Consider the following 57671-nt stretch of genomic DNA (forward strand, 5'->3'; position numbering starts at 1 on the left):
TGTGCTGGGCCTGTCGTGTCCTGCTCGTCCTACCCGCGCTCGCGCTGTGGCGGTGGGTCCTCACGCCGGCCGGCCGCGGACTCGCCTGGTGCGGGAGGGGACTGTGGCGGTGGGTGCTCGTCCCCGTCGGTCGCGCCCTGGCCGTCGTCGGGCGGGAGGTGGCGGACGCCCTCGGGCACGCCTGGCGGGTGGCCGGGTGGATCTCCCTCGCCGTCGGGCGGTTCCTGGGGGCCGTCCTGCGCCGGCTCGTCGTGGAGCCGGTGCGCTGGGCGTACCGCCGGGTGCTCACGCCGGTCGGGCACGCCGTCGGGGACGCCGTCCTGCGCCCCGCGGCGCGGATCGCGCGCCAGGTGGGCCACTCCGCCCGGCAGGCTCTCGCCGCGGCGCGCGACATCGCCCGGCAGGCCCGAGTCGACCTGCGCCGGGCGCTCCTCGGGGAACCCCGGCCGGTGGCCCGTCGGGAACCTGTGGTGGCCGAGACGCGTACTCTAGAGACAAGGACCGGGCGCGAAGTCTCCCCGCCGACGCGAGGGTGATCCGGACGGGACGGCACCGGAAAGGTGCCGGACCGGACGCTCCCCGCCGTAGCGGGGTGGTGCCACGGACCGTCCGCCGTACACGAGGAGAAGTTCCACTGGGCAAGCGACAGCCCGAAGGCCCACCGCCCGCACCCGCGGTGCAGCGCATCCGACTGCGCTACACCAAGCGTGGCCGCCTCCGGTTCACCAGCCACCGTGACTTCCAGCGCGCCTTCGAGCGTGCGCTGCGCCGTGCCGAGGTACCGATGGCGTACTCGGCGGGGTTCACGCCGCACCCGAAGGTGTCCTACGCCAATGCCGCACCCACCGGCACGGGCAGTGAGGCGGAGTACCTGGAGATCGCGCTCACCGCGTCCCGCGACCCGGAGCGCCTGCGTGAGCTTCTCGACGAGTCGTTGCCCGCCGGGCTGGACGTCGTCGAGGCGGTCGAGGCCCGTACGTCGGGGCTCGCCGACCGGCTGACCGCTTCCGTGTGGGAGCTGCGGCTGGACGGTGTGGACCCGGCCGAGGCCGAACGTGCGGTCGCGGCCTTCAACGGGGCCGAGACCGTGGAAGTGCAGCGCCTGACCAAGAACGGCATGCGCACCTTCGACGCCCGGTCCGCGGTGGTGGACCTGGAGAGTGCGGAAACGAACGGTTCGGCGGCTGATGGGCCGAGCGACCAGCCTTGTGCGATACTGCGGCTGGTTGTTCGGCACGTGACGCCTGCCGTACGACCCGACGACGTCCTGTCCGGTCTCCGCGCCGTGGCCGACCTGGCGCCGCCGGTCCCCGCAGCGGTGACCAGGCTGGCGCAGGGGCTGCTCGATGAAGAGACCGGTACGGTGACCGACCCGCTCGCGCCCGACCGCGAGGCAGACCTGGCCGCCCCGGCCGATTCAGTGGGGGCCGCCGTTCCTGCCGCCGCGAAGGCGCCTGCGTAGGGACGGTTCCGCACCGGGACGTACGTCGAAGCGCCGCCCTCGTACTCGGGAGCCACCTGGGTCGGGCAGCGCACCGACCAGAAGACTTTCGCCAGGCCGTACACGACAAGGGGTACGGAACCGGCGAGACAGGACACAGAGAGCTCCCGTGCGGCGCCCGCGCCCCGGACGGCGGCCGGCGCCCATGGCACGGCCGCGGACGTCAACGGTGTCGATCGATGATCGGCGCCGGACCAGGCGCGGCGCCCGGGAGCCTGACGGGAGATACGCCCGCATGCTCGAACCGACCGAACCCATCGAGGGTTCCGAAGAACTGAACACTCCGAGCGACACCCTGCCGCCGCGTCGTCGGCGCCGTGCCGCGTCCCGCCCGGCGGGTCCGCCCGCCGCCGCGTCCTCCGAGGCCGCGGCCGAGATCACCGCTCCGGCCGTACCGGCCGCCACCTCCGCGGAGCTCGCGGAGCAGGTGGAGGAGCAGGAGATTCCCGGGGCCGAGACGGTCACCGGCGAGGCGACGGAGGAGGCGGCCGAGGCCGCCGCCCTCGTGGAAGCCGCCGCGGAGGCCGCGCCCGCGCGCCGTACGCGACGCCGTGTTTCCGTGCCCGCCGGGACCCCCACGACCGCCCAGGGCGAGGCTGCCGCCGAGACCGTCGTGCCGGCGGCGGCCGTCGCCGAGACGCCGGCCACCGGGTCCGGTGCCGTCGAGACGTCCGCCGGGTCCGTGGAGGCCGGCGAGGCCGCCGCTCCGCGGCGTACCCGCCGGCGTGCCACCCGCAGCGTGTCCGCGCCCACCGCGTCCGCGGAGACGGTCGAGACGCTCGTCCCCGCCACGCCCGCGGAGAGCGCGGAGCGGCAGGAGAGTGCCGAGGCTGTCGCCGAACCGGCGGCGGAGGCGCCCGCGCCCGCCGCTCGTACGCGGCGCCGCGCGACCCGGCGTGTGTCCACGCCCGCCGGTGCCCCCGCGCCCGCCGAGGCTTCCGAGGTCCCCGCGGTGAACGCCGCTCCCGAGGCCACGGCCCCCGAGCCCGCCGCCGAGGCCGCGACCGCCGAGCCTGAGCCCGCTGCCCAGGCTGTGGAGGACGCTGCTCCGCGGCGTGCCCGCCGGCGTGCCACGCGCCGCGTGTCCGAGCCCGCCGCCTCGTCCGAGCCCGCCGTCTCGCCCGAGAGCGCGGCGGAGTCCGTGAGCGAGGTCCCCGCCGCCGAGGAGGTCACGGCCCCCGAGCCCGCCGCCGAGGTCGTGGAGGACGCTGCTCCGCGGCGTGCCCGCCGGCGTGCCACGCGCCGCGTGTCCGAGCCCGCCGCCTCGTCCGAGCCCGCCGTCTCGCCCGAGAGCGCGGCGGAGTCCGTGAGTGAGGTCCCCGCCGCCGAGGAGGTCACGGCCCCCGAGCCCGCCGCCGAGGTCGTGGAGGACGCTGCTCCGCGGCGTGCCCGCCGGCGTGCCACGCGCCGCGTGTCCGAGCCCGCCGCCCAGGCCACAGGTGTCACCGAGACCCCCGCGGCCCGGTCCGCCGAGGCTCCCGGCGAGGACCAGGTCCCCGCCGTCGTCGCCCCCGCCACCCCTGTTGCCGACGAGTCGCAGGCGCCCAAGGCGCCCGCCGCCGAGGCCGGGGCCGAGGAGACCGGGACGAGGCGGAGCCGGCGTCGGGTCGTGCGGCGTGCCGCGACCGGCTTCTCCGAGCCCGCCGCCGAGTCCGCCGCCGGCGACGGCGAGTCGTCGCGCCGGCCCGCGCGCCCCGCTGTCGCCGTGTTCCAGGCGCCCGTCTTCACCGAGCCGATGTTCCAGACCCCGGAGCGGGCCGCCGCCGCGGCGGCGGCCGAGGCCGCGGAGGTCGAGGAGCTTCCGGAGGAGCAGGCCGAGCAGCCCGAGCAGCCCGAGCAGGCTGAGCAGGCTGAGCAGGGCGGTTCGCGCCGCCGCCGTCGCCGCCGGGGTTCCGGTGGCGAGGAGCCCGAGACCCGGGTGGCCGGGACCGCCGACGAGTCCGCCGAGGACGAGACGGAGGAGGAGGCCGCCGAGTCGGCCGAGGAAGCCGCCGAGGGCGAGGACGGCGAGGAGGCCGGTTCGCGCCGTCGCCGCCGTCGCGGTGGCCGCCGCCGTCGCCGGGGCGAGTCCGCCGGCGGGGACGAGTACGCGGAGGAGAGCGACGAGCTCGCCGCCGAGCAGGCCGCGCAGGACGCCGAGGACACCGCCGAGCAGCTCGACGAGGACGACGAGGACGAGGCCGAGGCCGCGGAGTCGGCCGAGGAGGACGAGGGCCGGCAGGGGGGCGGTGGCTCCAGCAGCAGCCGCCGTCGCCGTCGGCGTCGTCGCCGGGCCGGTGACAGCGGCACGGAAGACGAGCCGTCCGCCGACGACCCCGAGCGCACCGTCGTCAAGGTGCGTGAGCCCCGCAAGGCCGCCGAGCCGTCCGACGAGGTGCAGTCCATCAAGGGCTCGACCCGCCTGGAGGCCAAGAAGCAGCGCCGCCGCGAGGGCCGCGAGCAGGGCCGTCGCCGGGTGCCGATCATCACCGAGGCCGAGTTCCTGGCCCGCCGTGAGGCCGTCGAGCGCGTGATGGCGGTCCGGCAGCACGGCGACCGTACGCAGATCGGCGTCCTGGAGGACGGCGTGCTCGTCGAGCACTACGTCAACAAGGAGCAGTCGACCTCGTACGTCGGCAACGTCTACCTCGGCAAGGTGCAGAACGTCCTGCCCTCGATGGAGGCCGCCTTCATCGACATCGGCAAGGGCCGCAACGCCGTGCTGTACGCCGGTGAGGTCAACTTCGAGGCGCTCGGCATGGCCAACGGCCCCCGGCGCATCGAGTCCGCCCTCAAGTCCGGCCAGTCCGTCCTCGTCCAGGTCACCAAGGACCCCATCGGACACAAGGGCGCCCGTCTGACCAGCCAGGTCTCCCTCCCGGGCCGCTACCTCGTGTACGTCCCCGAGGGCTCGATGACCGGCATCAGCCGCAAGCTGCCCGACACCGAGCGGGCCCGGCTGAAGACCATCCTCAAGAAGATCGTCCCCGAGGACGCGGGCGTCATCGTGCGCACCGCCGCCGAGGGCGCGAGCGAGGACGAGCTGCGCAGGGACGTCGAGCGGCTCCAGGCGCAGTGGGAGGACATCCAGAAGAAGGCCAAGAACGGCGGCGGTTCGAGCGCACCGTCGCTGCTGTACGGCGAGCCGGACATGACCGTCCGGGTCGTGCGCGACATCTTCAACGAGGACTTCTCCAAGGTCATCGTCAGCGGTGACGAGGCATGGCAGACGATCCACGGGTACGTCTCGCACGTCGCCCCGGACCTCGCGCCGCGTCTGCAGCGCTGGACCAGCGAGGTCGACGTCTTCGCCACGTACCGGATCGACGAGCAGCTCGCCAAGGCGCTGGACCGCAAGGTCTGGCTGCCCAGCGGTGGTTCGCTGGTGATCGACCGGACCGAGGCGATGGTCGTCATCGACGTCAACACCGGTAAGTTCACCGGCCAGGGCGGCAACCTGGAGGAGACGGTCACCAGGAACAACCTGGAGGCGGCCGAGGAGATCGTGCGCCAGCTGCGGCTGCGCGACCTCGGCGGCATCATCGTGATCGACTTCATCGACATGGTCCTGGAGTCCAACCGCGACCTGGTGCTGCGCCGTCTGCTGGAGTGCCTGGGCCGCGACCGGACGAAGCACCAGGTGGCCGAGGTGACCTCGCTGGGTCTGGTGCAGATGACCCGCAAGCGGGTGGGCCAGGGACTGCTGGAGTCCTTCTCCGAGACCTGCGTCCACTGCAACGGCCGCGGTGTCATCGTCCACCTGGAGCAGCCGAGCGTTGGCGGTGGCGGCGGGAGCAAGCGCCGCAAGCGCGCCCGCGCCGGTGCCGAGCAGCCGCACGAGCACGAGGCCGTGGCCGTCGAGGTGGTCGCCCCGACCGCCGAGGAGGAGGCGGAGACCGAGGCGGAGGCCGCCGAGCCCATCGCGCTGCCCGCGCTGGAGATGGCCCCGGACGAGGAGCTGTACAGCAGCGTCGCCGAGGCGGAGGCCGCGGCGAGCCGTGGCCGCACGCGGCGCCGCGCGAGCCGGCGGGCGTCCGCGCCCGCGGGCGCGCCGAAGGCCCACGCCGACGGTGGCACCCCGGCTCCCACGGCCCAGGACGTCACGGCGGCCGCCGAGGCCGCGCGCCCGGTGCGCCCGGAGCCGGCGGAACAGGCTCAGGCCGAGCCCGTGGCCGTCGAGGCCCCGGCCGTTCCGGCGCCCGTGGCCGAGGCCCCCGTCGAGGAGGCCGCCCCCACGGGCCGTACGCGTCGTCGCGCGACCCGCAAGGTGTCGGCTCCGGCCGGTTCCCCGGCGGGTGCCGAGGAGACCGTGGTGACGGTGTCCGAGGCCGCGCCGGCGGCGGCTGCCGAGCCGCAGGACGTCGCGGTCGAAGCGGCTCCGGTTCCGGCGGAGCAGCCGGAGGCCCCTGCCGAGTCCGCCGCCCCGGCCCGTCCGCGCCGCCGCGCCGTGCGCAAGGCCACCGCGCCGACCGCGTCCGAGGACACGGCCGTCGTGGTCGTCCCGTCGGCCCCGGCGGAGGAGGCCGAATCGGCCGCCGCCGCGGAGGAGCCCGCCGAGGAGACCGCCTCGGAGGCGACTCCCGCGAAGAAGGCGGCGGCCCGCAAGACGGCCAAGAAGGCGACGGCGAAGAAGGCCGCCACCAAGAAGACCGCGGCCAAGAAGACGGCCGTGAAGAAGGCCACGGCCAAGAAGGCGGCGAAGACGACGACCGCCAAGAAGACCGCGGCCAAGAAGACGACGGCCAAGAAGGCGACGGCCAAGAAGACCGCGGCGGCGGCCCAGCAGGCGCCGTCCTCGGTCGGCTCGTCGGTGGAGGAGTGACGAGGGCCTAGGTGTATTGATCACGAGCCTTGTTGACGCCGATCGGGCTTGATCATGGCGAAGACCTCCGGCGTGGTGGAGTTCTCCAGGACTTCACCGCACGGAGGTCTTCGTGCTCCACCGTAATGCCCGGCTGACCGTTCCCAGCAGACGGCTGCTCATCGAGCGTGTACGTTCCGGCCGTCTCGTCGCCCACGTCGCCTGAGATGAGGATTGGACAGCGCACCGGACCGCGGCCAACACCGAGGCCTGTGTGTGCCGACTGCGGCAGGAGCTCAAGCTGGGCCCCGCGCGCACCGGCTCGATCCTGGGCCTGCTCCCCTCGAGGGTGCACCGCATCCTTGCCCGCCACGGCCTCAACCGGCTTTTGTACCTGGGCTGGCCCACCGGCCAGGTAGCCTGCCGCCACGAACGGATCCGGCTCGGCAAGTTGGTCCACGTGGACGTCAAAAAGCTGGGCCGTATCCCCGACGGCGGCGCAACAAGCTCGCGCCGACCGGCCGCAGACCAACGGCAAGGTCGAACGCCACAACCGCGCCCTGCTCGACGAGTGGGCCTATCTGCGGCCCTGCACCACCAACGACGAACGCACCGCAGCCCGGCAACTGACGTGGCGTCTGCAATCGGTTGCCGGCCTTCGGCCGCCGATGACGATCCGTCGGACGCCCCTCCAAGCCGGACCAACGACTGCCTGAAACGAAAACCGTACTGTGCCTGTCGACCAGGACAGTCACGTCCGGTGGGTCGGCGGTGGTCAGCCCGCGGCGCTCAGCGTGATCAGCCTGCAGAATCCGGAGCCAGGGTTTACCCACAGGCGTCTTCGCTGAAAGTGGCAGCACCACTGCCGCCGAGGTAGTTCGGTTCAGCTCAAGCCTCCGCTGCAAACGCTACAAACCGAGCCCGGTCGTGCCACTTTACAAGTGAAGTGACAACGAGTCAGGGAGCTTTGGAGCCGCGTACGTGGATGGCCTGTTCGGTGACTGCGACCTTATCGACGACCCCGGGGTCTTCAACGCCAGTTACGCGAGTAGGAGGACTATTACACCGAATCAGAAGACCGCGACACATCAGTGCGCGTTTGGTCAAGAGGCTAAATTCGTCAGTCGTGTGGCACTTTTAAGACAATCGTTGAACGTGCCCCTAATTTCGCGCGTACGTCTGATTAAGATCAGCGGTTGAAGCGGCAGGGGGATGGCTCTTTGTGCGGAAACCACCATCCCGAGTGCTATGCCGCTGCTCCGCGGCGCGGTTGCACCACCATGACAGTGTCATGGCGCTGCCATGGTGTGCGCTTACGCCGACTGGAGCATGACTACCGAGAGGGGATCCGATGAAGGCGAAAATTTTTGGTGCCGGTGTGGCAGTTTCGGCAGCCGTTCTTACCTGCCTTGCTACTTCGACTCCAGCATCAGCGTTCCCGTACTGGCAGGAGGTGAGCACAAGCTCGACCTGGAGCTGCTCGACCCCCAAGGCTCACCGCCTGTCTCTTAATATCAATTTTAAGACGTGCATTGTGCGTAACGCCAAGAATGATGCGCAGGCCGTGCTTGTCGTGCAGAACAGCGGCACCAAGGCCGCCGTTATTCGCGGTGTCGTTCACCACTACAACACAGGTGGCACATACGCCGGGAACTGGGACTTTTCATGCTTGGAATCGACGCTCAATCCCGGCTTCACGCGCGGTTGCTTCGGCACAACCTACTCCGGTACGCGTGATATCTCCGCGACTTCCGAATTGTGGATGAACGGCTATGATGCGGGTAATCTCAGCACGGACTCATGGCACGGGTAATTCTTGTCTGAAAGGGCGTACCAGGCGGCTACGTCACCACAAGAGCTGGTGAGGCAGCCGCCTCCTTCCTCATGCTGGATGCCGCCCTCATCGACGGCCCGCTGACCTCGGACCAGGTTGAACGGCCCGCGCATCCCGAACGGCACCGCGTCACCTTCGAGACGAACATCAGCGAGCCGGTACTCCAAGGGCGCCGAGCCGGTCGGCGTGGCCCGTCTGTAGGGGCCGGTGGGTGGGCCGCCTGCCCCGGGCCGCATCCTGAGGCGCGGCCGTCGCCCTGGTACGGATTCCTCCCCGGCGCGTACGCGAGCCGCGAGGTTGCCGGGATGCTGGAGGAGTTGCGCCACCGGTCGGCGTGGCCCGTCTGTAGGGGCCGGTGGGTGGGCCGCCTGCCCCGGGCCGCATCCTGAGGCGCGGCCGTCGCCCTGGTACGGATTCCTCCCCGGCGCGTACGCGAGCCGCGAGGTTGCCGGGATGCTGGAGGAGTTGCGCCACCGGCCGGCGTGGGCGCTCGTGTGCCCGCGGCGGCCGCATGAAGGGCTGGAAGACCCTGCATGGCTGCCGCCTGAAGGGCGACGGCGTCTACCACGCCGTGCTCGGCATCGCCCGTCTGTACAATCTGGCGCCTCCGGTGCCGCGCCGCCCCTGCCCGTGCGAGCGCACCCGGCCCGCTCGGACCCCGGTCGAACGCCCGAGGTTACGGAGGGGTGGCGGACAGGGGAACGCACGTGCGCCTTTTGATAGCCTGAACGGCGGTATCGGCCGCTGCCGAGACGTACACCCAGGCGTTTGCCGAGGACCACAGCCGACGAGCACGCCGGTCCCGCTCGCGGCTGACTCTCCCTCAGAGCACCCCGTCGGCGGGGGATTCGGCGGAGACCTGTACGCCGTCCCGTAGCACCGGTGATCCACGGGAAGCGGACGAACGTGCCACGGCGGCCACCTCCCGGCTCAGGTATGTCGTGCGGCGACAAGGCCGTTGAAGAGGAGGACGCCGATGGCGGACGCCCTGGAGTCCATCCCGGCTGCTCGGCCGGTGATCGGCGATGAGGAGATCGAGGCCGCGGTGCGCGTGCTGCGCAGCGGCAGGGTCGTGCAGGGGCCCGAGGTGGCCGCCTTCGAGTCGGAGTTCTCCGAGTTGGTCGACGGGCGCCACTGCGTCGCCGTCAACTCCGGGACCTCCGCGCTCCAGCTGACCCTGATGGCCCTCGGTATCGGCCCGGGCGACGAGGTGATCGTGCCCTCGTTCTCCTTCGCCGCTTCCGCCAACGCCGTCCGCCTGGTCGGCGCCGACGTCGTCTTCGCCGACATCGAGCCCGGCAGCTTCTGCCTCGATCCCGACGCGGTCGAGGCGGCCGTCACCCCGCGCACCGCCGCCGTCATGCCGGTCCACCTGTACGGGCACCCGGCGGCCATGGACCGGCTTCTGCCGATCGCCGAGAAGCACGGCCTCGCCGTCGTCGAGGACGCCTGTCAGGCCCACGCGGCGCAGCTGAACGGCACTCCGGTCGGCGCGTTCGGCACCGCCGGAACGTTCAGCTTCTACCCGACGAAGAACATGCACGCCCTGGAGGGCGGCATGATCACCACCGCCGACCCCCAGGTGGCGCGCACCCTCAGGCTGCTGCGCAACCAGGGCATGGAGCAGCGCTACGCCAACGAGATCGTCGGCGCCAACATGCGGATGACGGACGTCGCCGCGGCCATCGGGCGGGTGCAGCTCGGGCGGCTCGCCGAGTGGACGGACCGCCGCCGCGCCAACGCCGCCCACCTCGACGAGCACATCACCGCGCTGGTGACGCCGCCGGTCGCCGAGGGCGCGCGGCACGTCTACCACCAGTACACCGTGCGGGTGCCTGAGGGCATGGACCGGGACGCGGTGCAGGAGCGGCTCACGGCCGCCGGAGTGGGCAACGCCGTCTACTACCCGACCCCCATCCACCGGCTCACGCCGTACCGGGAGCCGGACCGCAAGGCCGGCCGGACCTGGGACCTGCCGCAGACCGACCGGGCCGCCGCCCAGGTCGTGTCGCTGCCGGTCCACCCGTCGCTGACCGACGCCGACCTCGTGCGCATCGCCGACGCCGTGAACACCCTGGGAGACACACTGTGAGTGAGGCGAAGCTGCGGGCCGGTCTCGTCGGCCTGGGGTCCATGGGCCGCCACCACTGCCGGATCCTGTCCGAACTTGACGGCGTGGAACTGGTCGCCGTCGTCGACCCGATGGGCGACAAGTTCGGCGTCTCGCGGGGCGTGCCGGTCCTGGAGTCCGTCGAGCAGCTCGTCGCGCTGGGCGTCGACTACACCGTGGTGGCCTGCCCGACCGCGCTCCACGAGGAGGTCGGCCTGCAGCTCGCCGAGGCCGGGGTGCACGCGCTGGTCGAGAAGCCGGTGGCCGACACCGTAGAGGGCGCGCGGCGCCTGGTCGAGGCGTTCGAGGCCCGCGGCCTGGTGGCCGGCGTCGGCCACATCGAGCGCTACAACCCGGCGCTGCAGAGCCTGCGGGCCCGCCTGGAGGCGGGTGAGCTGGGCGAGGTGTTCCAGGTCGTGACCCGCAGGCAGGGGCCGTTCCCGCACCGTATAGCCGACGTGGGCGTGGTCAAGGACCTGGCGACCCACGACATCGACCTGACCGCCTGGGTCACCGGCAAGCCCTACGTGTCGGTCTCCGCGCACACCGTCTCCAAGAGCGGCCGCCCGCACGAGGACATGGTCGCCGCCGTCGGGCAGCTGGCCGACGGCACCATGGTCAACCACCTCGTCAACTGGCTGAGTCCGCTCAAGGAGCGGTTCACCTCGGTCACCGGCGAGCGCGGCTGCTTCATCGCCGACACCCTCACCGCGGACCTGACCTTCCACTCCAACGCGGCCGTCGCGACCGAGTGGGAGGCCCTGCAGGCGTTCCGCGGCGTCGCCGAGGGCGACATGATCCGCTACGCGATCCCCAAGCGGGAGCCGCTCCTCGTCGAGCACGAGTTCTTCCGGGACGCCGTGCTCGGCCGCTCGCACGAGATCTCGACGCTCCGCCAGGGCCTGCGGACGGTCGAGGTGGCCGCCGCGGTGCTCGAATCCGCCGCCACCGGCGACACCGTGCGGCTGGACACGGCCGACGACGCCGTGCCGTCCGGGGCCTGACGCTCGGCCCATCGCTTCCTGCCGGGTCCCGTGTCCCGGTCCCGCAGACCGCCCCGAGAAAGAGGCACCCCGTCCATGAACATCTGCGTAGTCGCCCTCGGGAAGATCGGCCTGCCGCTCGCCGTGCAGTTCGCCTCCAAGGGCCACCGGGTGATCGGCGCCGACGTCAACGAGAAGGTCGTCGACCTGGTCAACGCCGGTACCGAGCCCTTCCCCGGCGAGCACGACCTCGACGTCCGGCTCAAGCGGGCCGTCGACGACGGGCTGCTGTCCGCCACCACCGACACCGCCGACGCGGTGGCCCGGTCCGAGGCCGTCGTCGTGGTCGTGCCGCTGTTCGTGGACGCCGAGGGCGTGCCGGACTTCGGCTGGATGGACGCGGCGACCACGGCCATCGCACAGGGGCTGAAGCCGGGCACCCTGGTGTCGTACGAGACCACGCTCCCCGTCGGCACGACCCGCGACCGCTGGGCGCCGATGCTCGCCGAGGGCTCGGGGCTGACCGCGGGCGAGGACTTCCACCTGGTGTTCTCCCCGGAGCGGGTCCTCACCGGCCGGGTCTTCGCCGACCTGCGGCGCTACCCGAAGCTGGTCGGCGGCATCGACGAGGCGTCGACCCGGCGCGGCGTGGACTTCTACCGGCAGGTCCTCGACTTCGACGAGCGCGACGACCTGCCGCGGCCCAACGGCGTGTGGGACCTGGGCACCTCGGAGGCGTCCGAGATGGCCAAGCTCGCCGAGACCACCTACCGGGACGTCAACATCGGCCTGGCCAACCAGTTCGCGCGCTTCGCCGACACCGCGGGCATCGACGTCAAGAAGGTCATCGAGGCCTGCAACAGCCAGCCCTACAGCCACATCCACCAGCCGGGCATCGCCGTCGGCGGCCACTGCATCCCGATCTACCCGCGGATGTACCTGTGGAACGACCCGCAGGCCACCGTGGTGCGCGCCGCCCGCGAGGCCAACGCGGCCATGCCGGCGTACGCCGTCGACCTCCTCGCGGCCGCCTACGGCGATCTGACCGGCGTGAACGTCCTCGTGCTGGGCGCCGCCTACCGGGGCGGTGTCAAGGAGACCGCGTTCTCGGGCGTCTACGGCACGGTGGAGGCGCTGCGCGAGCGCGGCGCGGTGCCCTGCGTCTCCGACCCGATGTACACCGCCGAGGAGCTGACCGCGCACGGCCTGCCTCCGCACGAGGGCCAGACCGTGACCGCCGCCATCCTCCAGGCCGACCACGCCGAGTACCGCGAGCTGTCGGCAACCGACCTGCCGGACGTACGCGTCCTGGTCGACGGCCGCCGCACCACCGACCCGGCCCGCTGGGAGGGCGTGCGCCGGGTCGTCATCGGCGGCTGACCAGCAAGCGGCTCGGTCGCCCGCCCAACGGCCCACTCATCCAGCTGAGGAAGCTCTCTTGTCAACCGCTGAACCAAGACCCGAGGCGGGCGACCGCCCGCACCTGCTGTACTTCGCGATCGGTTTCCCGCCCGCGGCCAAGAGCTGCGTTTTCCGCATGCGGGAGACCGCCAACCAGTTCGTGTCGCTGGGGTGGCGGGTCACCGTCGTCACCATTGAGGACGAAGGCTGGCTGGGCGACTGCGGCATCGACCCGACCCTCTCCGCGTCCGTCGACCCCCGGATCGACATCGTGAAGCTGCCGCTGTCCCGGGACGACCTGGAGACCGACCTGCGCCGGTTCTCGCGGGAACGGGCCATCGACCCGAAGCTGTGGCACAGGACCATGCGCGAGCAGGCGTCCGAGGTCTTCCCCGACCCAGTCTTCGGCGGCTGGCGGTACGACCTGGAGGAGGCCGCGCTGCGCATCCACCGGGAGAACCCCGTGACGCTCTCCCTGGCCAGCTGCGTCCCGTACGTCCAACTGGCCCCCGTGCGCCGCCTGTACGAGGACTGCGGCGTGCCCTACGCCGTGGACTTCCGCGACGGCTGGTCCATCGACGTGGTGGACGACGTCGAGGCGTTCCCCAGGGATTCCGAGGCGGCGAAGTGGGAAGAGCGGGCCATCGCCGACGCGGTGTCCTTCTGGTGCGTCAACGACCCCATCGCGGAGCATTACCGCAACCGCTACCCCGAACACCGCTCACGCGTCCACGTCGTCCGCAACGGCTACGACGCCGACAGCGTGGACCTGCCGGCCCGGCAGCGGTCCGCCGACGAGCCGCTCGTCTTCGGCCACCTGGGAACGGTCAGCTTCTCGGTCCGGCTGCTGGAGAAGGTCCTTGACGCCTGGAACGCCGCGCGCGCCCGCGATCCGCTCGTCGCCTCGGCAAGGCTGGAGGTACGCGGACACATCGGTTACGGAGCCAACCGCGGCGCCAACCAGCACATGGAACTGCTGCGCGGGGCCGCCGACGACGGAGTCGTGGTCGGCGGCCCCGCGCCCAAGGCGGAGGTGTCCCAGGTCTACGGCGGCTGGGACGCCCTGCTGCTCGTCATCCTGGGCGGCCGGCACATGACCTCCGGCAAGGTCTACGAGTACATGAGCACCGGCCTTCCGATCGTGTCCATGCACGAACGGGAGCACGACGCGTCCCACCTCCTGGACGGTCACCCCCTGTGGACCGGTGCGCACGGTCTCGACGTCGAGAAGCTGACGGATTCGTTCTGCCGCGCCGCTCACCTGGCGGTCTCGGCCACCGACGAGCAGCGCCGGGCGGCACGCGCGCACGGTGCGGCCTATGAGCGCGGGACGCTCATGCGGCCCGCGGTGTGTGCCCTGACCGAACTGGTCACGGGAGCGGTCCCCGAGATCAAGGAGAAGGTGGAATCGTGATGGACGTGCTCGTCGTGGTCGGGCGCACGCCCAACATCGACATCCTCTCCGCGTTCGTCGCCGAACTGAAGGAACTCGACGCGCGCGTTCATCTCGTCGGCACCTTCTCCGAGCCCGCCATCGACCCCGAGTGGGGACTCGGGACCGTGCGGCGGGTGGCGACGGACGGCGCCAACCTGGGCTGGCGGGCCCGGGCCCGTGCCGTGGAAATGCACCCGCACGAACGCTTCTGGGCCTACGTCGGCGCGGACCAGGAGGTGCTGCGTCTGACGAAGGCGGCCGACGTGATCGTCGCGGTCGACACCAAGGCCTACTACAGCGCCTGGGAGCTGGCCCGGCTCAACCCGCGGGCACACGCGTGCGCGGGCCTGGCCGCGGCGCAGCGCAAGGCTCAGGCGGTGCGGGACGGGGTTGCGCGGCCGCCGAGCGCCGAGCAGACGAGCGAGGAGAACAGCGGGCAGGAGGAGCGCACCTCGGACATAGCCCTGCTCCTGGGCAACGAGAAGCTGCTGGGAAACAAGGCCGGTGCGGTTCTCGCCCGGCGTGTACCGCTCCTTCCGATGCGGGAGAGGACCCGCGTCGACATGACCCGCAACCTGGTGACCGGTCTGTTCGCCGCCAAGCGCAACCAGGCCGCGCTCGCGACCGCGAGTTCGGTGGCGGGCAGGCTTCGCGACACCGAGGCGCGTTCCGAGGTCCTGCGCAACGCGACCCGGCGTGCGCTGGCGCAGGGATCCACGCCGGACACCCTGCTGGCCTCGGCCGAGGCCGACCTCGCCCACGCCGACCGCTTGTTCGCGGAGCAGGACGCGGCCGGCGCCGCGGAGTTCGTCAACCACGGCCTGCAGACGGCCTTCCACCGCGTCGCCCACATCGACCAGCGGATGAGCCCGCTGCCGAAGCAGGCGGAGGAGTTCGCCCGTCTGACCGCGGCGTCGACGGCAGCGTCCGCTGTGGCTGGGGGGCGCGGCCGGGCGCATCCGGTGGCGGAGCCGGAGCCGGGCAGGCCGCGGCGCCTGCTGGTCGTGACGGACGGCAACGACAACTTCCTCGGACTGATCAGGAACCACTACGAGTCGAATCCCGACGTCGAGCTCAGGTTCCTCGACATCACCGACTACCCCGGCCTCAAGCGGCTCGCCGGCAACCGTCGGCGTCTCCTGGACTACCGCCTCGGCGGCGATCCGATGTACGGCTTCACCGCCGAGCAGCATCTGCGCCCCTACCTCGACTGGGCCGACACGGTGTTCATCGACTGGTGCGCCGCCGCCGCGGCGCTGTTCACCAGCGTGGACCCGGGCACCGCCCGCATCGTGGTACGGCTCCACAGCTACGAGGCCTTCTCGCACTGGCCCCGGCTGACGGACTTCTCCCGCGTCGACGACCTGGTCTTCGTCGCGGACCACATCCGTGACCTGGCCCTGCGTTCCGTGCCGGCCCTGACCGGACCGCAGGCGCCGCGCACGCACATCGTCGACAACGGCATGGACCTCGCCGGCTTCGCCCTGCCGAAGAACCCCGACGCCCGATTCACCGTGGGCATGGTGGGCATCGGGCAGGTCGCCAAGGACCCCTTGTGGGCCCTGCGCGTCATCCGGGAATTGCGCCGCCGCGACGAGCGCTACCGGCTGGTGATGATCGGCGGCGACATGAACACGAAGGCGAGCCAGGCGGCTGCCGCCTACCAGCGCTCCTTCCAGCGCAAGGTGGCCCCGCTGGTGAAAGAGGGGGCCGTGGAGCGCCGGGGAGCCACCACCGACGTGCCCGGCAACCTGCGGGACGTCGGCGTCATCCTCAGCAGCTCCGTGCGCGAGGGCTGCCATGTCGGCGTGATGGAGGGCGCCGCCAGCGGGGCGGTTCCCGTCGTCCGTGACTGGCCCTTCTTCGCGGGGCAGAAGCACGGCGCCTCGACGCTCTACCCGGCGGAGTGGGTGGTGGCCACCCCGGAGGCGGCCGCGGACCGGATCCTCGCCGTCACCGCCGACGAGGAGACCTGGGCGGGGCACGCCCGCGAGAGCGAGAAGTACGCCCTGGCCTCGTGGGACTGGCCGGTGGTCCGGGGAGAGTTCGACCGGCTCTTCGGCATCGGCTGACGCGGAGAGCCCGGCCCTTGGGCCAGGAGGGCGTGAGACGGCCCGTGGTCCGCAGGCAGGTTCCTGCGGACCACGGGCCGTTCGTCCACTTCCTCAGGCGTCGCGCTCGGTGAGGGTGCCGTCCTTCTCGTCGTACAGGGCGCCCGTCTGCGGGCACTGCCACACCCCGGACTCCTTCCGCACGAGCTTGTGCCCGGCACGCCCCACCCAGCCGGTCTGCCGCGCCGGCACGCCCATGACCAGGGCGAAGTCCGGGACGTCCTTGGTGACCACGGCGCCGGCGGCGACCATCGCCCAGCGGCCGATGGCCAGTGGTGCGACGCACACGGAACGCGCGCCGATCGAGGCCCCGTCGGCGATCTTCACGCCGACGGCCTCCCAGTCGTCGCCGCGCTTCTGCTTGCCCTCGGGGTCGACGGAGCGCGGGTTGTGGTCGTTGGTGAGAACGACGGCCGGGCCGATGAAGACGCCGTCCCCGAGTTCGGCCGGCTCGTAGACGAGTGCGTAGTTCTGCAGCTTGCAGTTGTCGCCCATGCGCACGCCCGAGCCGACGTACGCGCCGCGCCCGATCACGCACCCCTCGCCGAGACGGGCATCCTCACGGATCTGCGCGAGGTCCCACACGCTGCTGCCGGCACCGATCTCGGCGCTCCCGTCGACCTGGGCACTGGGCTGGACCCTGTAGTTCACCTGGCTGCCTTCCCCTGTTGGCTTCGGCAGCGAGCATATTCCCCGCCGCGGGAGGACCCGCGTCCGCCCTCTGGCGCTCGCGTGTGCGGCGCATGCAGGTGTCATGAACGAGATGTGGCCAGAGTGTGACGCTCGCCACTCAGGTGCTGCCGCCGCGGTTATTGCATGCTCACCTCAAGTGAGGGGATGATCACTTGACCTTTTTTGAACCCTCTTTACTTGTGGGGTATTTGTGCCAAGGGCGGGGAAAGGATGGCGGCGCGCGGCCGCCGCTGTCCTGATGGCAGCGTTATCGGTCTGGGGGCTCGGACCTGGGGGAACACCGGCCGCGGCCGCCGTCGCGTGCCCCTCGGGGGTTGAGTCCGACTTCAACGGCGACGGCATCAGGGACACGGTGATCTCCGACCCCGAGGCGAGCGACGAGGGCGTCCCGAAGTCGGGCGCTGTGCACGTCGTCTACGGCGGGGGCAAGGGCACACTCACCCTCCTGCAGTCCTCCGCCTCCGTTCCGGGAGTCCCGGAGGCGGGCGACCAGTTCGGTTACTCGCTCGCCGTCTACGACGCCGACCTGGACGGCTGCAGCGATCTGGTCGTCGGCAATCCGTTCGAGGACATCGGCACTGTGCCGGACTCCGGGTCCGTGCACGTGTACTACGGCTCCACCAAGGGCCTGAACGCCGGCGGCAAAGCCGTGAAGGAGTTCTACCAGGGCAGTGGCAAGGCGCTCGGCGGCGGTCCGGAGACCGACGACTGGGTCGGCTACGCCCTCGCGGCCGGCAAGACCTCCGGCGGCACGCCCTACCTGATCATCGGCAGCCCCGGCGAATCCATCGGCACGGTGGAGGACGCCGGCGGCTTCTACTACGTGAGCGGCACCGCGCAGACGGTCGTCTTCGTCACCCAGGACACCGACAAGGCCGGTGCCGTGCCCGGTGTGGTCGAGGTGGACGACCGCTACGGCTCCGCCCTCGCCGCGACGCCGACCCACTTCGCGGTGGGCTCGCCCGGCGAGGCGCTCGGCACCACGACCTTCGCCGGCGGGGTGGCGGAGTTCAGCCACACGCTCGTCTCCGGTTACCCCAAGCCGATCGCCGGGATCGCCCAGGACCAGGCCGCCGTCAGCGGGGCCGAGGAGGTCGGCGATCAGTTCGGCGCCGCACTCGCCATGGTCCCGTACCGGCCCGCGGGCGCCACCTCCACCACCGAGTCGCTGCTCGCGGTCGGCGTTCCGGGCGAGGACCTGTCGACCACCGTCGACGCCGGTGCCGTCCAGGTCTTCCGGCTCACCGCGACCGGCTTCACCGAGGTCGCCTGGATCGACCAGAACGCCGCCGGGGTGGAGGGCGAGGCAGAGGCCGGCGACTTCTTCGGCCGGCGGCTCGCCGCGGTCAACACCTCCCCGAACACGACCTCCACCGGCGCCACCACCCGGCTGGCGATCGGCGTGCCCGGCGAGGAGGCGGAGGAGGAGTACCCGGACAAGGGCGGGGTCCTGATCGTCCCCCTGGTCGGTGATCCCGGTGCCTCCGACTCCTGGGTCGAACCCGGGTACGGCATCCCCGCCGAGCCCGCACCGCGCATGCTCAGCGGCCTGTCCCTGAGCGCGTCACCCTCGCTGCTGTACGTCGGGGTGCCCTACGGGCCGCCCGGGAACAGGGCCGTCCACGGCTTCCCCTGGAATGTCGCCCCCGGCGGGGCGCCGACCCAGACGTTCAGGCCCGGCGCGGGCGGCATCCCGGCGGCGGGCGTCGCCTTCGGCGCGGTCGTCGGCTGACCGTCGGGCTCCCACGCCGGCGGTGCTCGGTCGTACCGCGGCGTCATCACAGCAGGAGGAGGGGCGAACTCATGTCCGCGAGCGGACAGATCACTACAGAGCGTCACCGGCGATTAGGCGGAGGGCGACGACAGGCGGCGCACCGCGGCCGGCGTACCGCTTCCGTGGCGCTGGTCGGAGAGAGGACGTGGGCACCGTGCGGGACGCGGGCCACGTTCAGATCGTCTTCGGTTCGACCACCGCTGTCGGGCAGGAGTTCCCCAGCAAGGGCTTCGTCCAGGGTGCGAACCAGCCGCTGGGCGGGGGGCCCGAGGAGGACGACTGGCGCGGATGCACGGTGGCGGCCGGTACGTCCCCGACCGGCTACCCGTTCCTGGTCATCGGGGTTCCGGGCGAGGACGGCGCGGGCGGCGTGGACATGGGCCTGATCGGCTACGTCTACGGGACCGACTTCAAGGCGGCGTCCGTGAGTCAGAACAGCACCGGGGTGTGGGAGGAAGCGGAGCCGTACGACCGTTTCGGCTCCTCGATCGCCGCCACCGACCGCTTCTTCGTGGTCGGTGCTCCCGGCGAGAGCATCGGAACCGTCGCCTTCGCCGGAGGCGTGCAGGCGTTCAGGCCGTCGATCAACTCGAACGGCATACCCGACCCGCTCTTCGGCATGGGCCAGGGCCGTGTACCCGGACCCGACAGCGCCGCCCAGACCGACGACCGCCACGGCAGCGCGCTCGCGATGGCCCCGTACCCGCGGACCTACGCGGGCATCAGCCTCGGCAGCAGTCCCTCCGCGCTGTACGTGGGGGTTCCCTACGGGCCGGCCGAGGGGCACGCGGTCCACGCGTTCCCGTGGAACACCGCCTCGGGCGGCGCGCCGACGCAGACCTGGAGGTCCGGCGAGGGCGGCATCCCCGCGGGCGGCGCCGCCTTCGGTGCCGCCGTGTGATGACGTCCCGCCGGCCGCTCGCGGCGTTCCGCCGGGCAAGCCGGCCCGGCCGGCGGATTTCTGAGACCTGTATGAAGCGACTGGGGAGTGGACGCGTGTCCGCAGACAGACAGAGACCGATACGGCGAGCCGTGCTGCTGCGTGCCGCCGTGGCGGCCGCCGTCACCGGCGCGGTGGTGGCGGGCAGCCTGGCCGTCCTGCCGGAGGGCGGTGCAGACACGGGGCGCGACCAGGCCCCGGTCGCCGCCGACCAGCCGGCGCAGACCGAACAGCAGGCCCTGGCCATGGCCAGGAAGAGCGGCAAGAAGTCCGAGGCCGTCGGACTGCGCACCGAGCGCAGGGAGATCTTCGCCGAGCCCGACGGCACCTTCACGGCTCGCGAGTACACCGAACCGGTCCGCACGGTCCGGGACGGCAAGTGGGTGGACATCGATGCCACCCTGGTGAAGCGGGCCGACGGCAGTTGGGGGCCCAGGGCCACCACGGTCGACCTCACCTTCTCCACCGGGCAGGCGGACAGGCCGTTCGTGACGATGCGGCGGGCGGGCCGTGAGTTCGCCCTGACCTGGCCGTACGGCGAACTGCCGGCACCGCGGGTCGAGGGGGACACCGCCACCTACACCGACGCCCTGCCCGGAGTCGACCTGACCGTCCGCGCCGAGCCCGACGGCTTCGGCCACCTGCTGGTGGTCAGGACACCGGAAGCGGCGGCGAACCCGAAGCTGGCCAGGGTCGATCTGGGCCTGACCACGGACGGCCTGAAGGTCACCGAGGACCCCTCCGGCGCGCTCACCGCCGAGGACTCCGCGGTGGGCGGCACCGTGTTCCAGGCCGGAAAGCCCGCCATGTGGGACTCGGCCGCCGTCGCGGAGGCCGCCGCCGGAGCGCAGGGCCCCAAGGCCGTCGCGAAGGCCCTGAAGTCCGCGGCGGCCGGGGCGGACCGGCCCGCCGCGGCCGTCGGGACACAGGAGAACGGCGCGGCGGACCGGACCGACGGCGCCGCCACGGCGGCCCCGGCCGGCGACCCCGGAGCACGCCAGGCACCGAAGGCCGCCCTCGAAGGCCCGGGCGGCGGCGGACGCGTGGCGCCGCTGGACGTCGAGGTCGGCAAGGGCAAACTGAGCCTCATCCCCGACCAGAGCTTCCTCAAGGACGCGGGCACCGTCTTCCCCGTCGTCATCGACCCGATCCAGCGCACCACCTCACGCACCGCGTGGACCGGCGTCATGTCGGGGATGCCGAGCGAGCAGGACTGGAAGTACTCGGGCAGCGCGGGCGTCGGCCGGTGCCCCACCGACTACAGCCCGGTCTCCTGCAACGGAGTCGGCGTCCGCCGTGTGCTGTTCACCATGCCGCTCTCCTACTACAAGGGGAAGCAGATCCTGGGCGCGACCTTCTCCGCCCGGGTCGAGCACATCTACAGCGCCTCTCCGACCGCGGAGCCCATCCGGCTGTACCGGGTCGGCGGCAAGAACCACACGATCACGTCGTCCAGCAACTGGTCCAACACCAAGGACCACTGGGACAGCAACCTGCAGACCGTCGACAAGGCGATCTCCCCGACCTCCTGCTCCAGCCAGGCCAACCTGCACTTCGAGAGCGGGGCGAGCGGCGCGCTGACCAGCCAGATCAAGACGGCCGCCGCCGACGGCTGGACCTCGATGACGCTGGGTCTCAGGGCGGCCGACGAGAACCGCTTCGCCGAGTGGAAGCGGATCTGCGGCAACGCCTACCTGTCGATCCAGTACAACAACCTGCCGCGGCAGATCAAAACGTCCGACATGTTCACCGACCCGGGCGGCCTGTGCAAGTGGGGCTCCGGCCGGCCGTACACCGACGTGCCGCCGAAACTCCAGGCCATCGCGAGCGACCCGGACCACGGCAACGGCCAGACCGACAAGGTGAAGGTCGAGTTCAAGGTGGAGTGGACCGACCCCACCACGAAGGAGGCCAAGTCCTACAGCTACACCACACCGGACTGGCTCTCCCCGACGAGCAGCACCAAGTTCACCCACACCGTCAAGTCGACGATCCCGCAGAACACCGTCGTCTACTGGAGCGCCCGGGCCTACGACGGTGACGGCTACGGCCCGTGGAGCTGGGAGGGCGACCCGGCGCAGCGCTGCGAGTTCATCTACGACAAGACATGGCCGGGCAAGCCGGTCGTCGTGTCCAAGGAGTACCCGTCCGACACCGTCTACCACGACGGCGTGGGCACCTACGGCACCTTCACCTTCGCGCCCAACCCGAACGACTCGGTCCCGGACACCGACGTCGTCAAGTACCTCTACGCCTTCGACGGCACCGCCGACCCGACGACCGCCGTCACCCCGAGCAAGGCCGGCGGCTCCGTCAGCGTGTCGTGGATGCCGACCCGTTCCGGGCGGCACTGGGTCGACGTGGTCGCGGTCGACAAGGCCGCGCACTCCAGCAGCAAGGCCCACTACGAGTTCCTGGTGAGCGAGGGCAAGCCGGTCACCGGCCAGTGGAACCTCGCCGACGAGCCGGGCAGCACGGAGGCCAACGAGGAGAGCGGCCAGTACGCGGCGACCGCGGGCAACGCCGTCACGTTCGGCGTGGACGGTCCCGGCGGGAAGGCGGACAGCGCGGCACACTTCGACGGCACCCCCGAGTCGTACCTCGACACGAACGAGACCGTGCTCGACACCGCCAGGAGCTTCAGCGTCAGCGCCTGGGTACGGCCCACCGCACTGGGCCGTGACATGGCGGTCGTCAGCCAGGACGGCACCGGCGAACCCGGTTTCACCTTCGGCTACGACGCGTCCGCGCAGACCTGGAAGTTCTCCGTCCCGGTCAACGACGTGGACTCGCTCGGCGAGTGGAAGGCCGTCTCCACCGGACTGACCGTGGTCAAGGACCAGTGGGTCCTGTTGACCGGTGTGTACGACGCGCAGAAGAGCGGCGGCCCCGAACTGCGCCTCTACGTCAACAAGGACTCCAAGGGCGTCGCCCAGCGGCGGTCCACCTGGAAGTCGTACGGTCCGCTGCAGATCGGCCGCGCCACGGCCAAGAGCGGCTACCGCGACCACTTCACGGGCGACCTCGCCGAGGTCCGTGTCTTCGACCGGGTCCTGCCGGCGGCCCAGGTCGCCGAGCTGATGACGGTCAAACCCGAACGCAAGGCCTACTGGCAGCTCGACGACGCCACCGGCGGTGCCTCCGCCGAGACCGGCGGCGGCCAGGCGCTCACCCTGGCGGGCGACGCCTCCATCTACCGCCCTGTCGACCCGCTGTTCGACATCGCCGCGCTGGTCGGCGACGGCAACCTGGTGCTGGACGGCGACGGCGACTACGCGTCGACCGCGACCGCCCCGGTCACCGGGAACAGCAGCTTCACCGTGACCGCCCGCGCCCAGCTCTCCTCGCTGGACCCGGAGAAGTCGCAGACGGTGCTGTCGCTGCCGGGCGCGAAGGCCAACCGCGTCCAGGTCCGCTACCAGGCGGCCACCGGCCAGTGGGAACTTGCCGTCGCCACCACCGACGCCGCCGACGCGGAGGTCGTCACCTTCACCGACGACCAGGAACTGCCCGACACCGGCGGCTCGGGCCAGCACCTGGCGGTCGTTTACGACGCCTTCGCCAACTCGGTCCGGCTGTACGTCCAGGGCCAGCTCGTCGCCGGTGCCCACGGCACGAACGACACCCTGTGGTCCGCCACCGGTGGCCTGCAGGTGGGCCGCGCGCTGCGCGGGGCGAGCGAGTACTTCGCCGGCGCCATCGACGAGGTGCGTGTCTACAGCGGGGCGGCCGACCAGGTGGCGGTGCAGCAGATGGCCGCGCTGACGGCGCTGCCCGACATGTGACGCACCACCCCTTCATGTCCCGGGGCGCCGGACGCACTCCGTCCGGCGCCCCGGCCCCTCACGAGCCCGCCGGACCCCCGGGGACGCCGGTGGCTCTCTCCTCCGACCAGGGAGTTGTCCGATGTTATTCCGTGGCCGCTCACTGAGCCGCCGTATGCCCGGACGGGCGGTCGCCGTGACGGTGTTCGGGCTTTCGCTCGCACTGTCCGCGTCGTCGGTCCAGGCTGTGGCGTTCGACGACGGCAACCGGGGCCGCACCAGCCGCCCCGGTGTCCAGGACGACGGGGACCCCGTCAAGGGATTCGCCGCCAAGTCCAAGCCCCGCCCCACCGATCCGGCGCGCGCGGCCGCGGTCAAGGGGCTCGACAGGGCGGTGTGGCCCCGGCAGGGCGGCGCCGAGGTGAGGCTGGGGGCGACCGCGGAAGCGGGCGGCCTGCCGGTCACGGTCCGCGAGACCGGAACCCCCGGCGGTGGCAAGGCCGCCCCCGCTGCCCGCGCCCAGGGCACCGGGGCACCGGGCACGGTGCGCGTCGACGTCCTCGACCCGCGGCGGGCGGCGAAGCTCGGCGCCGGCGCGCTGCTCGGAGTGCGGCGCGCCGACGGCACCGGCCGGGCAGCCAAGGTCCGCCTGACCGTCGACTACTCGAAGTTCGCCGAGGGCTTCGGCGGCTCCTACGCCTCCCGCCTGCAACTCGTCCAGCTGCCGGCCTGCGCGGCGGTCGCCACCCCCGGCAGCGAGGACTGTCCCGAGCAGCCCGAGGTGCTGCCCACGGTGAACGACGTGCGGACCGGTACCGTCTCCGCCGACGTGACCGCCGCCCCGGCCCCCGCCGAGGGCGTCTCCACCATGGCGGCCACGGCGACCTCCCTGGTGGCGGTCGCGGCGGGACCCTCCGGCGCGCAGGGCACATACAGGGCCACCGCCCTTTCCCCGTCAGCCAGTTGGAACGTGTCCACTTCCTCGGGCGCCTTCAACTGGAACTACCCGCTGCGCACGGTCCCGACCCCGGGCGGTCTGGTCCCCACCGTGGGCCTCGGCTACTCCTCCCAGTCGGCGGACGGACGCACCTCGGCCACCAACAACCAGGGCTCCTGGGTCGGCGAGGGCTTCTCGTACGACCCCGGCTACATCGAGCGCCGTTACAAGCCGTGTTCCGACGACGGACACAGCAACTCCGGTGAGCAGTGCTGGGCGTTCGACAACGCCACGATCATGCTCAACGGCATGTCCGGCGAGCTGGTCAAGGACGACACCACGGGTGACTGGCACCTGTCGGCCGACGACGGCACGAAGGTCGAGAAGCTGACCGGCGCCACCAACGGCGACGAGGGCGGCTCGGGCGACAAGGGCGAGCACTGGAAGGTCACCACACCCGAGGGCACCGAGTATTCCTTCGGCCTGAACCGTCTGCCGGGCTGGGCCGCCGGAAACGAGGAGACCAACTCCGTCTGGACGGCACCGGTCTTCGGCGACGACTCCGGTGAGCCCTGCTACAACGCGACCTTCGCGAGCGCTCACTGCCAGCAGGCGTGGCGCTGGAGCCTGGACTACGTCAAGGACACGCACGGCAACGTGATGTCCTACTTCTACGACCGCGAGACCAACTACTACGCGCTCAACGGCAAGACGGACGTCAACGGCACCGCGTACCACCGCGGCGGCTATCTCAAGCGCATCGACTACGGCCAGACGGACGGCAAGGTCTACGCGGCGAAGGCCCCGGCCCGAGTCGTCTTCAACACCGCCGAACGCTGCCTGCCCACCGACGGCTTCGACTGCGCGGAGAGCAAGCGCACCAAGGCGAACGCCGCCCACTGGCCGGACGTCCCGGTCGACCAGGAGTGCAAGTCCGGCACCAAGTGCACCGCCCCCGTCCAGACCTTCTGGACCACCAAGCGGCTGACGTCGATCGTCACGCAGATGCGCAAGGACGCCACGTCCTACACGGACGTGGACGCCTGGACCTTCACCCACCTGTTCACCGACAACGGCGACGACTCCAAGACGCTGTGGCTTTCGAAGATCGAGCACGAGGGCCGCGCGGGCACGGCCGTGAAACTGCCGACCGTGGACCTGTTCGGCGAGCAGCTCGCCAACCGCGTGGACGCGATCGGTGACAACATCGCGCCCTTCCACCGGTTCCGGCTCTCGGCGGTCCTGAGCGAGACCGGCGCCCAGCTCGACGTGAACTACGCGCCCACCGACTGCGCCAAGAGCGCGCTGCCCAAGCCGGGCGAGTCCACCAAGCGCTGCTACCCGGTGAAGTGGGCCCCGCCCGGCTACGTGGACCCGATCACGGACTGGTTCCACAAGTACGTCGTCGCGGCGGTCATCGAGACCGACCGCACCGGCGGCAGCGACTCGATGGTCACCCGCTACACCTACCAGGGCGACGCCGCCTGGCGTAAGGCCAAGCCGGACGGCATCACCGACGACAAGTACCTGACCTGGGGCGGCTGGCAGGGCTACGGCAAGGCCAAGGTCACCAGCGGTACGTCCGACCAGCAGAGCACGCGGGTCGACTACACGTTCCTGCAGGGCATGGACGGCGACAAGGACCCCGCCGGCGGCACCCGCTCGGTGAAGGTCAAGGACTCCACCGGCGCCGAGTACACGGACGCGGAGGAGTTCACCGGCCACGAGCTGGAGACGGCCGCCTACGACGGTGACAAGCTCGTCTCCAAGACGATCCAGACGCCGTGGATGCACTACACGGCCACCCAGACCAGGAGCTGGGGCACCACCCGCGCGGCGATCGTCCGCACGCAGGTCGGCCGAGGCTTCGACCTGAAGTCCGACGGCACCTGGCGCGAGACCAAGTCGACGACGACGTACGACACGGCCAACCGCACCGGTCGGGTCCTGCAGGTCGACGACCAGGGTGATCTGTCCACCACCAAGGACGACAGCTGCACCCGGACCACGTACGCGGACAACACGGCGAAGAACATCCTCTCGCTGCCGGCGCGCAGCGAAGCCGTCTCGGTGCGCTGCTCGGCGACACCCGACCGCAAGACGCAGGTCCTGGCGGACGAGCGCACGTCGTACGACAACGGAGCCTTCGGCGCGGCCCCCGTCAAGGGTGACGCGACCCGGACCGAGCGGCTGACCGCGCACAACGGCACCACGGCGACGTACCAGGTCACCGGCACCACGGCCTACGACTCGTTCGGCCGTCCGACGCTGCAGAAGGACGCCCGGCAGAACCCGACGAGGATCGAGTACAACGAGACCAACGGCCTGCTGACGAAGACGACCTTCACCAACGCGCTCGGTCATGTCACGACCACCGACTACACCCCCGCCTGGGGCATGTCGGCCGGCCAGACCGACCCGAACGGCAAGCGGACGGACCTCGCCTACGACGCGCTGGGCCGCCTGACCTCGGTGTGGCTGCCCGACCGGACCAGCAAGCAGACGCCGAGCATCAAGTACGCGTACAACGTCCGCAAGGACAAGGTCACCTCGATCAAGACGGAGAAGATCGAGAACGACGGCTCCTACGGCGCCGAGTACCAGCTCTACGACAGCCTGCTCAGGCCCCGGCAGATCCAGACCGAGGGCGCGAACGGCACCCGCATGGTCGCCGACACGTTCTACGACGGCACCGGCAACATCAAGAAGACCAACTCCACCTACAACGCGGCGGGCGCCGCGTCCGACGAGCTGCTGCCCGTCCGCAACGGCGAGGTCGGCGCGCAGAGCCTGCTGGAGTACGACGGCCTGAGCCGGACCACGGCCCAGATCTTCGCGGTCGGCGGTGCCGAGCAGTGGCGCACCACGACCAGGTACGACGGCGAGCTGACCCACGTCGACCCGCCGGCCGGCGGTGTGCCCACCACGACGGTCACGGACGGCCAGGGCAACACCTCCGAGATCCGGCACTACCGCGGCTCCTCACCGGGCGCGGGCGTGCCGTACGACTCGACGAAGTACACCTACACGCCCGCGGGCAAGCTGGAGACGGTCACCGACTCCAAGGACAACGTGTGGCGGTACGAGTACGACCAGCTGGGCCGCCAGACGAAGTCCGTCGACCCCGACGCCGGCACGTCGCGCACGGAGTACGACGAACTGGACCGGCCGGTCGCCTCCTGGGACGGCCGGAACAAGAAGACGTCCACGGTCTACGACGGCATCGGCCGGGTCGTGTCGACCTGGCTGGGCGACCCGAACACCGGCACCAAGCTGACCGAGACCAGGTACGACAAGGTGGGCTGGCTTGGCCAGGCCTACGGCTTCCTGAGCTACGTCTCGCCGACGGAGTACTTCGCCACGGCCGTCCAGTCGATGGACGACTTCTACCAGCCGCTGAAGACGGCGTACCAGGTCCCGGCGTCGCAGGGCGACCTGGCCGGCACGTACGTCTTCACCTCGGAGTACAACCGTGACGGCACCCTGCAGTCCACCGGCCTGCCCGCCATCGGCGACCTGCCGGCGGAGGTGCTGACCTACACGTACGACTCCCTGCAGCGCGCGAAGACGATGACGGGCACCACGTCGTACGTCACCAACACCGTCTACTCGAGGAACAGCCGGCTCCAGCAGCTGGAGCTGTTCACGGGCAGCGGCAAGAAGGTCTGGCAGACCTTCGACCACGAGACGGGCACCGACCGGCTGACCCGCTCGGTGGTCGACGTCTACGGCGCGACCGCCCCGGCCAAGGAGTCGAACTACTCCTACGACCAGGCGGGCAACGTCCTGTCCATCGCGGACACGGCGAACTCCGCGTCGCCGGACGTGCAGTGCTTCGCCTACGACAGCCGGCAGCGGCTGGCGGACGCGTGGACGCCGGCGTCGTCGGCGGCCGACGCGGCCGGCACGGGATCGCGTGGGTCCGTCGCGCCGGTGGAGGGCACCGGCCCGAAGGCGTGCGAGAGCGTTCCGGGGGCGAAGGCGCTCGGCGGCCCGGCCCCGTACTGGAAGTCGTACGAGACCGACGCCATCGGCAACCGGGTCTCCGAGACGATCCACGACACCGCCCTGAACGCGGCCAGGAACATCACCCGCGGCTACGAGTACGGCGGCGCGGGCGCCCAGGGCAACGGCCCGCACCAGGTCACGAAGGTGGTGGAGAAGACCCCGACGGGGGACCGGCAGTCGACGTACGAGTACGACGCCTCCGGCAACACCACCAAGCGCACGATCGGAGGAAACACCCAGGTCCTCATTTGGGACGACACCAATGCGCTGAACAAGGTCACCGAGGCGGGCGGCGCGGAGACGAGCTACCTCTACGACGCGTTCGGTAACCGGGTCCAGCGCAAGGACCCTTCCGGCACGACCGTCTACCTGCCCGGCACCGAGCTGAAGCTGTCGGTCGACGGCACGAAGAAGGAGGCCACCCGCTACTACGAGTACGCCGGCCAGACGGTCGCGGTGCGTACCGGCGGCAAGCTGTCCTTCGTCGCCTCCGACCACCACGGCACGGGCGAGCTGGCGATCGACTCCGCCACCGGAGCGATCTCCCAGCGACGCTTCGACCCCTTCGGCGTCGAACGCGGGGAGAAGACCGGCACCTGGCCGGGGGAGAAGGGCTACGTCGGCGGCACGATCGACGCCTCAACCGGGCTGACGCATCTGGGGGCACGGGAGTACGACGCCCAGATCGGCAAGTTCATCTCGGTCGATCCGATCATCGACTACACCCAGCCGCAGCAGATCAACGGCTACGCCTACGCCAACAACTCCCCGGTCACGCACGCGGACCCCAGCGGCATGATCATCCCGGAGTGCTGGGAGGGGCTGATCGAGTGCCGAGGCGGCAAGCCGTACTTCCCCAAGGACCCGGTCGAGAAGGCGCAGTCGGAGAAGGACAAGGCCGCCTCGAACGTGGCCGCGGCGCAACAGCAGCAGGCCTCCGCCAAGCAGCGCATCAAGTCCGCGGGCAAGGCACTGGTCAAGATCGTCCGGGACATCCTCGGCGTCGACGCGGCCCTCGACTGCATCTCCAGCGGTGACGTCGGGGCCTGCGGCGAGACCGTGCTCAACATCGCCGGCAGCTTCGCGGGCGGCCTGGCGGGCAAGATCCTCGCCAAGTACGGCGCCCCGTGGAAGTGGGCGAAGGGCCTCAAGCTCGCCAAGCGGGTCACGGGCCTGGTCAGGGACCTGATCGGCGGCGTCAAGGACCTGTGGAACGCCGGCAAGGCGGTGTCCAAGGCCAGAGCCGGGCTGGCCAAAGCCGCGGACAAGCTGGCAGAGGCCAGGAAGAAGGCGGCGGCGGCCCGCAACAAGAAGGGAGCCGCCGAGGACGTGGGCTCGTGCCCCATCGAGGGCCCGCACAGCTTCCTGCCCAGCACGAAGGTTCTGCTCGCCGGCGGCAAGACCAAGCCGATCGAGAAGGTCCGGCTCGGCGACAGGATCGTCGTCACCGACCCGAAGACGGGGAAGACGACCGTACGCGAGGTCGTCGGCACGATCGTGACCGAGGACGACAAGCACTTCGTCGACCTGACGATCAAGGGCAAGTCCGGCAAGGCCGAAGCCCTGGTCTCCACCACGACCCACCCCTTCTGGGTGGACTCCGAGCAGGCGTGGATCGAGGCCGGCGACCTCGAGCCGGGCATGCGGCTGCACACGGCGGAGGGCGACTCGGTCGACCTCACCAGCGTCCGCGCGTTCGACAAGCGCCAGCGCACGCACGACCTGACGGTCGCGGACGTCCACACGTACTACGTCCTGGCGGACAGCTCGCCGTTGCTCGTGCACAACTGCGGCGAGCGGATCTACGAGGCGGGCGGCAAGCACGGCAGCGAGGCCCGCAGCACCTCCCGCGGTGAGAACAGCCGGGAGCCGACCAACGGTCAGGACGCTCTGGACAACTCTGTGCAGATCAAGGAGACCTCGCCCCGCCGCGTGGGCATCGACCGGACGACCGGCGATACGGTGATCCTCGACCGCACCCGCGAAGTCTCGTGCGGCTGCACCGTGAAGGGTGGCACCAACGAGATCTTCCACGGACACGTACGGACCGACATCAACACCGAGCCGGGCATGGCCAAGGCGAAGAGCGCACTGCGCCGGGGAATCAAGAACGGAGATGTCGAAACTGGTTAGTCACGATGCCGCAGGGCGGGCCGCCGCGGTCGGCTCCGCCGAGTGGCGCGCGGCCCTCACGGCCGACGTCGGAAGCACTGACGTCGGCCGGGCCACCAGGGCGCTGCTCGCGCTCACTTACGACGATCCGGACCGGACGGCCGTCGAGGCACTGCTCCTGAAGTGCCTCGACCCGTCGGACACCACGGTCGATCCCCAGGTCACAGCACTGGCGGTGACCTGCGTCGGCCATGTGGCCAGGCTTCACGGCGCCATCGGCCCCGACCTGCTCGAGCGGGTACGGGACCTGCTTCAGGACCCCGTGCTCGGAGGGCGGGCGGAGGACGCGATGGACGACATCGCTTCCTTCGCCGGGCCTGCGCGGGAAGTGCAGCCCGGGGACGACTGACCGGACGCTGTCCATGGGACCCGGTTTGACCCCTCAAGCCGGGCCCCGTAACCTTGACCGTCGGCGTGTCGCCAGATGCGTCTCATCCCCGTAAACCTCTTCCTCCCGGGAACGGGCCCGCACGGGCCGTGGCCGGGAGAGGCCGTTCGCGCGTGTCGCGGGGCGGCTGGACTGCGGGGATACCGTTCCGAGCGAGAGAGTGAGATCCGCGTGTACGCCATCGTGCGCAGCGGTGGTCGCCAGCACAAGGTTGCTGTCGGCGACATCGTTGAGGTTGACAAGATTTCCACTGCCAAGGTTGGCGACACGGTCGAGCTCTCGACCCTGCTCGTTGTCGACGGCGACGCTGTGACCAGCGACCCGTGGGTGCTGGCCGGCATCAAGGTCCAGGCCGAGGTCGTGGACCACCACAAGGGCCAGAAGATCGACATTCTGCGCTACAAGAACAAGACCGGCTACCGCCGTCGTCAGGGCCACCGCCAGCAGTACACGGCGATCAAGGTCACGTCGATCCCCGCGGCTGCGAAGTAAGGGACTGAGGAGACATGGCACACAAGAAGGGCGCATCGTCCACCCGGAACGGTCGCGACTCCAATGCCCAGCGGCTCGGCGTGAAGCGCTTCGGCGGTCAGGTCGTCAACGCGGGTGAGATCCTGGTCCGCCAGCGCGGCACCCACTTCCACCCGGGCGCCGGCGTCGGCCGTGGCGGCGACGACACGCTGTTCGCGCTGCAGGCCGGTGCGGTGGAGTTCGGCAGCCACCGCGGCCGCAAGGTCGTGAACATCGTTCCGGTCGCCTGATCGGAATTCTTCGCGAGGCGGACCTCACTTCCCCGGCGGGAAGGCGGGTCCGCCTTTCGCGTGTTACGCAGTAACCACATCCGTACATTTGCGCAGTGCTGGAGGCACACACCATGACCACCTTCGTGGACCGCGTCGAACTGCACGTCGCCGCGGGTAACGGAGGCCACGGCTGTGCCTCCGTGCACCGTGAGAAGTTCAAGCCGCTGGGCGGCCCGGACGGCGGCAACGGCGGGCGCGGCGGCGACGTGATCCTCACCGTCGACCAGTCCGTCACGACCCTGCTCGAGTACCACCACTCCCCGCACCGCAAGGCCACCAACGGCAAGCCCGGCGAGGGCGGCAACCGCTCCGGCAAGGACGGCGAGGACCTGGTGCTGGCGGTGCCCGACGGCACGGTGGTCCTGGACAAGCAGGGGAACGTGCTCGCCGACCTGGTCGGCCACGGCACCTCGTTCATCGCCGCGCAGGGCGGCCGGGGCGGCCTGGGCAACGCGTCGCTGGCCTCCGCCCGGCGCAAGGCGCCCGGCTTCGCGCTGCTGGGCGAGCCGGGGGACCTCCAGGACATCGTCCTGGAGCTGAAGACCGTCGCCGACGTGGCGCTGGTCGGCTACCCGAGCGCCGGAAAGTCCTCTCTCATCTCCGTCCTCTCCGCCGCCAAGCCGAAGATCGCCGACTACCCCTTCACCACCCTGGTGCCCAACCTGGGTGTGGTGACGGCCGGTTCGACCGTCTACACCATCGCCGACGTGCCCGGACTCATTCCGGGCGCCAGCCGCGGCAAGGGCCTGGGCCTGGAGTTCCTGCGCCATGTGGAGCGATGCAGCGTGCTCGTGCACGTGCTGGACACGGCGACCCTGGAGTCCGACCGCGACCCGGTCTCCGACCTCGATGTCATCGAGGAGGAGCTGCGGCAGTACGGCGGCCTCGACAACCGCCCCCGCATCGTGGTCCTGAACAAGATCGACGTGCCCGACGGCAAGGACCTCGCCGAGATGGTCCGGCCCGATCTCCAGGCGCGCGGCTACCGCGTCTTCGAGGTGTCGGCGGTGGCGCGCACGGGACTCAAGGAGCTGTCCTACGCGGTCGCCGACCTGGTCGCGACGGCGCGTGCCGCCCGTCCGAAGGAGGAGGCGACCCGGATCGTCATCCGCCCGAAGGCGGTCGACGACACCGGCTTCACCGTCGTCCGCGAGGACGACGGCCTCTTCCGTATCCGCGGCGAGAAGCCCGAACGCTGGGTGCACCAGACCGACTTCAACAACGACGAGGCGGTCGGTTACCTCGCCGACCGGCTCAACCGCCTCGGTGTCGAGGAGGCGTTGATGAAGGCGGGCGCCCGGTCCGGCGACGGCGTCGCCATCGGACCCGAGGACAACGCGGTCGTCTTCGACTGGGAGCCGACGGTCATGGCGGGCGCGGAGATGCTGGGGCGCCGTGGCGAGGACCACCGCTTCGAGGCGCCGCGTCCGGCCGCCCAGCGGCGCCGGAACCGGCAGGCCGAGCGGGACGAGGCGGAGCAGGGGTACGAGGGGTTCGACCCCTTCGCCTCGTAGACCGGCTTCATGGTGCCGGCGCCGGTCGTTCCACCGGTGCCGGCTCCGGCAGCGGCCATGCCATCGCCGACAGGTCGACCCAGCCCGGCAGGGCCTCCATGCGGGGCAGCGACAGGGCCAGCACGCCGCACCGCGAGATCTGCAGGGTGGCCACGTTGACCGTGGACGCCGGCAGGGTCTGCAGCAGGGCGACACCGCGGTGGGTGCGGGCCGGGCTCACCGCCGTGTCCAGCACCGCGCTGACGGGCGTCGTACTGGACGTCCACCGGGATCCGAAGCCGCCGCCGTCGGCGGGGGCGATCGAGCCCGTGAGTTCGACCCGGTCGCCGTTCAGCCGGTAGCGAGGCGGGTCGCCGTGGGCGGTGACGGCGGGATTCAGCGGCAGGTCCCGCCATACGCGGTCGGCCGGCCGAGCGCCCTCGGGCAGCAGGGGCCAGGGGTCCGCGAGCCACTCGCCGAGCCTGCCCGACTTCGCCGCCGCCTGCAGCGCCGCGTCCCTGCGGCCGGTGACGAACTCCCGCAGTACGTCGTCGCGGATGCCCCCGTAGAGCCTGCCCACGTCGGGCAGGAGCGCCGTGACGTCGAGTTCCGGCGGCGCCTCGGAGAGCCTTCTGAGGAAGCCGAGATAGGTGAAGGCGGCGTACCGCTCCATCAACCGCCGCACCCCGGGTCCGTGGCGCGTGCCCACGTCGAGCAGGTGCAGGTTGAGGTCGAGGTGGTCGCGGTAGTTGCCCGCGTTGGCCCGCAGGGAGTCCATGATCGAGGAGCCGTCGCCGCGCTGCCGGTAGAGGTAGACGGAGCGGTCCAGCAGGTTGACGCGGCGCGCGGACAGCAGCGCCGGAACGCTGAACCAGGCGTCCTCGAACAGCACGCCCTCCGGGAAGGACGCCCGGATGCGCCGCAGGAACGGCACGGAGAACAGCTTGTTCCACACGCTCGCCGAGAACACCAGGTCCGGGTACTCGGTGATGTCCTCGACGCACCGGTCGCCGTCTCCGAAGTACCGCTTCCAGCGGCCGTAGGGGCGCAGCGGGACGTTGGTGAAGTCGGCGACGACCATGTCGGCGTCGTTGCCGCGGGCCGAGGCCAGCATCGCGGACAGCCCGTCGGGCACCATCACGTCGTCCGCGTCGGCGAAGGCGACGTGCGCGGCGCGGACCTCGCGCAGCCCGCGGTTGCGGGCCGCCCCGGGACCCGCGTTGGACTGCGTGATCAGCTCGGCCTGCGGATGGCGGTCGGCGAACGCGGCGAGCAGTTCGCGGGTGCCGTCGGTCGATCCGTCGTCGACGAGGATCACCTGGGTCCGGTCGAACCCGTCGAGGGCGGCGACCGAGTCCAGGAAGCGGGGCACGTGCCCGGCCACGTCGAAGCAGGGCACGACGAGCGCGGCGTCGTACGAGGGCTGGTCCGTCACCGAGGGCTCCGTTGCTGGGGGAGGGGCGATGCCTGCGGGCACACGGCCGGGAAAACGCCGATGCCGGTCTCCGACGTGCTCAGGAGACCGGCATCGCGGTGGGTCGAGTGCGGGAGTCAGCCCGTGACGGGGACGGACGCGGTGACCGGCTCCTCCGCTGCCGCTGCCGCTGTGGCGGCCGCGGCGGTACGGCGGTACGAGTCCATGGCGTTCTCGAAGTCGCGGGTCGAGAGCATCAGCTTGTAGATGATGGCGAGTTCGAAGAGCACCAGCAGGACACCGGCCCCGATCGTCACGCCCATGATCGCCCCGGCGAGCGGGCCGATGATGAACACCGCCATCTGGAACTCGATGCCGCTGACCAGGTGGGTGCGGATGCGGTGGCTGATCAGGAGGTCGCGGATGCGGTTGTAGCGCGTGAACCGGCGCACGAACGACTGCTGCGTGACCACCCCGAGGGTGGGGGCGGCGGGCTCCTCGGCGCGCTGGTCGGCCGCGCTCTCCTCCTCGCCGGCCTCCACGGCCTCGTCCTTCGCCTCGGCGGTGATGCGCGCGGCCGCGGCGACGCGGGGCGCGGGCGCCTGGGTCACCTCGGCGACCTCGGCCGCGGCCTGCTGGAGCTTGGTCCGCATGCCCTGGCGGACCTTGTAGATCTGCAGGGCGTCGATGTACCGGAGCATGTCCAGGAAGACGACGGCCAGCGCCAGCCAGATGTACGCGACATTGCCGGTCTGGTGGTACTGGCCGCCCATGAGGGCGACGGCGCAGACCAGGACCCGGATGCGGTCGAAGACGTAGTCCAGCCAGGCGCCGAACTCGGATCCGTTGCCGGTGAGCCGGGCGAGCTTACCGTCCATGCAGTCCAGGATGAAGCTGCAGTGGTACACGACCGCGCCGACGATCAGCCAGAGCCACCCGCCCTGGGCGAAGCAGGCGGCCGCTCCGAGGCCGAGTACGAGCGCGGCCCAGGTGATCTGGTTCGGAGTGACCCTGGTCCACTTGGCGGTCCACCGGACCAGGGGCGTGGCCACCGGGTCGACGAGCAGAACGGTCCACCAGGCGTCCCGCTTCTTCTCAGTGCGGCGGCGCACTTCGGCGAGCGGAGGTATGTCCATGGTCGGCAGGAAGCCCTTTCGGGGTGGCCCTCGGCGAGGCACCGAGGAGCGCGCGGAGTGGTCGGACGTGCCACACGAGGCGGCCGGGGCATGCCGGTGCGCCTTACGTCAAAGGACGTTGGCTTTACCACGGTAATCCAACAGTCAAATGCCATCGTAGGGTGGCCCGGGCGCGGCCAACCATACGCCGTTCGCCAAGGCTTAAGGCAATGCTTGGGCGGCGGTGGTTGCCCCGTTCATCCGAAGCTGTGTCAAGAATCACACGGGACCGGGACATAAGGTGGATGGTGTCTGAATCGTCCCCGATTGGGAGCCGACCGGACGCGCGGGTTAGGCTAATCTGCTCATGAGTCAGCCGCTTCCTTGTGGCACTTGGCTTTTGCCGCTTGGCGCGCCCCCGTGGCGGAGTTCCTCCCGGGGCCCCCTTGTCGTGCGGGCCGAGGTTTGGGCGCCTTCCGGGCCAGTGCCGACGCGAGGGCGTTTGGCGTGGGAGCTGTGATCTCCGACTTTTCAGTCCTTGGTAATGGAGGCGTGATGTTCCCGCGCGTGGACGCTGCACCTGGCATCACCGTCGTCGTCCCCGCGTACAACGCTGCGGCGACCCTCGGCAGAGCCCTCGACTCCCTGGTGGTGCAGACGTGCCAGGACTTCGAGGCCGTGGTCGTCGACGACGCGTCCCAAGATGGTAGCCGGGCCGTCGCGGAGAGTTACGCGGACCGAATTCCGCAGCTGCGGGTCATATCCCGGCAGACCAACAGCGGGGGCGTGGGAGCACCCCGCAATGACGGAATTCGTGCGGCACGCGGCGAATACGTCATGTTCCTGGACTCCGACGACGAACTGCCGGTCAAGGCGTGCGAACTGCTGCTGGAGTCGGCCCGGAACACCGGTGCCGACATCACCGCCGGACGCGCCCACCGGATCAACCTGCAGCGTGACACGACGCAGGTGTGGCAGCCCATGCTCTACGGCGTCGACCGGACCGTGGACGGCATTCGGAACTGGCCGGAGCTGATCAACGACCCCATCGCCGCCGCGAAGTTGTACCGGCGGGACTTCCTGCTCGAGAACGAGATCTTCTTCCCCGAGGGGGTCTTCTACGAGGACACCTTCTTCTCGGCCAAGTCCTACACCCTCGCCTCCGGTATCTCCGTCCTCGCCGAACCGGTCTACCGGTGGGTCTGGGAGGACCCGCAGGACGGCAGCGCCTCGATCACCAACCGGCGCGGGGAGATCCGCAGCATTTCCGACCGGGTGGCGGTGCACCGGCTGGCGGACGGGTTCCTGCGCGATGCCGGCGCCGAGGACATCAAGGTCTACAAGGACGCCCGCTTCATCAGCCACGACGTCCGGCTGTACGCGAAGGAACTCCGCGCGGGCGACGAGCGGTTCCGCACCGCCTTCCTGGACATCGTCTCGGAGTACCTGACCGAGATCGACGAGCGGGCCTACCCGCTGTGCGGCCCGCTGGACCGGGTGCGCGCCTTCTACTTCCGGAACCGGCTGGCGGACGAGGCCCTCACGGTCGCCGACTTCGAGCAGCGCCGCGGCGTCGTCTCCACCGACCTGGTGCGCCGCGGAGACCGCGTGTACTGGTCGGCACGCCATGCCGGCCTGCAGGGGGCGGACGAGTTCCTCGACGTGACCGAACTCGGCCTGCAGGACGAGTCGTTCGAGAACTGCAAGCTGTTCAACCGGGTCACCTCCCTCGCCGTCGACGGCACGACGGTCACGCTCGAGGGCGAGATCCTCAACCAGTTCCAGCGCATCGGAACCGGCGACGAGGTACGGCTGGCGCTGCACGTACGGGCCAAGGACACCGGCGAGCGGACCGTCGTGGAGGTGCCGGACGTCCGGGTGGACGAGTCCCGGATCTCCTATCAGGTCTCGTTCGACCTGGGTTCGGCCGCCGCCGTGCTCTCCTCGCGGAGCCTGGTCAACCTCAACATGCAGGTCCTGTGGAAGGGCCGCAAGCACACCACCGCCCTCTGCGTCCGCGGCAGCGACCTGGCACCGCTCGGTCGTGTGCTGGAGCCCTCCGGTCTGTGGCCGGACATCACGGGCAGCGGCAACCTCGTGTGGCGCCCGGCCGAACCCGCCGACGCCAGGGGGGCGACGCGCAAGGCGCCGGACGCCGGGTACTGGCAGTGGTGGCAGGGGCGCGAGCTGCCGGCGAACGCCGCGGAGCCCGCGGAACCCGCCGCGACCGTCGTGGTGTTCTGCGCCGGATACGGCGACGACGCGCTGCGGGCCGCCCTGAACTCCCTCGCCTGCCAGGAGGAGTTCGGCCGTACCCGGGTGCTCCTGGTCACCGCCGGGACCGGTACGGACGCGCCCGCCGCGGTCGAGTTCGCCGACCGCTACGGCAACGCGAGTCTCGTCCGCACCCCGGACGGCCGCGACGCCCGGGCCTCCCGGCAGGCGGTCCTCGACCGACTGGCAGGTCCGTACGCGGCCTTCATGGACGGATCCGGTGTCCTGGCCGAAGGCGCGCTGGCCGGGCTGCTCGCCGCGGCCGCGGACGACGTCGACGTCGTGGTCGGCGACACCTGGCAGGCCTCCGAGGCGCTGCGCGAGGCCGACGTGTTCCTGCGCGAGTGCTTCGAGGCCGGCGACCGGACCGTCGACGGCCTCGCCGGCGCCCCCGACCTGCTCTTCGCCGCGTCGCCCGGCGGCAAGCTGTTCCGCTGCGACCTGCTGCGCGAGTGCGGCTTCCACGTCGGGGACGGCTGGGACATCGAGCACATCACCCCCGTGGCCACCGCTCTGCTGAGGGCCCGCCGTATCCGCGTGACCGCGGCGCTGGTCTACGGAGTCACCGACGACGCCCGCTCCGGCCTCCCCGCCCGTGACCGGCGGGAGACCGCGCGGAGCCTGCTGGCCCTGCACCAGTCGCTGCTGGACGCCCATGCGGCGGCGGGCCCGGAGCGGTGGGCCGCGCTGCAGCGCTTCGTGGCGGGCAGCTTCCACCCGTACCTGGTCGGCCTGCCCAAGATGATGGTCGGCGAGGAGCTCGAAGCCCTCTACCCGAAGCTGCGGACCCTCTACCGGGACATCCCGGACGACGTCGTCCTGGACTGCGCCGGTCCGAACGCCTCCCTCCTCACGCATCACGCCGTGAGGGCGGGCAACGCCGCGCTCTTCACCCGTCCGTTCGAGGAGCCCCGTTTCCTGCCGGAGCTGTCGGTCGCCGGCCCGGTGCTCTTCCGCAGGACCGAGGGCGACGTGGACGACTCCACGCTGCTGCGCGTCATGTCCCGGTCGGCCCAGGCGGAGTCCGTCCGTCCCGTCGACGGCGCATTGCGCGTCGAGGGGTTCCTGACCCTTGGCGACGTCGACATCTCCGAGGACTTCGGCAACCGGCTGGAGCTCGTGTTCAGCGCGCCCGGCGGCCGGGAACACACCGTACCGGCGCGGCAGGTGTACCGCCGCGACCGCTGGCACGTCCGCAAGCAGCGGGACCTGCACAGCGGCTGGCGGGCCGACCTCGGCCGCGACGAGCTGGCGGCCCTGCACGGCGGCGCGTACTCCCTCGCGGTCCGGCTGCACGGCCCCGGCGGCTTCGTCGACACCCCGGTGACCGCCCGCCCCGCGTTCCACCGCTTCAAGGGTGTGGACCGCATCGGCGCCTTCCGCTACGAGGTGTCGGCGGACACGGAGAACGTGGCCCACGTGCGAGTGGCCCGGCGGCGCTCGGCGGCGGGCACCGCCGACCGGATGCGGCGCCTGGGCCGCGAGACGGGCCGGATCGTCACCCGGCAGCCGGGCTGGCTGCTGCGGCTGCTCTACTGGCTCACCCGCCCCGTGCTCGCCCGCCGCGACATCTGGATCGTCGGCGAGCGCCACGACACCGCGCAGGACAACGGCCACCACTTCTTCCGGTGGGTGCGTCAGAACCACCCCAGGCGCAACGTCTACTACGTCATCGACGCGAAGGCGGCCGATCGCGCGAAGGTCCAGGACTGCGGCAACATCCTCGCGCTCGGCTCGCTCAAGCACCGGCTCTACCTGCTCAACGCGACCCGGCTGATATCGCCGTACGACCTCGAGGCCTACCTCGCGCCGCCCAGCATGGGCAAGCTCAACTACCTGCGCATCTTCGGCGACCTGCTGAAGTACCGCCGGGTGTTCCTTCAGCACGGCGTGACGTACAACGACGTCTCGCAGTCCGCGCACCGGCAGTCCACGAGCGTCGACCTGTTCGTGGCCGTGTCCGAGGACGAGGCCGCCTACATCCGCGAGGAGATGGGCTACCGTCCCGACGAGGTCCAGGCCCTGGGCTTCCCCCGGTTCGACAAGCTGCAGCCCGTCGAGGGCCGGCCCACCGTGCTGCTCATGCCGACGTGGCGGCGCGACATCGTGGTCCCGTCGTACAACCGCAGGCGCCGGCCGCGCGTCCAGTTCCCGGCCTCGGAGTACTTCCGGTTCTTCTCCCGGCTGCTGGAGGACGAGCGGCTGCGGGCCGGGCTGGAACGCTCCGGCGTCCGGCTGGAGTTCTACCCGCACTACGAGATCCGTCCGTACCTGCGCCACTTCAAGGTCGACCACCCCAACATCACCGTCGCCGACCAGACCAAGCGGGGTGTGCAGGAGGCGATGAAGGAGTGCTCGCTCCTCGTCACCGACTACTCGTCCGTCTTCTTCGACGTGGCCTACATGGGCAAGCCCCTCGTCTACGTGCCCTTCGACGAGGACGACTTCTACGGCCAGCACTACCGCCGCGGCTACTTCGACCTGACCCGCGACGGGTTCGGGCCGGTGTCCCGGACGGTGGAGGACGCCGTCGACGAGATCGTCGCGGCCATCGACCGCGGCTTCTCGGTCAGTGACCCGTACGCTCAGCGCGTCGACGACTTCTTCGGTCAGCGCGACACGGAGAACTGCGCACGTGTCTTCCGGGCCATCGACGGCCTGGACGGGCGGCGCGACGGAAAGGGATGACCCAAGCATGTGGATGATCACGGGCGGTGCCGGTTTCATCGGAGCGCACGTCGTGCGCGCGATGACCGAGGGCGACCGGAAGGTCATGGTCTACGACGATCTGTCGACCGGCAGCCGGGACCGGGTGCCCGCCGGGGTACCCCTGGTGGTCGGCAGCGTCCTCGACCGGCCCCGGCTGGAGGCCGCGATCCGCGAGCACGGCGTGACCGGCGTCGTGCACATCGCCGCCAAGAAGCAGGTCGGCGAGTCCGTGGAACACCCCCTGTACTACTACCGGGAGAACGTCACCGGCCTGCAGACCCTGCTGGAGGCGATGACCGGGACCGGCGTCGAGCGGCTGGTCTTCTCCTCCTCCGCGGCCGTGTACGGCATGCCGGACGTCGACCTGGTCACCGAGGAGACCGAGTGCGTCCCGATGAGCCCGTACGGCGAGAGCAAGCTCATCGGCGAGTGGCTGATCAACGCCGCCGCCCGGGCCCACGGCATCCGCAGCGCGTCCCTGCGGTACTTCAACGTCGCCGGTGCCGCGTCCCCGGAACTGTCCGACTCCGGCGTGTTCAACCTGATCCCGATGGTCTTCGAACGCCTTGAGGCCGGCGAGGCGCCGCGGATCTTCGGCGACGACTACGCCACGCCCGACGGCACCTGTGTCCGCGACTACATCCACGTCCAGGACATCGCCTCCGCCCACCTGGCCGCCGCCACACGTCTGGAGACGGCGCCGGCGGGCACCGCTCTGACGCTCAACATCGGGCGTGGCGAGGGAAGTTCGGTCCAGGAGATGGTCGACCGCATCCTGAAGGTCACCGGCCGGGAGGGCACGGTCCCGGAGGTCACCGAACGCCGTCCCGGGGACCCGGCCCGCGTCGTCGCCTCCGCCGACCGCGTCCGCGAGGAACTCGGCTGGTCCGCCCGCCACGGCCTGGACGACATGATCGAGTCCGCCTGGCAGGGCTGGCGCCACCGCCACGCCTGAGGACCGGACCCGGGGGAGGCCCGCATCCGGCGGCCTCCTCCGGCAGACGTGCCGTCGGGCCCGCAGGCCGCCCTTGTCTCCGACCGACCGCCCTGCGCGGCCCCCGGGGCGCACCCGCCCGGGCCGGGTCGTCGGACCGCACCACGCCGCACCCACCCGGGCCGGGTCGTCGGACCGCACCACGCCGCACCCGGCGCACCCGGCCGTACCCGCGGGAACACACGGCGTGCCCGGCGTGCCCCCGGGCGGCGGTCCGCAGGCTGGACCGACGCACGCCGCCCGGTGCCCTTCGCGTAGATTGCCGTGCGAGGCGTCCGGACGTGGACGAGGTGAGGAGTGGGCACGGTGGCAAGGGCAAGGCAAGCCGTGTGCGAGGCCCGCAGGATCGTCGTCAAGGTGGGTTCCTCGTCGCTGACCACCGCGTCGGGCGGCCTGGACGCCGACCGGGTGGACGCGCTGGTGGACGTCCTCGGCAAGAGCCTCAAGGAGGGCGGCCCCGGAAGGGGCTCCGCCGAAGGGGGCGGCGGACGGAAGGAGATCGTCCTCGTCTCCTCCGGTGCCATCGCCGCCGGCCTCGCCCCGCTGGGCCTGCGCCGCCGGCCCCGCGACCTCGCCCGCCAGCAGGCCGCGGCCAGCGTCGGCCAGGGCCTGCTCGTGGCCCGCTACACCGCCTCCTTCGCCCGCTACGGCATCCGTGTCGGCCAGGTCCTGCTGACCGGCGACGACACCAGCCGCCGCGCCCACCACCGCAACGCCTCCCGCACCCTCGACAAGCTGCTCGCGATGGGCGCCCTCCCGGTGGTCAACGAGAACGACACCGTCGCCACCGACGAGATCCGCTTCGGCGACAACGACCGGCTCGCCGCGCTCGTCGCCCACCTGGTCCGCGCCGACCTGCTGGTGCTGCTGTCCGACGTGGACGGGCTCTACGACGGCGACCCGAGCAGGCCGGGCACGTCCCGGCTGGCGGAGGTCCGGGGCCCCGGCGACCTGGAGGGCATCGAGATCGGCAGCGCCGGCAAGGCCGGCGTCGGCACCGGTGGCATGGTCACCAAGGTGGAGGCGGCCCGGATCGCGGCCGCCGCCGGCATCCCCGTGGTGCTCACCAGCGCCGTCCACGCCGCCGACGCCCTGTCCGGCGGCGACACCGGCACCTACTTCCACCCCACCGGCAAGCGCTCCGCGGACCGGCTGCTGTGGTTGCAGCACGCCTCCACCCCGCAGGGCTCGCTCACCCTCGACGACGGTGCGGTCCGCGCGGTCGTCGAGGGCCGCAAGTCGCTGCTGCCGGCCGGGATCGCCGCCGTGGAGGGCGAGTTCACCGCCGGTGACCCGGTCGAGCTGCGCGACGGCGCGGGGCGCGCGGTGGCCCGCGGCCTCGTCAACTTCGACGCCAAGGAGATCCCCCGGCTGATCGGCCACTCCACCCGCGAACTCGCCCGCGAGCTGGGACCGGCGTACGAACGCGAGGTCGTACACAGGGACGATCTGGTGCTCCTGGAGCCGTAATGCGCCGAAACGTCCGACCACCCGGGTGCCGAAGGTGGGGGACGTTCCGTAAAACCGCCCCATGGAGCCGTGCGGCCTGTTCCACTTTGAGGCAGTGACGCATTCCGCATGAGCGGGACCAGCGATACGAGCGAGACGAGCGAGCGCTGCGTGAAGGAGGACGTCGTGAGACGAGTGCGCCCTGGGGCGGCGGCGTCCCGCGGTGGCCTGACGAGCGTGGCGGCCGGAGCCGGCTACGAGGAGCCGCGGGATCTGCCCCGGCTGTGGCACGTCACGCTCAGTGTCTCCGGCGCCCAGGCCCCGCTGAAGGAGGTGCGGCGCGGCCTCGAGCAGCTCGCTCACGACCACCCCTTCCTGCTGACCAGCCGGTACGCGGGCGACCACGCCGAGATCCGCTACTGGGAGGAGGCCCGCGACCTCCACGACGCGGCCGCCGTCGCCCTGCGCCTGTGGGGTGAGCACCGGCAGAGCGCCCGGCTGCCGCCCTGGGAGATCGTCGGCCTCGAGGTCATCGACCGCGAGACCTACCACCAGCGCCTCGCCGAGGGGTACGGAGCGCCGCCGGCGACACCGGTCGGAGTACACCCCTTTTGACCCCGTCTCGCGGTGTGGGATGACCGGTGTCCGCCCCTCGGGGCGCACTACCCTTCCCTCATGACCACGCTCTCGCCGTACGACTCGATGTCCCCGGTCACCCAGGCCGCGTACCGCGCCAAGGCCGCCGCCGCCGACCTCGCGCCGCTGCCGCGGGTGGCGAAGGACGACGCCCTGCTGGCCGTCGCGGACGCCCTGGAGGTCCGTACCGGCGAGATCCTCGAGGCCAACGCCAAGGACGTCGCCAAGGCCCGCGAGGCCGGCACGAGCGACGCCATCGTCGACCGGCTGACGCTCACACCCGAGCGGGTGCGCGCCATCGCCGCCGACGTGCGGGACGTGGCGGCGCTGCCCGACCCGGTCGGCGAGGTCGTCCGTGGCAACACGCTGCCGAACGGGCTCGACCTGCGGCAGGTCCGCGTCCCGCTCGGCGTGGTCGGCATCATCTACGAGGCCCGCCCGAACGTCACCGTGGACGCCGCCGCCCTCTGCCTGAAGTCGGGCAACGCGGTGCTGCTGCGCGGCTCGGCCTCCGCCTACGAGTCGAACACCGCCCTGGTCCGGGTCATCCGCGACGCCGTGGGCGGGGCGGGCCTGCCCGCCGACGCCGTGCAGCTGGTGCCCGGCGAGAGCCGCGAGAGCGTGCGCGAGCTGATGCGCGCCCGCGGCCTGGTCGACGTGCTGATCCCGCGCGGCGGCGCCTCGCTGATCCGGACGGTGGTGAACGAGTCCACGGTCCCGGTGATCGAGACCGGCACCGGCAACTGCCACGTCTACGTCGACGCGCAGGCCGACGTGGACACGGCCGTCGACATCCTGATCAACTCCAAGGCGCAGCGGCCCAGCGTCTGCAACGCCGCCGAGACGCTGCTGGTCCACCAGGACATCGCCGCCGAGTTCCTGCCGCGCGCCCTGGACGCGCTCGCCGAGGCCGGGGTCACCGTCCACGCCGACGAGCGGGTCATGGCCCACGCCAAGGACTCCCGGGCCACGGTCGTCGAGGCCACCCCGGAGGACTGGGAGACCGAGTACCTGTCGTACGACATCGCCGCCGCCGTGGTCGACTCCCTGGACCGGGCCGTCGCGCACATCCGGCTGTGGAGCTCCGGGCACACCGAGGCGATCGTCACCACCTCGCAGCAGGCCGCCCGCCGCTTCACCCAGCTGGTCGACTCCACGACCGTCGCCGTCAACGCCTCCACCCGCTTCACCGACGGCGGCCAGTTCGGCTTCGGTGCCGAGATCGGCATCTCCACCCAGAAGCTGCACGCCCGCGGCCCGATGGGGCTGCCGGAGCTGACCAGCACGAAGTACATCCTCACGGGGGACGGGCACACCCGGCGCTGACGCCGCCCGGCCCAGGACGGGGCGTCTCAGCAGTCGGATGAATTTCCATACCGTCTGCCCAAATTGACCCCTCAGGTCTACTCTGGATCCGTGCCGGAGGATGTGGGGGGCACGCCGTTCCCTGACGGCTGGGAGCCCGACGACGACCACGACCACGGGGTGTCGGACGAAGAGTTCGCCTCCGTGGTCTTCGACGAGGCCTTCGTACGCTCGGCCGTGATCCACGAGCCGACCGCCGTCGAACGCCTCCTGGCCGCCGCGCAGGCCAGAGCCGAGGCCTCCGAGGCGGAGGCACGCCGCGCCCACGCCAGAGGCGAGCGCTACGAGGACGGGTACGGCCCCGGCCTCGGCCCCGAGCACCCCTACGGCGACCTGGACGACCCCGACGTCCTCGAAGGGCGCCACGGCGCCCCGGGGACCTTCGGCAAGCACGTCCGCTGGCACCGCCCCGTCGCCTGGGTGCTCGCCCTCGTCATGGGCATCGGCATGGTCGCCCTGGCCTTCGCGGCGGTCTACCGGGGCGGCTCCTCGGGCACCCGGGAGCAGGCCCCGCCGCCCGCCTCGACCGGCGTGGAGCAGGGCAGCGCCGCGGCGCCCTCCGCGTCCGCCGACTACTCCCAGCCACCCGTCCCCGCGGTCCCGCGCACGCCCTGACGGCGGGGCGGCGGTTCTGGTGAGAACCTGTCAGAACTTGTCGCACATCAGGGCGTTTACCAGGGCTTCCGGAGACCTACCCTGAAGATATGGGAGGGCCTGGAGAGCCACCTGAGGGGACACCCGAGGGCGTCCCGGGAGGTGCGGAGGACGAATACCGATCCGTCGTCTTCGACGAGTCGTTCGTCCGGGCTGCCCGCCTCCAGGAGTATTCCGCGCGCGAGCGGATGACCGACCACACCCCGGCCGTGCGCCGCCGCCCGCCACTGCGCCGAGGGCTGCCCCGGCAGGCGCTGCTGCTGGTCCTGCTGATCATCGTCGCCTTCGGCACCGCGATCTACATGGGCGTACGGCACCCCTACCAGAGCGCGCAGGCCCAGCGGCCCGTGGAGCCGCTGCGGATGACCGTCATCCCGCTCGCCCCGCAGGGCAAGGTGCCCGGCGCGGCCGACCCCGGGTACCTGTACGCGCACAGCCCGGCCGCCCAGTTCGCCGTCGGCGCGGAGGGTGTACCGCTGCCCGTCGTCCGGCGCACCGCGCACTTCACCGACAGCCAGGTCGTCGCCGCGCTGACCATCGCGAAGGAGTACATCGTCGCGTCCTCCCTCTATCCGGAGGTGCTCACCGGCGGCCAGACCCGCCCTGTACGGGCGCTGCTCGACCCCGGTCAGCTCGACCAGTTCGACCAGAGTTTCGACCGCCCCGCCGCCGACGGCCGGCACGCGCCCACCGGCTGGCTCGTCCGCTTCGACCCGGCCCGGGCCGAACTGGCCGACCGCGAGATCCGGGTGCAGGGCAGCCTCCAGGCCGCCGAGACCGACTCCTCCACCCTGGAGGTCGGCGCGGACCACACCTTCGTCTACGCGCTGAAGCCGGCCGGCTCCACGGCGCACGCGCCGGCCTCGCTGTTCACCGTCCGGCGTGAGCTGCAGTTCCGCTTCACCCAGGACGACCTGCGGCTGCACCAGGTCCAGATCGTCGTCTCCTATGTGCAGGCCGGTCCGCTCTCCTGTGCCGGGGACTTGGCGGGACGCTTCGAGCCGCTGCTGGCCGGCCAGACCGCCAAGGCGGGCAGCCCGCCCGGCACGGACCCGTACGCCACGGACACCGCGGCGGCCCTGTGCGGCTCCCTGGCGCACAGCGCAGAGCCGAAGGTGTGACGCCGCCGCGGGCGGTGGCCGCGCGGGAGCGGCCCGCGCTCGCCCGGAAGGTCAGTCCTCGTCGCGCGGCGGGGTGTCGGTGGACGGCTGGTCCTTGCCCCGGTCCTTGGGCGGGGCCGTTCCCGTGAAGCCGCCGAAGCCGCGCCGCACCCGGTCACCCAGGTCGCCGGCGCCGCCCGCCAGATCGCTGACCAGCTTCATCAGCGGGTCCTTCGAGCTCTTGACGTGGTTGGCGTAGTGGGCCGCCGACTCGCGGAAGGAGTCGGTGACCGAGGTGTCCTTGTCCTCGGTGCGGCGCGGGTAGTGGCCGTCCATGATCCGCTGGTAGTCGCGGGACTCGGCCCACTTCTTCAGCTCGGCCGCCCGCACGGTCGTGAAGGGATGCGAACGCGGCAGCACGTTGAGGATCTTCAGCACGGAGTCGCGCAGGTCGCCCCCGGCCTCGTACTCCTCGGCCTGCTGGAGGAACGCGTCCACGTTCATCTGGTGCAGGTGGTTGCCGCCCGCGATCTTCATCAGGCCCCGCATGGACGCCTTCAGGTCCTGGCCGACGAGCAGACCGGCCCGGTCCGCCGACAGCTCCGACTTGCGGAACCACTCGCGCAGCCCGGTGACGATCGCCATGATCGCGAGGTTGCCCAGCGGGATCCAGGCGACCCGGATGGCCAGGCTCGTCAGGAACAGCAGGATCGTGCGGTACACGGCGTGCCCGGACAGGGCGTGGCCCACCTCGTGGCCGACGACCGCCCGCATCTCCTCCTCGTCGAGCAGCTCGACCAGGCCCGTGGTGACGACGATGATCGGCTCGTCCAGGCCGATGCACATCGCGTTGGGCTGGGGGTCCTGGGTCACGTACATCGGCGGGACCTTCTCCAGGTCCAGGATGTAGCAGGCGTCCCGCAGCATGTCGTTCAGGTGTGCGAACTGCTGGTCGGAGACGCGGACGGAGTCGGACAGGAACAGCAGCCGGAGACTGCGCTCGGGCAGCAGGCCGCTGAGGGCCTTGAACACCGTGTCGAAGCCGCTCAGCTTGCGCAGCGCGACCAGGGCGGAGCGGTCGGCAGGGTGCTCGTACGCACGCGAGGAGATCTCCGGGAAGCGCCTGCGCTGCCGGCTCGGCACGTGCTCCTGCGCCTCTTGTTCGCGGCCGTCGTCGGACATGTGGTCCCCCATGTGTGTCAGTGTCCCAATGTGCCCCCGAGGCAGGGCCCAGCCTAGGCGGAGATACCGTGGACGGGCAGTGCAACGAAGGAGTCCACGTCATGGAGCACCACCCCGCAGCCGCCTGGCTGACCGAGGCCGCCGGCGCCGCCGCCCAGCACCAGGGGGCGGGTTACCTGCTCCGGGTCGTCCTGATCATGATGGTCCTGGGCTGCGTCCTCACCGGCTGGTTCCTCCTCCGCGGCTACAAGCGGGACGACGACTGACGCGGCGGAAAGGTTCCCTAGGGCTCCCGCGGCCGTCGCGCCCGCACCGGCGGGGCCGCGCGGGTGCGGGTGGGGCGCAAGCGCCCGCGGTGCCAACGGTGGAGTCGGGGTGAGCGGTGCGCCAGGGGTTGCTTACGATGGGCCGACATCCTTGTCCCGCTCACTCCCGGATAGGTCCTGCCAAAGATGAGCTACCCCAGCACCGCTGCCCAGTTGGTCAACCTCGCCGAGGCCCAGGGGGGCAACCACGAGAGCCTCAGCCCCTTCCTCACCGGCGGTGGCGCGCTCTTCATCCTGCTGCTCCTGCTGTGGATCACCACGCGTTTCAACCGCGACCGCTGAAGCCCTGTCCGGCCCGTCCCCGGGATCTGGCTCATGGAGTCCTCAGGCCGGGCCGGTAGGGTCTGCACGCATGGGAGAGCAGGACATGCCTACCGGTCCGGCGAGTGACACGGTGAACCCCCTCGAACACGGGCCCGGCGGCGGGCCTTCGGCGTCGGGCAAGCGGCGCCTCGGCGTCATGGGCGGGACGTTCGACCCGATCCACCACGGGCACCTCGTGGCGGCCAGCGAGGTCGCCGCGCAGTTCCACCTGGACGAGGTGGTGTTCGTGCCCACCGGGCAGCCCTGGCAGAAGTCCCACCGCCAAGTCTCCCCGGCGGAGGACCGCTATCTGATGACGGTCATCGCGACCGCCGAGAACCCGCAGTTCTCCGTGAGCCGCATCGACATCGACCGCGGCGGTCCCACCTATACCGTGGACACCCTGCGCGATCTGCGCGCGCTCAACCCCGACACCGACCTGTTCTTCATCACCGGCGCCGACGCGCTCGGCCAGATCCTCACCTGGCGGGACTCCGAGGAACTGTTCTCCCTCGCGCACTTCATCGGCGTCACCCGGCCCGGCCACCATCTGACCGACCCCGGCCTGCCGGAAGGCGGCGTCTCGCTCGTCGAGGTCCCCGCCCTCGCCATCTCCTCCACGGACTGCCGGGCGAGAGTCGCCAAGGGCGACCCGGTCTGGTATCTGGTGCCTGACGGAGTCGTGCGCTACATCGCCAAACGCCAGCTGTACCGAGGCGAGTGAGCCGAGAGGGGCACCGGTGAACGACCGATACGACGCTGGTCACGGGGGCGACCAGTACGAACTCGTCGGCTACGACGAGTACGGCCGGCCTGTGTACCGGCCGGTCCCCGTCCAGCAGACTCCGCAGCAGGCCTACGACGCCTACGGCCAGCAGGGCTACGGCTACGACCCGTACGCGACCGGCGGCCAGCAGCAGCTCGATCCCACGTCCTACCAGAGCGGTCACGACGACGCCTACCAGGGCGGCTACGGCACCGGCTACGACCCGGGCCGGCAGGCGCCCGACCCCTCCGGCCACGGAGCCCACGGAGCCCACGGCTCCTACGACCCGTACGGCTCCGGCGCGACGACGGCCCCGTACGACCCGTACGGCCGGGCCGCGACCAGCGGGGAGCAGCCCCGGGTCCCCGAGCAGACCGCCCACATCCCGCAGCAGACCGGCCCGGCGGACGCCGACCGGACGGCGCAGGGACCCGACCCGGACGGCGCGGACGGACCCGACTACCGCACCGAGCAGTTCGCCTTCGTCGAGGAGCCCAGCGACGACTCCGAGGACGTCATCGACTGGCTGAAGTTCACCGAGAACCGCACCGAGCGCCGCGAGGAGGCCCGCCGCCGCGCCCGCAGCCGCGTCATCGCCCTGACGGTCGTGCTGGCCCTGCTCGCGGCGGGCGGAGTCGGCTACCTCTGGTACGCCGGGAAGCTGCCCGGCCTGTCGTCGTCCGGCTCCGAGAGCGGCACCGCGACCGCGAACGGCGCCCAGAAGCGCGACGTGATCGTCGTCCACCTGCACGACACCGAACGGGGCGGCACGTCCACGGCGCTGCTCGTCGGCAACACCACCACCAAGCAGGGCACCACCGTCCTGCTGCCCAACTCCCTCGCCCTGACGGGTGACGACGGCACCGTCACGACCCTCGCCAAGTCGGTCAAGGGCGACGGCTCCTCGGGTACCCGCGAGCAGCTCGACACGGTCCTCGGCACCGACATCGAGGGCACCTGGCGCCTGGACACCCCCTACCTCCAGAACCTCGTCGACCTGGTCGGCAACGTCGAGGTCGACGCCAACGCCGACGTACCCGACCCGGACGCCAAGAAGAAGGGCGCCGCGCCCCTGGTCCGCAAGGGCAAGGCGCAGACCCTCAGCGGCACCATGGCCGTCGCGTACGCCACCTACCACGCCTCGGGCGAGGAGGAGAACGCCCAGCTCGAACGGTTCGGCCAGGTGATGCAGAGCCTGCTGCGCAAGGTCTCCTCCGACGCCACGGGCGCGACGACGACGGTGCAGACGCTCCAGCAGATCCTCGACCCCTCGCTCACCGACGAGGACCTCGGCACCTTCCTCGCCAAGCTGGCCGAGTTCGCCAAGGGCGGCGACTACAAGACGGCGCTGCTGCCGGTGCAGGCGGACGGCACGCTGAGCGCGCAGACCAGCGAGAGCGTGGTCAAGGACGTCCTGGGCGGCACCGCGAAGAGCCCCGACCAGTCGTCCGCCGTCCGGGTCTCCGTGCGGAACGCCAGCGGCACCAAGGGCAACACCGAGAAGGCCCGGATCGTCCTCCTGGGCGGCGGCTTCACCTTCCTGGAGGGCGGCACCGCCTCCGAGGTCCGCTCGGCGTCCCAGGTCGTCTACGCCGACGCCGCGGGCAAGGAGAAGGCCACGGAGGTCGCCAAGACCCTGGGGCTGCCCGACAGTGCGGTGACGAAGGGCACGGTCACCTCGAACGCCGACGTCTCCGTCGTCCTCGGTCAGGACTACCAAGGCTCCTCGGGGCAGTGATCCCTCAATTGCGTGGGGTGTCCTCGGCGGTCCGTGAGACCCTTGGTGTCAAGTGACCGCCGAAGGAAAGCCCTGTAGTGACCGCGACCGATCGCTCTCTCGACCTCATCAACACCGCCGCCCAGGCGGCCGCCGACAAACTCGCGCACGACGTCATCGCGTATGACGTCAGCGACGTGCTGTCGATCACGGACGCCTTTCTGCTGGCGTCCGCGCCCAGTGACCGCCAGGTCAAGTCGATCGTCGACGAGATCGAGGAGCGGCTGCTGAAGGAACTCGGCGCCAAGCCGGTGCGCCGCGAGGGCGACCGCGAGGCCCGCTGGGTTCTGCTCGACTACGTGGACATCGTCGTGCACGTCCAGCACAGCGAGGAACGCGTCTTCTACGCCCTGGAGCGGCTGTGGAAGGACTGCCCCGAACTCGAACTGCCCGCCGACGCCAAGGCCACCCGGGGCAAGGCCGAGGAACACGCCAAGCAGCAGGCCGCCGAGGAGACGGCGGAGCCCGGCGGTGAATGGCGGTGAGCGGCGCCGCCGAGGGGCCCGGCCGGGCGCCGGGCCGTGGCCGCCGCATCATCCTGTGGCGCCACGGCCAGACTCCCTGGAACGTGGAACGGCGCTTCCAGGGCAGCACGGACGTCGAGCTGACCGAGACCGGCGTCGGCCAGGCACGCCATGCCGCCCGCCTGCTGGCCTCCCTGCGACCCGACGCGATCGTCTCCTCCGACCTCCTGCGGGCCACCCGCACGGCCGCCGAGCTGGCAGCGCTCACCGGGCTTGAGGTCACCCGGGACGAGGGCCTGCGCGAGACCTACGCGGGCGTCTGGCAGGGCCTGACGCACGAGGAGATCATCGGCCGGTACGGCGACCAGTACGCCGCGTGGAAGCGCGGTGAGCCGGTGCGCCGCGGCGGCGGCGAACTGGAGACCGAGGTCGCCGACCGCGCCGCCCCCGTCGTGCTGCGGCACGTGGAGAAGGTGCCCGAGGACGGCACGCTCGTCGTGGTCAGCCACGGCGGCACCATCCGCACCACCCTCGGTCGCCTCCTCGGTCTCGAACCCCACCACTGGGAGAGCCTGGGCGGCCTGTCCAACTGCTGCTGGTCGGTCCTCGGCGAGGGCGCCCGCGGCTGGCGGCTGCTGGAGCACAACGCCGGCACCCTGCCCGAGCCGGTCCTTGGCGACGACGACTGAGCCGCCCCGCGGCCCACGGGACCCGGATTTCACTTTCCGGCAGGTCGCAGGCTAAAGTTCTTCTTGTTCGCCCCGCCGAGCGGGGCGAAACACCACGCGGATGGTTCGCGTGGCGGCAAGGGGCTATAGCTCAGTTGGTAGAGCGCCTGCATGGCATGCAGGAGGTCAGGAGTTCAATTCTCCTTAGCTCCACGGACCGGCACTCGGTTGAGTCGCCGAAGATCGTTCGTCAGGATCCCGTCCCGTTCAGGGGCGGGATTTTCTGCATTCCCGTGAACCGGCTTGAGTCACTTGGGGCTCCGGGGGCGTATACCTCTGCGAGTGCGCTCTCCGAGTGCCTGGACGCGCCGGTCCGGACGCCCCCGGTGCAGGCCGTGGCCGTACTGGTACCAAGGCGTCGCTGACCGTATCGGCCCGGCCGTGGCAGAATCAAACGGCCGGAGGGGCGCGGCCCGACGGGAGGGAGTAGCGATGCCTGCCTGCATCCTCGAGGAGGTCGGTGACCTCCTCGATGCGGCGTTGATACGAGACACGGTCACCCGCCTCGTCTGCCCCTCCTGCGGCTCCCTCCATGTGGCCCAAGTCCTCGGCGACAACGGGGGGATCTCGTACGTGTGCACGGCCTGCGGCCACAGCTGGAGCTGACCCATGGGTGCACACAGGCGGAAGTGCGACTGGTGCGGCGGCGGCACCCCGATCGTCCGCGACATGGAGCCGATCAACCCCGACTACCAGTACTGGTGCGAGGAGTGCGCGCGGGCGCTGATCATAAAAGGCGACCCGATCGAGACCTACCGCGAACTCGAGGGCGAGCCGATCTACGGCCGGCTCCTGGAGGAGCACTGCACGCTGAAGCGGTTCTATTCGTTCGTGACGGCGTGACGCGGTCCCTGTGCTCGGGGGCCGTGCAGGGCGGAGCGAAACCGATTTGGTGTTCCACCCCCTGGACCGTGTAATGTTGGCGTCGCCGCCAGGGAAACCGGGCGACACGGTCGAATACGCGGCTCAGCCGCGTGGCCACGAGGGGCTATAGCTCAGTTGGTAGAGCGCCTGCATGGCATGCAGGAGGTCAGGAGTTCAATTCTCCTTAGCTCCACAGGAAGTGAGGGCGAGTCATCCACCGGATGACTCGCCCTTGACGTATGCCCGCACGCGTACGCGGCGGCACCGGCGGCAAAAACGCGACGGCGGGTCGCCCCCTGGGAGGGCGGCCCGCCGTCGTGTGCGCTCAGCGGCCCAGAGCGCGGCGGCCGCGGCCCTGGGAGAGGACCGGCAGGTTGCGCGACGGGGCCTGCGAGCGGGTGTCCTCCTCGAGGCGCAGGGCCAGTGCCGGGCAGCGGCGCACGGCGCGCAGGGCCTTGTCCTCCGCGTAGCGCGGAACCTTCGCCTGGGCGACGGTCGGAAAGCCGTCGGCGCCCAGTTCGAAGACCTCCGGGAGGATGTCCGCGCACAGGCCGTGTCCCCGGCACAGCGTCCAGTCGACGTAGATCTTCTGACGGCTGGAGCCGGACTCCTCGGCCTCGCCGCCGCCGGGGACGCCGGTGGGAGCCCTGCCGCCCTCGAAGAGCGGCAGGACGCCCTCCACGGGGCGTCCGCAGCCGTTGCCGAGGACGTGCGCGGCCAGGTCGTCGGTGAACGCCTTGATGGTCGATTCCAGGAACATCGCCGAGCCGTCGGGATGCGAGCAGGCGCCGCGCCGCTTGACGTTCTTGGCGACCTGCTTGAGGGCCTCCAGGGCGGCCGGGCCGCCGCCGTTCAGGATGTCCTCCATACCGCGCGCGGCGGCCGGCAGGCCGAGGTAGCAGGGACCGCACTGGCCCGCGCTCTCCTCCGCCAGCCACTTCGCCACCTGGAGCGACTCGCCCAGCGGGCAGGTCTCCTGACTGATCGGCAGAATCGCCCCGGCGCCCATCGCACCGCCCACCGCGTCCAGGGAGTTGCGCGAGACGATCGCCTCGTTGACGGTCGCCGCGTCGATCCACTTGCCGTGGTAGCCGCCGGTCAGCACGCCCTGCGGCACCGGCGGGGCGCCGGCGAGCTGCAGGACGTAGCGCAGTGGCACCCCGGTGGGGGCCTCGACCACCATGGGGCGGGCGACGGCGCCGGAGATGGTCAGCATCACGGTGCCCGGCTCGTCGTACAGGCCGGTGTTGCCGTAGCGCTCCGGGCCTATGCGGGCGGCGATCGCCAGCTGGGCGAAGGTCTCCGCGTTGGACAGCAGGGTGGGCGCGCCGCCCACGCCGCTCTGCGAGGCGCTGGTCTTGCGGCCCGGCGGGATCGCCGGACCGCCGTCGATGGAACGGATCAGCGAGGCGGCCGCGCCCGTGACCATGCGCACCGGGTTGCGCTGCACGCTCGCGCGCAGAGCCGACCTGCGGCTGTTGCTCAGTCCGCGCTCGGCGAGCGCGGCCTCCATGGAGCGCTGGGTGGACTCCCGCGTGACCCCCACGACGAGCGTGCGGGCACCGAGGGCCTCCGCGACCAGCAGGGCCCCGTCCAGGATGAGGTGCGGGGCACGGTTGATCAGGACCGTGTCCTTGCGGCAGGCCGGCTCGTCCTCGCTGCCGTTGACGACGACGACCGGCCGTACGCCGCGTTTGATCGCCGCCTCGGCGACCGAGCGCAGCTTCCGGTGGAAGGGGAAGCCCGCGCCGCCGCGGCCCTTCAGATTGATGGCCTCGGAGAGCTTCGCGAGCTGCTCGCCGCCCAACGGTTCGAGTGGCCCGTGCACCTTCAGGTGCATGGGCAGGTCGAGTCTTTCGACAAGGTCGAAGCCCGACGTGAGCTGGGGAAGCCCGACCACGCGGACTTCCGGGACGTCGGGCAGGGCCTCGTTCACCTGTAGCCTCCGGAAGGCGTGTTCCAAGGTTCGCCCGAACCCGGCGCGTCGTAGGAGGCGCCGGGGGGTGTTTCAGTGGCGGGACCGCTGTTGTACGTGTCGTTCGGGTTGTACGTGCCGTAGGGGGCGTTCGTCTCACCGGTGTTGTACACATCACGTCCGCCGTACGCGGGGGTGCCCGCGGCCGCGCCCGGGTTGTTGTAGGCCGGGATGTTGTATCCCGTGTCGTTCAGCGGGTCGTAGGCCGACGGGGGCGCCTCGCCGACCGGCGGCGGCGAGGGGATCGGCCAGCTGCCCGAGGTGCTGCCGGGGCCGTCCACGCGCGGCGCCGCCCCCGTGGTCCGGGGGTCGAACGGCACGTTCATGCGCGCGGTCTGGTCGGCCGCGAAGGGCTGCCCGGGCGGCGGCGTCGCGACGGCCCGGTAGGCGGCGGCGAAGCCGGGGGCGGGCTCGGGCTGCGCGGCGGAGGCCGGGGTGTCGTACAGCGGGGAGGAGGGCCGGGCACCGCGCGGCGCCGGCCTCGTCGTGTCGGCGCGCGGGGGCGTCGCGCCGCGCACGTTCTCGTAGCCCGGCAGCCCGGACTCCGCCGCCCTGGCCCGGCTCGCGTCCAGGTCGTCCAGCTCGGGCCGCTCGCCGCCGCCCAGCACCGCCACGAGCCGGTCGGCGAGCCTGCGCTTGACCGGGCGCGGCGCCGCGCGCACGGCCAGGGCCGCGATGACGCCCAGCAGGGACAGGCCGTAGAGGATGAAGAAGATCGGCTTGGCCTCCCGGCCCGCGTACAGGCCGTGGATCAGCGCCGCGCACCAGGCCGGGTAGGCCAGCATGTGCATCGCCCGCCAGCGCGCCGCGACCGGGGCCGGGGTGGCGAAGTTGCTGCGCAGTGCCCCGGTGATGCCCACGAAGATCATCAGCAGGCCGGCCAGGGAGCCGAGGCCGACCAGGCCCTCGATCCCGGTGAGGCCGAGCGAGAACGGGATCAGCGCGGCGATCAGCTGGGTGTGCCCCAGCACGATCTTGGTGGTGATGTGCACGAGGAGGAACGCGATCGAGGCGACCGCGGTGGTCCGGTGCACCGCCTGGCCCACGATCCGCTGGCGCGTGTTGAGGATGATCCGGTCCTGGGCGACCAGGCCCCAGATCACCGAGCAGCTGAGCGAGACGAGGGAGAGCACGCCCGCGCCGAAGTTCAGGAACTCGCGGAACTGGCTGCCTCCGGCCAGCACGACCACGGGTATGAGGAGCAGGACGACAGCCGACGCCACCCCATAGGCCGAGCGGCCCGGTTTGGGGAGGGAGCTGTTACTGCGACGAGGGTTCATGGGGGCGACTCCGAGCGGTTCGGGAAAGCGGTCCCGGGCACGAACTCTAAGTGGCTCCAAACCGAGCAGTACGCCGTTTGAGTTATTGCGTTGTTATCAACGGCGCTGCCGGGGCTCGTGTTGTCCCCATAGGATCCATTACGCCGGGTTAAATTTGAACGATGTTCAGTTTTTCTGAACCTTCACAAACGGATCCCCGATCCCTCACGACTCGCCGGGGGCCGGCGTCCCGCTCCGCGGACGCTCGTCGCCCCGCACTCGACGGCTGCGGTACCCTGACGCCATGCGTGCCGTACGCCTTCTGCTTAGCGAGCCGCGCTGATCAGTCCCGACCGCCGGACCAATCGGATGGTCGGCATCGGCGCGGCGTCCCCTCCTGTGCGAGGGGATTTTTCATTTCTGAAAGTCGCAGCCGTGGGCAGAGACGATCGATGGAGCTTTGAGGACCATGAGCGAGACGAACCCCGCTGCCCCCTCCGAGGTGGCAGCGCCGCACCGCTACACGGCCGCCGTGGCGGCCGACATCGAGGCACGCTGGCAGGACTTCTGGGACGCCGACGGCACCTACGCGGCGCCGAACCCCAAGGGTGACCTGGCGGGCGACCCCGGGCTGGTCGCCCGGCCCAAGAAGTTCATCATGGACATGTTCCCGTACCCCTCCGGCGCGGGCCTGCACGTCGGTCACCCGCTCGGGTACATCGCCACCGACGTGTACGCCCGCTTCCAGCGGATGACCGGCCACAACGTCCTGCACACCCTGGGCTTCGACGCCTTCGGCCTGCCCGCCGAGCAGTACGCCGTGCAGACCGGCACCCACCCGCGGGTGTCCACCGAGGCCAACATCGAGAACATGAAGGCGCAGCTGCGCCGGCTGGGCCTGGGCCACGACAAGCGCCGGTCGTTCGCCACGATCGACCCGGACTACTACAAGTGGACCCAGTGGATCTTCCTGCAGATCTTCAACTCCTGGTACGACGACGAGGCCGGGAAGGCCCGTCCGATCTCGCAGCTGATCGCCCAGTTCGAGTCCGGTGAGCGGGCCGTGCCGGGGCACACGCGCGCGTGGCCCGAGCTGAGCGCCGCCGAGCGCGCCGAGGTCCTGGGCGAGTTCCGCCTGGCCTACGCCTCCGACGCGCCCGTCAACTGGTGTCCCGGCCTCGGCACCGTGC

38 protein-coding genes, 2 tRNA genes and 2 pseudogenes (1 of these 42 running past the window's edge) are annotated in these 57671 nt (G+C 71.3%); 36 read left to right on the top strand and 6 right to left on the bottom strand.

Annotated features, from left to right (window positions below; genetic code table 11):
* The 10 genes and pseudogenes from ACIQMV_RS13495 to ACIQMV_RS13540 all read left to right on the top strand — a co-directional run.
* A pseudogene (locus ACIQMV_RS13495) lies at positions 1–536 on the top strand (hypothetical protein); the annotation flags it as partial.
* A 140-nt stretch (positions 537–676) separates the two neighbouring features.
* Positions 677–1462, top strand: coding sequence for a TIGR03936 family radical SAM-associated protein (locus tag ACIQMV_RS13500; RefSeq protein ID WP_141360946.1), 786 nt, complete (start codon positions 677–679; stop codon positions 1460–1462).
* Positions 1463–1736: 274 nt separating this feature from the next.
* Positions 1737–6302, top strand: a complete 4566-nt coding sequence (locus ACIQMV_RS13505) for an Rne/Rng family ribonuclease (RefSeq protein ID WP_402592764.1) — start codon at positions 1737–1739, stop codon at positions 6300–6302.
* Positions 6303–6414: 112 nt separating this feature from the next.
* Positions 6415–6997 (top strand): annotated as a pseudogene (locus ACIQMV_RS13510) (hypothetical protein).
* Positions 6998–7632: 635 nt separating this feature from the next.
* The gene (locus tag ACIQMV_RS13515) at positions 7633–8094 is read left to right on the top strand and encodes a hypothetical protein (RefSeq protein WP_402592765.1); all 462 of its coding nucleotides are present in this window, start codon (positions 7633–7635) and stop codon (positions 8092–8094) included.
* Between the two features lie 997 nt (positions 8095–9091).
* On the top strand, positions 9092–10207 hold the full coding sequence (locus ACIQMV_RS13520; RefSeq protein WP_401781505.1) for a DegT/DnrJ/EryC1/StrS family aminotransferase: 1116 nt from the start codon (positions 9092–9094) through the stop codon (positions 10205–10207).
* On the top strand, positions 10204–11229 hold the full coding sequence (locus tag ACIQMV_RS13525) for a Gfo/Idh/MocA family protein (protein WP_141360954.1): 1026 nt from the start codon (positions 10204–10206) through the stop codon (positions 11227–11229). The genes ACIQMV_RS13520 and ACIQMV_RS13525 overlap by 4 nt, the downstream gene beginning before the upstream one ends.
* Before the next feature lie 75 nt (positions 11230–11304).
* Positions 11305–12588 carry a nucleotide sugar dehydrogenase gene (locus tag ACIQMV_RS13530; RefSeq protein ID WP_402592766.1) on the top strand — a complete coding sequence of 428 codons (1284 nt, stop codon included), beginning with the start codon at positions 11305–11307 and terminating at the stop codon, positions 12586–12588.
* Between the two features lie 58 nt (positions 12589–12646).
* Positions 12647–14023 (top strand): glycosyl transferase, encoded by a 1377-nt coding sequence (locus ACIQMV_RS13535; protein WP_402592767.1) that lies wholly within the window; start codon positions 12647–12649, stop codon positions 14021–14023.
* Positions 14023–16116 carry a glycosyltransferase family 1 protein gene (locus ACIQMV_RS13540; RefSeq protein WP_402592768.1) on the top strand — a complete coding sequence of 698 codons (2094 nt, stop codon included), beginning with the start codon at positions 14023–14025 and terminating at the stop codon, positions 16114–16116. The genes ACIQMV_RS13535 and ACIQMV_RS13540 overlap by 1 nt, the downstream gene beginning before the upstream one ends.
* Before the next feature lie 93 nt (positions 16117–16209).
* On the opposite strand, the gene ACIQMV_RS13545 is transcribed toward ACIQMV_RS13540, so the two are convergent.
* The gene (locus ACIQMV_RS13545) at positions 16210–16806 is read right to left on the bottom strand and encodes an acyltransferase (RefSeq protein WP_402592769.1); all 597 of its coding nucleotides are present in this window, start codon (positions 16804–16806) and stop codon (positions 16210–16212) included.
* 280 nt (positions 16807–17086) lie between these two features.
* Between ACIQMV_RS13545 and ACIQMV_RS13550 the strand changes: the two genes are divergently transcribed.
* The 8 genes from ACIQMV_RS13550 (at position 17087) to obgE (ending at position 33148) form a co-directional block, all read left to right on the top strand.
* Entirely contained in the window at positions 17087–18580 is a 1494-nt protein-coding gene (locus ACIQMV_RS13550; protein ID WP_402592770.1) for an FG-GAP repeat protein, read from the top strand.
* Positions 18581–18767: 187 nt separating this feature from the next.
* The gene (locus ACIQMV_RS13555; protein ID WP_402592771.1) at positions 18768–19523 is read left to right on the top strand and encodes a hypothetical protein; all 756 of its coding nucleotides are present in this window, start codon (positions 18768–18770) and stop codon (positions 19521–19523) included.
* A 95-nt stretch (positions 19524–19618) separates the two neighbouring features.
* Positions 19619–23347 (top strand): LamG domain-containing protein, encoded by a 3729-nt coding sequence (locus tag ACIQMV_RS13560; RefSeq protein WP_402592772.1) that lies wholly within the window; start codon positions 19619–19621, stop codon positions 23345–23347.
* A 121-nt stretch (positions 23348–23468) separates the two neighbouring features.
* Positions 23469–30404, top strand: a complete 6936-nt coding sequence (locus tag ACIQMV_RS13565) for a polymorphic toxin-type HINT domain-containing protein (protein ID WP_402592773.1) — start codon at positions 23469–23471, stop codon at positions 30402–30404.
* Positions 30388–30792 (top strand): hypothetical protein, encoded by a 405-nt coding sequence (locus ACIQMV_RS13570; protein WP_402592774.1) that lies wholly within the window; start codon positions 30388–30390, stop codon positions 30790–30792. Before ACIQMV_RS13565 ends, ACIQMV_RS13570 begins: the two co-directional genes overlap by 17 nt.
* A gap of 210 nt (positions 30793–31002) precedes the next feature.
* Complete coding sequence (gene rplU, locus ACIQMV_RS13575; protein ID WP_030749991.1) at positions 31003–31323, top strand: 50S ribosomal protein L21; 321 nt, start codon at positions 31003–31005, stop codon at positions 31321–31323.
* Positions 31324–31337: 14 nt separating this feature from the next.
* The gene (gene rpmA, locus ACIQMV_RS13580; RefSeq protein ID WP_061922958.1) at positions 31338–31592 is read left to right on the top strand and encodes a 50S ribosomal protein L27; all 255 of its coding nucleotides are present in this window, start codon (positions 31338–31340) and stop codon (positions 31590–31592) included.
* 113 nt (positions 31593–31705) lie between these two features.
* The gene (gene obgE, locus ACIQMV_RS13585) at positions 31706–33148 is read left to right on the top strand and encodes a GTPase ObgE (protein WP_141366663.1); all 1443 of its coding nucleotides are present in this window, start codon (positions 31706–31708) and stop codon (positions 33146–33148) included.
* A 7-nt stretch (positions 33149–33155) separates the two neighbouring features.
* Here the strand turns inward: obgE and ACIQMV_RS13590 are convergent, their stop codons facing one another.
* Positions 33156–34562 carry a glycosyltransferase family 2 protein gene (locus tag ACIQMV_RS13590; protein WP_402592775.1) on the bottom strand — a complete coding sequence of 469 codons (1407 nt, stop codon included), beginning with the start codon at positions 34560–34562 and terminating at the stop codon, positions 33156–33158.
* Between the two features lie 116 nt (positions 34563–34678).
* Complete coding sequence (locus ACIQMV_RS13595; protein WP_402592776.1) at positions 34679–35677, bottom strand: CDP-alcohol phosphatidyltransferase family protein; 999 nt, start codon at positions 35675–35677, stop codon at positions 34679–34681.
* A 546-nt stretch (positions 35678–36223) separates the two neighbouring features.
* Here ACIQMV_RS13595 and ACIQMV_RS13600 point away from each other — a divergent pair.
* The 7 genes from ACIQMV_RS13600 (at position 36224) to ACIQMV_RS13630 (ending at position 46858) form a co-directional block, all read left to right on the top strand.
* Positions 36224–40618, top strand: coding sequence for a glycosyltransferase (locus ACIQMV_RS13600; RefSeq protein WP_402592777.1), 4395 nt, complete (start codon positions 36224–36226; stop codon positions 40616–40618).
* 7 nt (positions 40619–40625) lie between these two features.
* Positions 40626–41594, top strand: coding sequence for a UDP-glucose 4-epimerase GalE (galE, locus tag ACIQMV_RS13605; RefSeq protein ID WP_402592778.1), 969 nt, complete (start codon positions 40626–40628; stop codon positions 41592–41594).
* A gap of 345 nt (positions 41595–41939) precedes the next feature.
* Positions 41940–43103: a glutamate 5-kinase gene (gene proB / locus ACIQMV_RS13610; RefSeq protein ID WP_141360983.1), complete on the top strand. Its 1164-nt coding sequence runs from the start codon at positions 41940–41942 to the stop codon at positions 43101–43103.
* Positions 43104–43277: 174 nt separating this feature from the next.
* Complete coding sequence (locus ACIQMV_RS13615; protein ID WP_373996244.1) at positions 43278–43697, top strand: hypothetical protein; 420 nt, start codon at positions 43278–43280, stop codon at positions 43695–43697.
* 60 nt (positions 43698–43757) lie between these two features.
* Positions 43758–45044, top strand: a complete 1287-nt coding sequence (locus ACIQMV_RS13620; RefSeq protein ID WP_141360985.1) for a glutamate-5-semialdehyde dehydrogenase — start codon at positions 43758–43760, stop codon at positions 45042–45044.
* Positions 45045–45107: 63 nt separating this feature from the next.
* Positions 45108–45698, top strand: a complete 591-nt coding sequence (locus ACIQMV_RS13625) for a hypothetical protein (RefSeq protein ID WP_402592779.1) — start codon at positions 45108–45110, stop codon at positions 45696–45698.
* An 89-nt stretch (positions 45699–45787) separates the two neighbouring features.
* Positions 45788–46858 carry a hypothetical protein gene (locus ACIQMV_RS13630; RefSeq protein ID WP_402592780.1) on the top strand — a complete coding sequence of 357 codons (1071 nt, stop codon included), beginning with the start codon at positions 45788–45790 and terminating at the stop codon, positions 46856–46858.
* Between the two features lie 51 nt (positions 46859–46909).
* Here the strand turns inward: ACIQMV_RS13630 and ACIQMV_RS13635 are convergent, their stop codons facing one another.
* Complete coding sequence (locus ACIQMV_RS13635; protein ID WP_401781475.1) at positions 46910–48031, bottom strand: M48 family metallopeptidase; 1122 nt, start codon at positions 48029–48031, stop codon at positions 46910–46912.
* Between the two features lie 89 nt (positions 48032–48120).
* On the opposite strand from ACIQMV_RS13635, the gene ACIQMV_RS13640 reads away from it, so the two are divergent.
* The 10 genes from ACIQMV_RS13640 (at position 48121) to ACIQMV_RS13685 (ending at position 53440) form a co-directional block, all read left to right on the top strand.
* A complete protein-coding gene (locus ACIQMV_RS13640; protein WP_402592781.1) occupies positions 48121–48285 on the top strand; it encodes a hypothetical protein in 165 nt (54 codons plus the stop codon).
* A gap of 186 nt (positions 48286–48471) precedes the next feature.
* Entirely contained in the window at positions 48472–48627 is a 156-nt protein-coding gene (locus ACIQMV_RS13645) for a hypothetical protein (RefSeq protein ID WP_172632969.1), read from the top strand.
* A gap of 70 nt (positions 48628–48697) precedes the next feature.
* Positions 48698–49372, top strand: coding sequence for a nicotinate-nucleotide adenylyltransferase (gene nadD, locus ACIQMV_RS13650; RefSeq protein WP_141360993.1), 675 nt, complete (start codon positions 48698–48700; stop codon positions 49370–49372).
* A gap of 16 nt (positions 49373–49388) precedes the next feature.
* Positions 49389–51152 (top strand): LCP family protein, encoded by a 1764-nt coding sequence (locus tag ACIQMV_RS13655; RefSeq protein WP_402592782.1) that lies wholly within the window; start codon positions 49389–49391, stop codon positions 51150–51152.
* A gap of 77 nt (positions 51153–51229) precedes the next feature.
* Positions 51230–51676, top strand: a complete 447-nt coding sequence (gene rsfS / locus ACIQMV_RS13660) for a ribosome silencing factor (RefSeq protein ID WP_141360997.1) — start codon at positions 51230–51232, stop codon at positions 51674–51676.
* Positions 51667–52344: a histidine phosphatase family protein gene (locus tag ACIQMV_RS13665; protein ID WP_401781471.1), complete on the top strand. Its 678-nt coding sequence runs from the start codon at positions 51667–51669 to the stop codon at positions 52342–52344. The genes rsfS and ACIQMV_RS13665 overlap by 10 nt, the downstream gene beginning before the upstream one ends.
* Positions 52345–52463: 119 nt before the next feature.
* Positions 52464–52536, top strand: a tRNA-Ala gene (locus tag ACIQMV_RS13670).
* A 279-nt stretch (positions 52537–52815) separates the two neighbouring features.
* The gene (locus tag ACIQMV_RS13675; protein WP_225075108.1) at positions 52816–52989 is read left to right on the top strand and encodes a hypothetical protein; all 174 of its coding nucleotides are present in this window, start codon (positions 52816–52818) and stop codon (positions 52987–52989) included.
* Between the two features lie 3 nt (positions 52990–52992).
* Positions 52993–53226 carry a hypothetical protein gene (locus ACIQMV_RS13680; RefSeq protein WP_100566877.1) on the top strand — a complete coding sequence of 78 codons (234 nt, stop codon included), beginning with the start codon at positions 52993–52995 and terminating at the stop codon, positions 53224–53226.
* Positions 53227–53367: 141 nt separating this feature from the next.
* Positions 53368–53440 (top strand) — tRNA-Ala (locus ACIQMV_RS13685).
* A 132-nt stretch (positions 53441–53572) separates the two neighbouring features.
* Here the strand turns inward: ACIQMV_RS13685 and ACIQMV_RS13690 are convergent.
* Positions 53573–55183 carry an NADH-ubiquinone oxidoreductase-F iron-sulfur binding region domain-containing protein gene (locus ACIQMV_RS13690; RefSeq protein WP_401781469.1) on the bottom strand — a complete coding sequence of 537 codons (1611 nt, stop codon included), beginning with the start codon at positions 55181–55183 and terminating at the stop codon, positions 53573–53575.
* Entirely contained in the window at positions 55180–56502 is a 1323-nt protein-coding gene (locus tag ACIQMV_RS13695) for a cytochrome b/b6 domain-containing protein (protein WP_402592783.1), read from the bottom strand. The genes ACIQMV_RS13690 and ACIQMV_RS13695 overlap by 4 nt, the downstream gene beginning before the upstream one ends.
* 448 nt (positions 56503–56950) lie before the next feature.
* Between ACIQMV_RS13695 and leuS the strand changes: the two genes are divergently transcribed.
* A protein-coding gene (gene leuS, locus ACIQMV_RS13700; RefSeq protein WP_402592784.1) for a leucine--tRNA ligase crosses the window boundary here: on the top strand, positions 56951–57671 show its 5' end (the start). It continues 2153 nt past the right edge of the window; 721 of the gene's 2874 nt are visible here — the first part of the coding sequence; it begins with the start codon at positions 56951–56953; its stop codon lies beyond the right edge, outside the window.

The organism is Streptomyces sp. NPDC091412, from assembly GCF_044756885.1.
GTDB lineage: Bacteria > Actinomycetota > Actinomycetes > Streptomycetales > Streptomycetaceae > Streptomyces.

Bases quoted from the DNA above. Each gene is read 5' to 3' on its own strand.
- ACIQMV_RS13680 (WP_100566877.1), top strand. From the start codon at position 52,993: ATGGGTGCACACAGGCGGAAGTGCGACTGGTGCGGCGGCGGCACCCCG.
- ACIQMV_RS13595 (WP_402592776.1), bottom strand. From the start codon at position 35,677: ATGGACATACCTCCGCTCGCCGAAGTGCGCCGCCGCACTGAGAAGAAG.
- ACIQMV_RS13505 (WP_402592764.1), top strand. From the start codon at position 1,737: ATGCTCGAACCGACCGAACCCATCGAGGGTTCCGAAGAACTGAACACT.
- ACIQMV_RS13515 (WP_402592765.1), top strand. From the start codon at position 7,633: ATGAAGGCGAAAATTTTTGGTGCCGGTGTGGCAGTTTCGGCAGCCGTT.
- ACIQMV_RS13620 (WP_141360985.1), top strand. From the start codon at position 43,758: ATGACCACGCTCTCGCCGTACGACTCGATGTCCCCGGTCACCCAGGCC.
- ACIQMV_RS13570 (WP_402592774.1), top strand. From the start codon at position 30,388: ATGTCGAAACTGGTTAGTCACGATGCCGCAGGGCGGGCCGCCGCGGTC.
- rpmA (WP_061922958.1), top strand. From the start codon at position 31,338: ATGGCACACAAGAAGGGCGCATCGTCCACCCGGAACGGTCGCGACTCC.
- ACIQMV_RS13550 (WP_402592770.1), top strand. From the start codon at position 17,087: ATGGCAGCGTTATCGGTCTGGGGGCTCGGACCTGGGGGAACACCGGCC.
- ACIQMV_RS13640 (WP_402592781.1), top strand. From the start codon at position 48,121: ATGGAGCACCACCCCGCAGCCGCCTGGCTGACCGAGGCCGCCGGCGCC.
- ACIQMV_RS13565 (WP_402592773.1), top strand. From the start codon at position 23,469: ATGTTATTCCGTGGCCGCTCACTGAGCCGCCGTATGCCCGGACGGGCG.
- ACIQMV_RS13695 (WP_402592783.1), bottom strand. From the start codon at position 56,502: ATGAACCCTCGTCGCAGTAACAGCTCCCTCCCCAAACCGGGCCGCTCG.
- ACIQMV_RS13530 (WP_402592766.1), top strand. From the start codon at position 11,305: ATGAACATCTGCGTAGTCGCCCTCGGGAAGATCGGCCTGCCGCTCGCC.
- ACIQMV_RS13675 (WP_225075108.1), top strand. From the start codon at position 52,816: ATGCCTGCCTGCATCCTCGAGGAGGTCGGTGACCTCCTCGATGCGGCG.
- ACIQMV_RS13645 (WP_172632969.1), top strand. From the start codon at position 48,472: ATGAGCTACCCCAGCACCGCTGCCCAGTTGGTCAACCTCGCCGAGGCC.
- ACIQMV_RS13630 (WP_402592780.1), top strand. From the start codon at position 45,788: ATGGGAGGGCCTGGAGAGCCACCTGAGGGGACACCCGAGGGCGTCCCG.
- ACIQMV_RS13520 (WP_401781505.1), top strand. From the start codon at position 9,092: ATGGCGGACGCCCTGGAGTCCATCCCGGCTGCTCGGCCGGTGATCGGC.
- obgE (WP_141366663.1), top strand. From the start codon at position 31,706: ATGACCACCTTCGTGGACCGCGTCGAACTGCACGTCGCCGCGGGTAAC.
- ACIQMV_RS13665 (WP_401781471.1), top strand. From the start codon at position 51,667: ATGGCGGTGAGCGGCGCCGCCGAGGGGCCCGGCCGGGCGCCGGGCCGT.
- ACIQMV_RS13540 (WP_402592768.1), top strand. From the start codon at position 14,023: ATGGACGTGCTCGTCGTGGTCGGGCGCACGCCCAACATCGACATCCTC.
- galE (WP_402592778.1), top strand. From the start codon at position 40,626: ATGTGGATGATCACGGGCGGTGCCGGTTTCATCGGAGCGCACGTCGTG.
- ACIQMV_RS13635 (WP_401781475.1), bottom strand. From the start codon at position 48,031: ATGGGGGACCACATGTCCGACGACGGCCGCGAACAAGAGGCGCAGGAG.
- nadD (WP_141360993.1), top strand. From the start codon at position 48,698: ATGGGAGAGCAGGACATGCCTACCGGTCCGGCGAGTGACACGGTGAAC.